We start from the raw sequence: 56,010 nt of genomic DNA, 5'->3' as shown, positions 1-56,010 counted from the left end.
TCGCCCTGCCAGCTGGTGCCGTCCTCCCGCAGGATCAGGTCCAGCAGTTCGGTGAACTCGCCGAACCGGTCCACCCTCGGCCGGGGCGGCAGAGTCTCCCCGCCCAGCACGGCCGAGTCGAAGCCGATGCCACCCGCCCCGAGGCCCAGCAGCAGCCGCCCGCCGCAGATGTCGTCGAGGGTGGTCACCTGCCGGGCGAACGCCGCCGGATGCCGGAAGTTGGGCGAGGCGACCAGGGTGCCCAGCCGGACCTGCCGGGTCACCGTGGCGGCGGCGGTCAGCGTCGACATCGAGTCGAACCAGGGGCCGTCGACCAGATCCCGCCAGCCCAGATGGTCGTACGTCCAGGCGTGGTCGAAGCCCCACTCGTCCACCTGCTGCCAGCGCCGACGCGACTCCGACCAGCGCTGGTCGGGAAGGATCACGATGCCAATCCGCATGATCACCAGGGTACGTCCCGACGCCCGCTCCGCCGTTCCCGCCGGTCAACACCCTCCCGTGAGCAGTGCCGGCGGTCGGGCAGCAGGGCTGCACCGCCGGGACCGGAACCGGGCCGTGGCCGTTCCGGACCGTGAACACCTTCGCAGACAGCGGTGTCGACATCGGAGCCGTCGTGCGCCCCTGCAAGGAACAGGACTGCGGTTGCGCCCCCAGCATCAAGTGCCGACTGGGCGTGGCGAAGGGAAATACCACGGTGTACGCCCGGTGCCTGGCCCACTCCACCTTCACCGGCGTGCCGGGCGATCTTCAGGACACCATCTGGTTCAAGATCACGTGGCCGAACAACAGGATCACGGCGGCCCAGGTGTTCGTCTCCACCGTCCACGACCAGTACTCCGGCTGGGTGAAAGGCTCGACCCTGGAGCCCGAGGGGCACAACGGCAGCGTCCCCACATGCCCCGCCGAGCCGAGCGTCGAACCCTTCGTCCAGGCAATGCCCTCACCGACGCGATGATGAGGTCAGCGGCCACAGCCGACCGAGCACGACCCGAGGCGGGCCGCCGAGGGACGCGGGATCGACTGCCTGAAGGTGCGCCGTAGGAGCGTCCAGGCAGGAAACGGTATGCGGCTCGGCTGTCGTCGGGTGTCGATCACGACGGGAGTTGATCAGCAACCAATGAGGTGCTTTCGCGCCTCCCTGATGACGGAAGCCCTGGCGGGACATGTGTCCCGTCGCGGGCCCCGGGGGGCGAGCCTGCGCGAGGTCATGGCGCGGATGGGGCACGACAAGCCCGCGTGCCGCGCTGATCTACCAGCACGCCAATCGGGAGGCCGACCAGAGCATCGCCGACACAATCGACAAGGCGGTCAAGACGGCCCGGCGCAAGCCGAGCAAGCGGAAGCGGGCCACCGAGGGCGACGGATCGGCCGTCTGATCGGAGGTGTTGTCAACGTGTCAATCACGTCGAAAAGGATCGTCGGCTAGCGAAGGGGCTTCCACGCGTTCGTCCTGTACTTGGATCTCTTGTCTGGCCCGGTGGGCACCAGGGTTGTAGATCTCGTCGATCGGGCCCATCAGCCCAGCACCCACGCCACTACGCCGGACACGGTGTGCGAGCCAGACAAGCCCAGCCAAGATCACGGCGAGACTGCCGACAACCATCAGTAGCGCCACGACAAGCATCCACGCGACACAGCCTAGGACGAGGTAATGGCCCGCTAATGGCCCGTCCCTGTTTCAGCATGACCTAGAACCACGGAAGCCCTGGCGGGACGCCTGTCCTGACCAGGGCTTCCGTACGTGGAGCGGGTGACGGGAATCGAACCCGCACTGTCAGCTTGGGAAGCTGATGTTCTGCCATTGAACTACACCCGCAAGCGGGACCACTGTACCTGAGGTGACCATGCCCGCGCACCCTGGCACCCCCGCGCGCCGCCGACCACCATCCGTTACCAATCAGCTACCACCTGCTGAAATTAAACGGTCAGATGTTTCACAGAAGCAGCTTGGGGACGTTCTCAAACGTGTCGATCAGTTGTAACGTCACCCCCACGTTCACGACCTCGGTGCGACATACCCCCTGTCGCGCCGCCAGAAAGAGGTGGGCCCATGGGACTGCGTCCCAACCTGCTGACCCGGCGTGCCGCCGGTGTCGCATCGACGACCTTCGCGCTGCTGTTGAGCACCGCTGCGGTGGGCGTCGTGCCTGCGGCTTCCGCGTACTCCGCAGCCCCCGGTAACGCCCCCTGCGCGGAACCGGCCGACGTCCACGCGGACGTCCACTCCGACGCGCGTGTGCGCGGCGGCAGCAAGGCCGCCCAGAAGCGGCACGACCCGAACGAGCTGACCGCCAAGCAGGTCCAGGACCGGGAGGCGGACTTCGCCGCCGCCCTGCGCAACAGTGCCCTGCGGTCGAAGTCCAGCATCCGCACCGGTTCGACCGAGGGCAGGACGGTGGCGCTGGCCCCGATCACGGTCCCGGTCGTCGTCCACGTGATCCAGCGGGACAGCACCCGGGCCGGAGGCAACATCCCCGACTCGATGATCAACTCGCAGATCAGCGTGCTGAACCAGGCGTACAGCGGCGCGACCGGTGGTGCGGCCACCGGCTTCACCTTCCAGCTCCAGAAGATCAACCGGGTCACCAACGCCTCCTGGTACCCGATCGTGCAGGGGTCCTCGGCCGAGCGGTCGATGAAGACCTCGCTGCGCACCGGCGGCAAGAACACCCTCAACATGTACCTGGGTGAGCTGAGTGACGACCTGCTCGGCTGGGCGACCTTCCCCAAGCGCACCCTGGACGTGATGGACGGCGTCGTCGCGCTCGGTGAGTCGCTGCCGAACGGCGCCGCCACCAACTACAACAAGGGCGACACCGGCACCCACGAGGTCGGCCACTGGCTGAACCTGTACCACACCTTCCAGGGTGGCTGCTCGGGCTCGGGCGACGGCGTCTCCGACACCCCGGCCGAGCGTGAGCCGGCCTTCGAGTGCCCGACCGGCCGGGACACCTGCACCGCGTCCGGCAAGGACCCGATCACCAACTTCATGGACTACACCTACGACTCGTGCATGTACCAGTTCACCGCTGGTCAGGCGAGCCGCATGGTGAACGCCTGGACCGCCTACCGCGCGTCGGCCTGACCGGCGGCACGCACGCCGGCGTCCTGACCGGCACGCCAGCGACATCAGGTGCCGGCTCCGTCCTTCCCGGACGGGGCCGGCACCGTCGTCTGCGGGGTCAGGCGGCGGTACGACGGGTGTCGAACCCGTGCCGGCCACGCCGGGACGGCCGCTGGTCGGGTAGGTCGGCGACACCCGGTCGGCCCGCCGTCGGGTCCAGCCAGACCTGCACGGCGGGCCGCCCGCCGTCGGGGCGCAGCGGGCCGCCGTGGTCGCGGCGGGTCAGCATGGCGACGTCCACGCTGAACTCGAAGAGCCGCCAGTCGACCTGGGGTGCGGCCCGACCGATCGCGGCCACCAGCGCCACCCGGGCCGGATCGGTCACCGGCGCGGCGCGACCGGCGAGGTAGGCCTCGTCGTCGCTCTCCTCCGACGGGAACGAGTGGAGCGCGTAGCGGCCGTCACGTTCGAGGTCGCGCCGCTTGGGCGAGTCGACGACGAAGCAGAACAGCCCGCCGTCGGTGACCAGCGGGCAGACCGGGTGCACCCGGGGGCCGCCGTCGGCGCGGACGGTGGCCAGGTAGCCGAAACCCGGCCCGTACTGCTGGAGGAGAAGGCGGATCCCGTCGGCGAGTCGGGGCTCGTCGGCGGCGAATGCGGACCAGGATGCCATGGAGTCATCCTATCGAACAGGCGTTCTAAAATCAGTCCGACACGCAGGTGGAACGGCCCGACATGCGCCCCGGAGCCGCCGACGACGACGGCCCGCGGGCGGCCCGGTAGGCCGGGGCGGCCGACGCGCCGGCGAGGCCGGTGGGGCGGCCCGGTAGGCAGGGCCGGCCGACGTGCTCGATAGGGTGTCCCGATGCTGCTCTCCGACCGGGACCTGGTCTCCGAGATCAAGGCGGGCGCGCTGGCGCTGGAGCCGTTCGAGCCGAGCCTGGTGCAGCCGTCCAGCATCGACGTGCGTCTCGACAAGCTGTTCCGGGTGTTCAACAACCACCTCTACACCCACATCGACCCGGCCGTGCAGCAGGACGACCTGACGTCGATGGTCGAGGTGCCGGGGGGTGAGCCGTTCGTGCTGCACCCGGGCGAGTTCGTGCTCGCCTCCACGCTTGAGGTCATCTCGCTCGGTGACCAGCTCGCCGGCCGGTTGGAGGGCAAGTCGAGCCTGGGCCGGCTCGGTCTGCTCACCCACTCGACCGCCGGCTTCATCGACCCGGGCTTCTCCGGCCACGTCACGTTGGAACTGTCGAACGTGGCCAACCTGCCGATCACCCTGTGGCCGGGCATGAAGATCGGCCAGCTCTGCATCTTCCGGCTCTCCTCGCCGGCCGAGCACCCCTACGGCTCCGCGGTCTACGGGTCGCGCTACCAGGGCCAGCGCGGGCCGACCCAGAGCCGTTCCTGGCAGAACTGGCGCACCTGGCCCACCCGCTGATCACACCGCACCGGGCCGGGCCGGACCCCACCGGACCGGGCCGGGCCGCACCCCGAGGGTGCGGACCACAAACCTGGCGGCGCGGCCGCATCCCAGGGACGGGCCGCCGCCGGAGCACGGTCACACCGGAGCGAGGAACACCGCGTCCGGACCCCCGATAAGGAGGCCCGGACGTGCGGGTCAGCCGGGTCGGCCGTAGCTGTTGACCGGCCCGTCGTCGACCCGCTTCATCGTGATCGGCTGACCGGACTGGGAGGCGTGCACGACCCAGCCGTCCCCGACGTACATCCCGACGTGGTGCAGGTCGGAGTAGTAGAAGACCAGGTCGCCGGGGCGCAGGTCGGCCCGGCTCACCCGGTCGGTGACCTGGCGCTGCTGCCGGGCGTTGTGCGGTAGCGACACCCCGGCCTTCGACCAGGCGGCCATGGTCAGCCCGGAGCAGTCGAAGTTGTTCGGGCCGGCCGCGCCCCACACGTACAGCTTGCCGATCTGGGCGCAGGCGTACTTGACGGCCGTGCCGGACGGACCACCGGGGTAGCCGGCCGGGCACGGGGCCGGGCGCAGCGACCCTCCGCCGCCGTTGCCGTAGACCTTGAGCCGCAGCTTCTGCAACCGGTCGATCTCGGTGTTGATCTGCTTCTTCTTCGCCGCCAACTGGGCCTCGGTACGGGTCAGTTGGGCGACCATCTCGTCCAACGGCGCCTTGGTCGCGGCGAGTTCGTCGCGCAGCGCCGCGACGGCCCGCACCTCGCGCTGCTGGCGGCTGGCGAACCGGTCCAGCAACCCCAACTGTTCGACCACCTGGCTCGGGTTGTGGCTGCCGAGCAGGGCGTTGACGGTGGACATGTTCTCGCCCTTGTACGCCTGAACGGCGAGGCCGCTGACCTGGTTCATCGCCTGGTCCACCCGGCGCTGCAGCGGGGCGATCCGCTTGCCCAGCGCGTCGGCCTGCCGGCGCTTGGCGGCCAGGTCGGTCCGGGTGGCGTTGTGCTGCTCGATGATCGGTTCGAGCTTGTTCCAGTCCTGGTCGATCTGTCGTTCGATCTCGGCGACCGAGGGGTCGGCGTGGGCTGCCGTGGCGCCACCGGTCAGGGCGACCGCCACGGCGGCCAGGGTGGCGAGGGTGGTGGTGGTGAAGCGGGACCAGCGTGGGCGCGGCACCGCCGTCTCGCGGGCGACCTGGGTCGACCGGCGTGACGGTGGCCGCGGGGCATGGTGTGCCACCGGGCTCCGGGCTCCTTCTTCCTCGACCGCCTACCGGGTTAGCTGACGGGTTCGGGCGGGAAGGGAGCGCCCTACCGCAGTGGTTGCGGATTCACCCCGGCGTACCTGGGTCCCCGGCTCGCCCGGAGGCGACTCGGCGGTGCCGGCCGACGCCACCCCGGGCGGGGCGGACCTGGTGCCGACCGACGATTGACCAGAGTAGAGACGGTCGTTATCGATCCGCAACCCGCCGGGCCGGCACACTCCGGCTCCGGAAACACGCAACCCCCGGCCCGTCGGGGCCGGGGGTTGACGTCTGCGCTGGTCAGCCCGGTCGGCGGAAGCCGGCCACCGGCATGTTGTTGATGCTGGCCACCTGGACCGGCTTACCGGTCCGCGGCGCGTGCACCATCGTGTCGTTGCCCAGGTAGAGGCCGACGTGGTGCAGGTCGCTGAAGAAGAAGACCAGGTCGCCGGGGCGGGCCTCGGAGCGCGGGATGGCCTTGCCCTCGTTCCACTGGGCACCGGTGAAGTGGGTCAGCGAGATCCCGGCCGCCTTGTAGGCGAACTGGGTGAGCCCGGAGCAGTCGAACGAGTTGGGCCCGGTGGCACCCCAGACGTACGGGTCACCGACCTGCTGGCAGGCCACCTGGATCGCGGTACGGGCGGCGGAGCTGAGCACCCCGTTGATCGTGGGGCAGCCGTTCACCTTGACGGTGGTCTTCGGCATCGACGCCTGGAGCCGCTTGATCTCGGCGTTGATCTTGGTCTTCTTGGCCGCGAGATCCTTCTCCTGCTGCACCTCGGCGGCGATCAGGGTGTCGAGCTTCTGCTTCTCGGCGTCGTACTTGCGGCGCACCACGAGCACCGCCTCGACCTCTCTGCGCTGCTCGGCGGCGAGCCGGTCCAGAATGGTCAGCTGCGCGGCGAGGGTACCCGGCCGGCTGGTGGTGAGCAGCGCGCTCAACTCCTGCGACGGCCCGGACTTGTAGTAGCGCGAGGCGAGGTCGCCCACCCGGCCCAGGGCCAGTTCGCTCTGCAGGGCCAGCGGCTCGATCTTCTTCTGAAGTTCGACCGACTTCTTGCGGTTGACCTTCAGCTGCGCCCGGACCTTGTTGTAGCTCTCGATGGTCGGTTCGAGCTGCTCCCACTGCTTGTCGAGCGCCGCCTCGATCTCCTCGGGCGACGGCGCGGCATGCGCCGGCACGGCGAGCATCCCGGCGCCCACGGCGACCGCCGCGACCACGACGAGCAGGCGGCGGGCGACCCGCCGAAGGACTGCCGGCCGGGCGGGCGACCGGCCCTGGACGTGACGTTGAGGGGGCATGGTTGCCACCGGCGTCGACTCCTTTGCCACCGACCGCCGGGCGCCTCGCTAAGGGGAAGCAGGAGGCAGACGACCCACAGCGGCCGGTGCAACATTAGGGGCAGTCACGGTATGGAATCAAGGCGGGTGGGCACACCATCACATCAGTGCAATCGCTTGCACACAAAGGGTGTGCACTCAATTTCCAACGATCGCAGTCAATACATCGTCGAGGGTGACCACACCCAGGGGGCGGCGACCGTCGCTCACCAGCACCATGTGCCGCCGCTCGCGCCGCATCGCCAGCAGCAGATCGGCCAGCGTACGGTCCGGCGGCACCACCGCCAGCGGCCGGTAGACCTCGGCCGGCACCGGCGCCCGGCGGGACGCTCCGGCGTACCCGAGGACGTCCTTGACGTGCACGAAGCCCAACACCCGCCGGGTGGAGCGCTGCACCACCGGGAAGCGGGACCGGCCGGTGGTGGTCGCCAGCACCTCCAGTGAGGCCGGTGAGACGTCCTCGGCCACCGTGGTCACCGTGGACCAGGGTTGCAGCGCGTCCGCCGCCGTCCGGTCGTGCAACGCCAACGCCCCGGTGATCCGGGCGTGCTCCTCGGCGTCGAGCAGCCCCTCGGTGCGGGCCTGGGCCACCAGCCCGGCCAGCTCCTCGGCGGTGAAGACCGTCTTCACCGCGTCGGCGGCCTCCACCGCCCACAGTCGCAGCACCTGCCGGGCCGCCCACTTCATCGCCAGCAGCAGCGGTTTGGTGGCCAGGCAGAACGCCAGCATCGCCGGCCCCAGCCAGAGCGCCGACGGTTCCGGGCCGGCCAGGGTGATGTTCTTCGGCACCATCTCGCCGACCACCGTGTGCAGGAAGACCACCACGCCCAGGGCGATCAGGAAGGCGACCGGGTGCACCGCGCCCGCCGGCAGCAGCACCGCGTGGAACACCGGCTCCAGCAGGTGGGCCAGGGCCGGCTCGGCGATCGCGCCCAGCCCGAGCGAGCAGACGGTGATGCCCAACTGCGCCCCGGCGATCATCAGCGGAATCTGGTTCATCGCCGACAACGCCCACCGGGCCCGCTTCGAGGTCGCGGCCAACGGCTCCACCACCGTGTGCCGGGACGCGATCAACGCGAACTCGCTGCCCACGAAGAACGCGTTGCCGAGCAGCAGCACCACCGCCACCAGCAGCTCAGTCATCGACGTGCGGCTCCTCGGGACGGACCACCCGGACCTGCTCGATCCGATGCCGCTCCACCTCGACGACGGTGAACTCGTAACCGTCGGCCCCGGTCGTCTCGCCGGGCAGCGGGATGTGCCCCAGCCGGGCCATCAGAAACCCCGCCAGCGTCTCGTACGGGCCCTCGGGGAGCCGGAAGCCGGTCTGTTCGAACAGTTCGTCCTCCCGTAGCACCCCGTCGACCAGAACGGTCCGTTCCCCACCCGGGACGGTCAGTCCGGTGTCGTGGGCGTCGTCCACGGTGGCCGGGTCGAACTCGTCGGCGATCTCCCCGACCAGCTCCTCGACCAGGTCCTCGACGGTCACCACCCCGTCGGTGCCCCCGTACTCGTCGACCACGATCGCCAGGTCGGACCCGGCGGCCTTCAGCGCCGCCAGCACGCCGTCGAGATCGAGGCTCTCCGGGACGTACACGGGCTCGCGGGCGACCGAGGCGACGGTGGTGCCGGCCCGCGCGGCCAGCGGCACACCGAGCGCGTCGGGTACGGCCGCGACCCCGGTGACCAGGTCGAGAGTCTCCTCAAAGACGGGGAACCGGGTCCGGCCGGTCCGGCGGGACAGGTCCAGCAGTTCGGCGACGGTGGCGGTGGCCCGCAGCGCGATCACGTCCACCCGGGGGGTCATCGCCTCGGCGGCCCGCTTGTCACCGAAGCGGATGGTGCGCCGCAGCAGCATGGCGGTGTCCGGCGGCAGCGCGCCGGCCCGGGCCGAGATGGCCGCCAGCAGGCCCAGCTCCTCCGGGGAGCGGGCGCTGGCCAGCTCCTCCTGGGGCTCCACCCCGAGCTGGCGGACCAGCCGGTTGGCCGAGTTGTTCAGCCCCCTGATCAGCCAGCCGAAGGTCCGGGAGAAGGCCCGCATCGGCCCGGCGGTGGCCAGCGCCGCCGGCATCGGTCGGGCCAGCGCCAGGTTCTTGGGCACCAGTTCGCCGAAGAGCATCGAGAGCAGGGTGGCCAGCGCCAGGGCGAGCAGCGGGCTGAACCGGTCCACGCCGCCCAGCGGGGCCAGCAGCGGGTGGAACAGCCGGGCGAGGGCGGGCTCGGCCAGGTAACCGGTGAGCAGCGCGGTGAGGGTGATGCCGAGCTGCGCCCCGGAGAGCTGGAAGGAGAGTTCGCGCAGCGCCCGGCGGACCGTGGCGGCGGTGGCGTCGCCGGCCTCGGCCCGCCGGTCGATCTCCGCCCGGTCCACGGTGACCAGGGCGAACTCGGCCGCGACGAAGAACGCGTTGCCGGCGGTCAGCAGCACGAAGCCGACCAGGGGCAACAACGTGCCGAGCAGCAGTGAGTCGATGGGCGTGATTGTTTCAGATCCGCCCCCGGCGGTCACCGGGGCGTGGCTCACAGTTACCGGATTCGCCGTCAGGTTCGCCTACCCGCCAGGGTTCGCGCCGCGGGGTTAGCGTGGACGACATGGCACCGCTTACCCTCGCCGACGAACTGGTCCTGCTCGCCTACGACGACACCGGGGTGAACCGGCTCGGCCGACCGAACCTCGACTACGGGCTGGCCGGGGCGGTGTTGCTGGAGCTGGCCCTCGCCAGCCGGGTCGAGGTGGTCGACGACCGGCTGGTGGTGACCGACCCGACTCCGACCGGCCGCCGGGTGCTCGACGACGCCCTCGCCGAGGTGACCGCCGACGACAAGCGTCGCCGGCCGAAGGACTGGATCGGCCGGCTGGCCAAGGGGCTGCCCGATCGCGTGCTGTCGGGTCTGGTCGACGAGGGGGTGCTGCGCCGGGAGTCCGACCGGGTGCTGCTGGTGTTCCCGCGTACCCGCTATCCGTCGCCGACCGGCGCGGAGCCGGTGGCGGAGACGGCGGCCCGGCAGCGGATGGTCGACGCGCTGCTCTCCGACGGCCCGGTGGAGGCCCGGACGGCCGCGTTGCTCGGCCTGACCCGGGCGGTCGGGCTGGACCGCAAACTCTTCCGGGAACTGCCGAAGGAGCGGCTCAAGACCCGCGCCACGGAGATCGCCGCCGGGGACTGGGCGTCCGCGGCGACGAAGAAGGCGATCGAGGAGACCCAGGCCGCGGTCATGGTGGCCACCACGGTGGCCACCACGGCCGCCATCATCACCACGACGTCCTGACGACCGCGACGGCGGCGGCACCGGGTGGGTGCCGCCGCCGTCGTGCGTCCGTCCACGGCAGCGGTACGGCCTCAGCCGGCGGCCGGCGCGGTCTCCTTCTCACCGGGTGCGGCGTCCGGCTTGACCGAGCGGAGCAGCACGCTGGCCACGTCGACCACCTCGACCTGCTCGCCGGCCCCCTTGCCGTTGACCCCGTCGTTGAGCATCGTCGAGCAGAACGGGCAGCCGACGGCGACCGTCCGGGCCCCGGTGGACATGGCCTCCTCGACCCGGTCCACGTTGATCCGCTTGCCGATCTTCTCCTCCATCCACATCCGGGCGCCGCCGGCACCGCAGCAGAAGGAGCGCTCGCTGTTGCGCGGCATCTCGATGAGCCCGCTGTCCGCGTTGCCGCCGCCGTTGATGGCGCTGCCGAGCACCTCCCGTGGCGGAGCGAAGACCCGGTTGTGCCGGCCCAGGTAGCAGGGGTCGTGGTAGGTGACCCCGCCGTCGACCGGCTGCACCGGGGTGAGCCTGCCGGTGCTGACCAGGTGGGCCAGGAGCTGGGTGTGGTGGACCACCTCGAACTCCCCGCCGAGCTGGCCGTACTCGTTGCCGAGGGTGTTGAAGCAGTGCGGGCAGGTGGCGACGATCTTGCGCTTGGCCTTCTCCCGGCCCTCGAACGCCTCGTTCAGGGTCTCGACGTTCTGCTGGGCGAGCATCTGGAAGACGAACTCGTTGCCGATCCGCCGGGCCGGGTCACCGGAGCAGGTCTCGCCCTCGCCGAGGATGGCGAAGGAGACGCCCGCCTCGTGCAGCAGGGTGGCGACCGCCCGGGTGGTCTTCTTGGCCCGGTCCTCGAACGCACCGGCGCAGCCGACCCAGAACAGGTACTCGAAGTCGTCGACCTCGCCGACCCGGGGCACCTCGAAGCTCAGCCCCTTGGTCCAGTCCTCGCGGGTGTTCGGCGGCGCGCCCCACGGGTTGCCCTTGTTCTCCAGGTTGCGCAGCATCACGCCGGCCTCGGAGGGGAAGCTCGACTCGATCAGCACCTGGTAGCGACGCATGTCGACGATGTGGTCGACGTGCTCGATGTCGACCGGGCACTGCTCGACGCAGGCCCCGCAGGTGGTGCAGGACCACAGCACGTCCGGGTCGATCACGCCGCCGGCCTCGGCGTCGCCGATCAGCGGCCGGTCGGCCTCGGCGAGGGTGAGCACGTCGAGATGGGCGAGCTGCGCCTGGGTGGCCTTCTCCTCTCCGGTCAGGTCCTTGCCACCCCCGGCCAGCAGGTACGGCGCCTTGGCGTACGCGTGGTCGCGGAGGCTGAGCACGAGCAGCTTGGGCGACAGTGGCTTGCCGGTGTTCCAGGCCGGGCACTGCGACTGGCAGCGACCGCACTCGGTGCAGGTGCTGAAGTCGAGCAGGCCCTTCCAGGAGAACTGCTCGACCTGCGCGACGCCGAACTGGTCCTTCTCCGGGTCGGCCTCCTCGAAGTCGAGCGGCTTGCCCTGGCTGGTCATCGGTCGCAGCGGGCCGAGCCCGGAGCCGGCGGGCCGGGCCGGCTCGCGCTTGAAGAAGATGTTGAAGAACGCCAGGAAGCGGTGCCAGGCGACGCCCATCGTCACGTTCAGCGCGATGACGATCAGCCAGGTCATCGAGATAATGATCTTGATGAGGGCGGCGATGCTCACGCCGGCCGGCCAGGCGGGCAGCAGCGCGCCGACGGCGTGGCTGACCGGGGTGGCCCAGAGCGGGTACTCGAAGTGGTCGGTGGCGACCTTGAAGCCCCGGATCACGAACCCCATGATCAGCACGGCGAGGACGACGGCCTCGACGAAGTAGCCCTGCCACATGGTGGAGCCGGTGAACCGGGACCGCCCACCCGGACGGGTCGGCCGGTTGCGGACCCGGATCGCGATCAGCACCAGGATGCCGACCGTACCGAGCACCGCGATCACCTCGGTGACCAGACCGTACCCGGCGAGGCCGCCGATCAGCGGCAGCCCGCCGGTCGGCGAGACGACCTCGAAGTACGCCTCCAGCACGAGCAGCGACAGCACGATGAAGCCGACCATCACGAACCAGTGCGCGGCACCCACCACGCCCCACTTGAGCATCCGGGTGTGGCCGGCCGTCTCGACCAGCATGGTCTTCGCCCGGGTGCCCTTGTCGGTGAACCGCTCCGGCGCGGGCTGCCCCAGCCGGATGACGGCCACCATCTTCCGCACCGCACGCACCGCGAGCCACACCGCCACCGCGGTGATGGCGGCGGCGAGGACCGTGGTGACGATCTGGACGCTGCCCATCGAGTTGGCCTCCCGGTCTGCTGCCTGGCAAGCGGCTCGGCGGCCGGGCCGACTCAGGGGGCGGCCGGCGTACCGCCGCCGCACCCCCGACCGGACCGGTCGATGACCTCGCTCCGCTCGGTCATGCGGTGCAGCCTACGCGAAAGTTACCCGACAGTAACGTGAGTCTTCTCGCACCAGGCCACGCCGCCCTGCGGACACCATAGGGGGCCCGACGCCGAAGCGCCGGGCTGGGGGCGTACGCGATGACCTGGGCCGTCTCGCGGTGGGCGCCGGAGCGCCGGGCTCAACGCCAGCGGGACAGCAGCACCAGGGAGCTGACCATCGCACCGAAACCGACCGCGAGGTTCCAGTAACCCCACGAGGCGACCGGGTACTCCTGCTCGGAGAGGTAGTAGACCACCAGCCAGCCGATGCCGGCGACGATCAACGCGACAGCCGTGGCCGGCAGCCACACCGGGCTAGGCTTGCGCGTCGCCGTCGTCGTCGTCGGACGGACATCCGTCGGCGGGGTGTACACCTTCTTCTTACGGACCTGAGACTTGGGCACGACGCTCTCCAGAGGGGTGACGACCTCGTCCGGCCTGACAACCGGGCGCGGGGGCGACGGTCCATGGCCAATAATGTTCGACAGCCAGCGTAGTCCGGAAGGCCGCTCCAGGCCATGAATGGGGTCGATCCGGTGCCCACGGTGACCGGATTCGGTCGGGTCGACGCGGCGTCGACGACCCGTCCCGCACCGTGACGGGCGTCACCAGACGACGGGAGAGGAGCGCGCGGTGGAGTACACATCCGGTGCGGCATCCTGGCAGAAGGCCATGCGGCGGGCGGTCGTCGCCTTCCTGCCCCGACGCCCCCGGCAGCGCCGACCGGGCTGGTCGATCGGCGTGCCGCTGATCGCCGCCGCCGCCGGGCTGCTCTTCACCACCACGGCGACCACGGCCGGCGGCACCGCCCTGCGGGAGGACCGCCGGCCCCAGCTCACCCAGCTCATCGAGGACCGTCGGGAGCAGGTGGCCACCAGCGAGCTGCGGGCCGCCCGGCTGCGCGCCGACGTGGAGAGCGAGACCGAGACCCTGGCCGACACCGACGCGCCGATCAAGGAGCAGCGGGACCGCGCCCACGGCCTCCAGCAGGCGGCCGGCTTCACCGCGCTCACCGGGTCCGGGGTGACCGTGGAGCTGAACGACGCCCCCCGCCGCGGCGACGGCACCCTGCCCAAGGGCGCGACCAACGACGACCTCGTCGTCCATCAGGGTGACGTGCAGGCCGTCGTCAACGCGCTCTGGGCCGGAGGCGCGGAGGCCATGTCCATCATGAATGTCCGCGTGCTCTCCACCAGCGCGGTACGCTGCGTCGGTAACACCCTGCTGCTGCACGGCCGGGTGTACTCGCCACCATTCAAGATCGTAGCAATCGGCGATCCCGCTGCCCTCCAGCAGGCCCTCGCCGGCTCGCAGGGAGTCGGGTTGTTCAAGCAGGCGGTCGACCACTACCAGCTCGGCTACTCCGAGCACGTCGCCACGGTCACCGTGCCCGCATTCGAGGACTCGACGGCGCTGCGATCGGCGACGGTGCCGCGATGACCCACCAGGGCGAGGGCCCGCGCGGCGGCGACCAGCACGACGAGCCGACCGCGTTCCTCCCCAGGGTCGACCGGTCCACGCCGCCGCCCGCCGCAGCCCGCCCGCAGCCCGCCGCCGGCCCGCAGCCCGCCGGCCCCTGGCCCACCCCGGTGCTCCCGCCGCGCCAACCGCCGCCCGCCTGGCCGGGCCGGCCCACCCCGGCCACGGGCAACGGTCAGCAGCCGGAGACGCACCAGCGCCAGCAGCCGGAGGCGGCCCAACGGCACGCGCCACCGCCACCGACCCGCCCCACTCCGGCGACGGCCGAGCGCCAGCACGGTGCCGGCCTCCCCGGTGCCGCCCCGCGTCCGGTGCCACCCGTCGAGACGGGACGGCCCCGGGCCGCCGCGCCGGACGGGACGCCGCGCCCGTCCGGCGTCGGAGGCGACCGGTACCCGACGTCCGCTCCCCGGCCGGAGGCTCCGCGCGGGGGCGGAGCCGGGCTTTCCCACCGGGGCGTACCCGGGAATGGGCCGGTGGACCACGGCCGGTCGGGTCCGGTCCCGGACCGCACGGCGGACCCGGCGGCGACGGCGCTGCTCCCGGTGGTGCCCGCCCGGCCAACCAGCTCGGCGCTGGACTCCACCGCCCTGATGGGCGCGGTGCCGCCCGCCCCCGAGCACACCGGCTCCGACGATCCGGTCGCGCCCCCGGCCCCGCCCCGGCGTGGTGAGCGGGTGGTGCAGCTACGCCCGGAACAGACCGGGGAGGGCTACAAGAGCGTCTACTCCGAGCTGACCCGGCCCACCTTCGGCTCACGGCTACGCGCCGGGGTACGGGTCAGCGGCGAGGTGCTGATCACCTTCGGACTGGTGGTGCTGCTCTTCGCCGGGTACGAGATCTGGGGCAAGTCCGCCCTCGTCGACGCCCACCAGAGCAAACTCAACCAGCAACTGGCCCAGGCGTGGGGCCCGACCGGCGACCCGACGGTCAGCCCGAGCACCCCGACCAAGCAGGTCGCCCCGGCCGAGGGCAAGCCCATCGCCGGGCTCTACATCCCCAGCCTCGACAAGAACTGGGTCGTCGTCGAGGGCGTCACCCAGGAGGACATCCGGTACGCCCCCGGCCACTACCCGAAGAGCGCGCTCCCCGGCGAGGTGGGCAACTTCTCCGTCGCGGGGCACCGCAACCGGGCCACCTTCTGGCGGCTGGACGAGCTGAAGGTGGGGGACGCGATCCTCCTGGAGGGCAAGCAGGACTGGTACGTCTACAAGGTCTACCGGTCCCGGATCGTCCGCCCCGACCAGGTCGAGGTGGTCGCGCCGGTGCCCGGCGAGCCGAAAGCGAAGGCCACCCGCAAACTGCTCACCCTGACCACCTGCAACCCGAAGTTCGACAACTACCAGCGGCTGATCGTCCACGCCGAGTTCGACCGCGCGCAGCCCAAGTCCGAGGGCCCACCGCCGGAACTGCGAGGCTGACCACGGTGTACTCGTTCATCTGGCGAAAGCTGCCCTTCGGGCTGCCCGGCAAGCTGATCGGCTCGGTGCTGCTCGCCACCGCGATGGTGGCGCTGCTCTGGTATGTGATCTTCCCCTGGGCCGAGCCGCTGCTGCCCTTCGACGACGTCCAGGTGACCCAGGACTCCGGCAACCCGGGCGGCGACTCCGCCGTCGATCCCGACGCACCGGCCGGCGACGGGCACGACCTGCCGTACGACACCGACCGGAACAACACCCCACCCGCCCCCTCTCCGGACCAGTGAGCCCATGCGTGTCCTCGTGATCGACAACTACGACTCCTTCGTGTTCAACCTCGTGCAGTACCTGGGCCAGCTCGGGGTGGAGTGCGAGGTCCGGCGCAACGACGAGATCGACGTCGCCGAGGTCGGCCGGGTCGGCGCGGCGGGCGTCCTGCTCTCGCCGGGGCCGGGCAGCCCGGACCGCGCCGGCATCTGCCTCGACGTCATCCGCCGGTACGCCGGTGAGCTGCCGATCTTCGGCGTCTGCCTCGGCCACCAGGCGATTGGTGAGGCGTTCGGCGGGACCGTCACCCGGGCACCGGAGCTGCTGCACGGCAAGACCTCCGAGGTGCGGCACCACTCCGTCGGGGTGCTGGCCGGCCTGCCGGACCCGTTCACCGCCACCCGCTACCACTCGCTGGCGGTGCTCCCCGAGACGCTCCCCGACGAACTGGAGGTCACCGGCTGGACGGAGTCCGGCGTGGTGATGGCGATGCGGCACCGGACCCTGCCGATCGAGGGGGTGCAGTTCCACCCGGAGTCGGTGCTCACCGAGGGCGGCCACCTGATGCTGGCGAACTGGGTCGCCGCCTGCGGTCACCCCGAGGCCCTGGAACGCGCCCCGGAGCTGGCCGCCGAGGTCGACGCCCGCCGCCGGGCCGCCTTCGCCACCAGCTGACCCCGCTCGCCACCGCTGTCCGGTCGCCGGGCGGTGGTCCGGGGCAGCGGGAGCCGCTGCTGGTCGACGCGGTCACCGCGACGGTGCTCGTCGCTTCCGCCGGTCGTCCCCGCAGGACGACTCAGGCCCGGTCCACCGGACCGGGCCTGAACGTCACCTCGGGCTACGGATCACTGGTCCTCGACCCGGAACGGCGGGGTGGGCAGCGGGAACCCGCCACCCGTGCCGTCACCGGGCGGTGTGGTGGTCGGCACCGGCGTGGTCGGGGTCGGCGGGGTCGGCGACTCGGTGACCTCCGGCACGCTCACCACGATGGTGACCGTGCTCCCCTTCGTCTTCTTGGTGCCGGCCTTCGGGTTCTGGCTCTGCACCTTGCCGGCCTCGTCCGCCGGCACCTCCGAGCCGAGTTCGGGGTTGGCCCTGAAACCGGCGTTCTCGATGGCCCGGATGGCTTCCGCCTGGCTGAGGTCCTTGACGTTCGGCACCTCGCGGACGTTGCCCCGGGAGACGGTCAGGGTCACCTTGGTGCCCTCCGGCACCTTCTCCCCCTCGGGCGGGGACACGTCGAGGACGATGTCCTCGTTCTCGTCGCTGTCCTTCTCCACGACGGTGAAGGGGAACTTCGCCTCCTTCAGGCGAGCCTGCGCACTCTCGACCTTGCTGCCCTTGAGGCCGGTCGGGATGCTGACCTCGGGCTTGCCGCCGCAGATGTTCACCGTCACCTGACGGTTCTCGGCCAGCGGGGTGCCGGCCGGCGGGTCCTGCCTGGCGACCGTACCCACCTTGCAGGTGCTGTCGAAGACCTGGTCACCGCTCGCCGGCACCAGACCGGCGTTGCGGATCTCGGTGAAAGCCGCGTCCTGCGTCTTGCCCGCCAGGTTGGGCACCGCGCTCGTTTTGGCGTCGTCTCCCGAACCGTTCATCAGCAGGGCCGCGACCAGGGCGATCACCGCGAGCACCCCGACCGCGGCGAACGCCGCGATCACCCAGGCGGAGCTCTTGCGCCGCTGCGGGTCGCCGACCCGGGCCGGGATGTGCCGGGTCTGCTGACCCTGCGTCGGGTAGCCGGCTGCCGCCGCCGCCATCGGGGTGGTCTCGTCCTGGGTCATCACGGGGGTGGCCATCACCGGCCGGCCGGCGGCGGCGCGGAGCAGGTCGGCCCGCATCTCACCGGCGCTCTGGTAGCGGTTGAGCGGGTTCTTCGACAGTGCCTTGAGCACGATCGCGTCGATCGCCGGGGTGACGTCCGGGTTGATGTCGCTGGGCGTCGGCGGGGCCTCCCGCACATGCTGGTACGCCACGCTGACCGGGCTGTCGCCGACGAACGGCGGATGGCCGCAGACCAGCTCGAACAGCACGCAACCGGCGGCGTACACGTCGGAGCGGGCATCGACGGCCTCGCCGCGCGCCTGCTCCGGGGAGAGGTACTGGGCCGTGCCGATCACCGCGCTGGTCTGGGTCATCGTGGTGGCGCCGCTGGCCAACGCACGGGCGATGCCGAAGTCCATCACCTTGACCTGACCGGTCTGGGTCAGCATCACGTTGCCGGGCTTGATGTCCCGGTGGATGATCCCGTGCCGGTGGCTGAACTCCAGGGCCGCACACATGTCGGCGCAGATCTCCAGCGCCCGGCGCGGCTGGAGCCGCCCCTCGACGCCGAGGACCTCCTTGAGGGTCCGTCCGTTCACGAACTCCATCACGATGAACGGGAGGGTCTCGCCGGTCGGCGCGGTCTCCTCGCCGGTGTCGTAGACGGCGACGATCGCCGGGTGGTTCAGCGAGGCGGCGTTCTGCGCCTCACGGCGGAACCGCATCTGGAAGGTGGCGTCCCTGGCCAGGTCTGTCCGGAGCATCTTGATCGCGACGTCACGACCGAGCCGGAGGTCCCGACCGCGGTGCACCTCGGCCATGCCGCCGTAACCGAGCAGCTCGCCGACCTGGTACCTGCCACCGAGCAGGCGGGCCTGGGCTGTCATCGCGTTCGTCGTCCTTCGCTCGTCGTCGTCTCGCCGGCATCCGGTCCGAGCCGTACCACCCGACGGTACGACGTCCCGGCCGGATCGTCGCGTCCGAAGGCACTCAGCGCGCCGGACGTCGTTCGCGGCGCACCGGTGTCGGCGCCCAGGTTGCCCTGTCGCGCGGCGTAGGCAAGCACGCCGGAGCAGACCAGCACCAGTACGGCCAGCAGAATCGCCAGGGTCACCATGCCGGACCGGGAACGCTGTGGTGGGGCGGGGGGTGGGAGCGGCTGCCGGGCGTACCCCATGGGTCGGTCGGCACGGAGCTGGGCCGGCGGGACGGACGCCGCGCCCCGGGGCTGCTGCGGGTAGGGCCGCGTCATCGGGGTGGCCTGGGCGGGCGGACGCTGCGGCGCCACCGGCGGCTGCGGGTGCCGGGCCGCGACTGGCGGCCGAGCCTGCCCGCTGACGGGTGGCCGGGCCTGCCCACCGGCCGGAGGGCGGGCCTGTCCGCTGATCGCCGGGCGGTGCTGGTGGGCCAGCGCGGCCGGCTGCTGCCGGGGCACGGCGGGCACCTGCGCGCGGGCCATCGGGCCGGCGGGGGAGGCCGGGGCCCCGGAGACCGGACCGCCGGAGACCGGACCGCCCGAGACGGGACCGGGGTGCCCACCACCCGCGCGGGCCTGCTGGGAGAGGGCCTGCTTGGCCTGCCGGGCGACAGCCGCCAGGGCGGCGGCGCTCGGCCAGCGGTGGCCGGGCTCCTTGGCCATGGCCCGCTCCACGATCGCCTTGACCTGCGGCGGAATGTCCCCGGGCAGCGCCCGGGGAGTGTCCCGGACGTGCCGCATCGCGATCTCCAGCGGATTGTCGCCCTCGAAGGGCCGTCGCCCGGCCAGGCACTGGTATGCCACGACGCCGAGCGCGTAGACGTCGGAGGCGGGGGTGGCGACCGCGCCGGTGGCCTGCTCGGGGGAGATGTACGAGGCGGTGCCGAGCACCGATCCGACGGCGGTGAGCTGGCCGACCAGCTCCGACCGGGCGATACCGAAGTCGGTCAGCACCAGCGTTCCGTTCGGCCGGACGAGCAGGTTGCCCGGCTTGACGTCGCGGTGCACGATGCCCTTCTCGTGGGCGGCGTGCAACGCGTCGGCGGCCTGGGCGAGCAGGGCCATCGTCCGGGCCGGGGTGAGCCGGCCGACCCGGCTGAGCGTCGCCGACAGGGCGTCGCCCTCGACGTACTCCATCACCAGGAAGGCGATCTCCTGGTCGCTGCCGAAGTCGTAGACGTCGACCACGCCGGGGTGGTTGATGGTGGCCATGGTCCGGGCCTCGCCCCGGAACCGTTCCGCGAAGCCGGGCTCGTCGAGCAGCGCCGGGAGCAGACTCTTCACCGCCACCGTACGGCCCAGCACCTGGTCGGTGCCGCGCCACACGTCACCCATGCCGCCGCTGGCGATCCGCTCGTCGAGGCGGTAGCGGTTGCCGAGCTGCACCCCGGGGCTGAGCATGTCAGCGGCCCCCCGCATCGGCGATGGCCGCCTGCATGATCTTGCCGCCGATCCGGGCCGCCTCGGCGCTGCCGCCGCTGCCCGCCTGCTCCAGCTCCACGCAGACCGCCGAGACGGCGTTGCCGTTCTTGTCCAGCGCGAAACCGATGAACCAGCCGTGGTCGGGCCGGTCCGGCGCGGACTGCGCGGTGCCCGTCTTGCCGCCGACGGTGTAGCCGTCGATGTCCGCGGAGCGACCGGTGCCGTTCTTCACCACGCTGACCATCATGTCGCGCAGGTCGTCGGCGACCTGACCGCTGACCGGCTGCCGCAGCTCGCGGGGTTGGGCGTTGTAGTAGCTGGTGGTGCGGTCCGGCCCGAGCAGCTGCTTGACCAGGTAGGGCCGCATCTGCCGGCCCTTGTTGGCAACCGAGCCGGCGATCAACGCCCCCTGGAGCGGGGTCATCCGGACGTTGTTCTGGCCGATCGAGGACTGCGCCAGCGCGGCGGGGTCGGTGCCGCCGTCGGGGTTCTGCATGTCGCCGGTCCGGCTGGCCGCCACCGGCAGGCCCCCCTCGCCGAGCTGCCCGACGGAGAGGTCGTCCTGCTCGAAGCCGAACTGCCGGGCCTTCTCCTTCACCGTGTCCGCGCCCAGTCGCACGCCGAGCTGGGCGAAACCGGTGTTGCACGACTCGGTGACCGCGTCCATCAGGGTGACCTGCGCCTCCGGGCAGATCGACGGGGCGGCGTTACGGATCGGTGCGCCCGAGGTCGGCGGGGTCCAGCTCGGTCCGGCCGGGATCTCGGTGTCCTTGCCGACCCCGTTCTCCAGGGCGGCGGCGGCCACCACGATCTTGAAGGTGGAGCCGGGCGGCAGGACCTCCGACAGTGCCCGGTTCTTCAGCGGGCCCTCCGGGTCCTGCTCGTACTTGTTGTAGGCCGCCGCCGCCACGTTGGTGTCGTGGTCGACGAGCGGGTTCGGATCGAAGCCGGGCATCGAGACGAGCGCCTGCACCGCGCCGGTACGCGGATCGATGGCGATCGCCGCACCCCGCTTCGCACCGGTGTCGTTGTTGCGCAACTGCTCGTAGGCGGTGTCCTGGGCCCGCTTCGAGATGCTCAGCAGCACGTTGCCGCCGCCGCTCTCGTCCCCGGTGAACATGTCCTTGATCCGGTTGCCGAGCAGGGCGTCGCTGGTGCCGGCGAGGAAGTCGTTCTCCAGCCGCTCGATGCCGGTGTCGCCCAGGTTGACCGGCTTGTAGCCGAGCACGTGCGCGTACTTCGCCCCAGCCGGGTAGCTGCGCTGGAACTTCAGCTTGCCGCCGGTCTCCTTGCTGGTGGCCACGGCGGTGCCGCCGGCCTCGATGTTGCCCCGCCGTCGCTCGTACTCGGCCACCTGGACCCGGCCGTTGTAGTCACTGTTGCGGTATTCGTCTGCCTTGTAGGCCTGGATCCAGTTCAGGTTGGCGAAGAGCAGACCGAACAGGACCATGACGACGACGCCGACGCGGCGCAGGGGCGCGTTCACGGGCGGATCACCTCCGTGGGAGCACCGTGCAACTGTTCCGGCGGGCCGCCACCCGGGCGGGATGCCGGGCCACCGCCCTGGTTCACCGGCCGCCGGGCGGCGTCGGAGATGCGCAGCAGCACCGCGATGAGCAGCCAGTTCGCCATCAACGACGAACCACCGGCGGACAGGAACGGGGTGGTCTGACCGGTGAGCGGGATGAGCTTGCTGATCCCGCCGACGATCACGAAGACCTGGAGCCCCAGGGTGAAGGCGAGACCACCGGCGACCAGCTTGCCGAACGAGTCCCGCACCGCCAGCCCGGCCCGCAGCCCCCGCTCGACGATGAGCAGGTAGACCACCAGCAGCGCGGTCAACCCGAACAGGCCGATCTCCTCGCCGATGCCGGCGAAGATGAAGTCGTTCTGCACCTCGGGGATCTCCAGCGGCTCCCCGGCACCGGGCCCGGACCCGAACAGGCCACCGCTGCCCAGGCCGAGCAGCCCCTGCACCAACTGGTAACCCCGGTCGTACGGCTCGGCGAACGGGTCGAGCCAGATCTCGGCGCGGGTGTAGAAGTTGGCGAACGGGCCGCCCACGGTGCCGCCGAGCACGTATGCGAGGTAGGCCCCGCCGAAGAAGAGGACCAGACCGATCAACAGCCAACTGACCCGTTCGGTGGCGATGTAGAGCGTCACCACGAACATGCCGAAGTAGAGCAGCGAGGTGCCGAGGTCCTTCTCGAAGACCAGGACCAGCAGGCTGATCAGCCAGACCCCGACCACCGGGCCGAGATCCCGCCCGCGCGGGAAGTCGATACCGAGGACGCGGCGGCTGGCCAGCGACAGCACCTCACGCTTGCGGACCAGGTAGTAGGCGAAGAAGACGAGCAGCGCCAGCTTGGCGAACTCACCGGGCTGGATGCTGAACCCGCCGACCCGGATCCACAGCTTCGCGCCGTTGATCTCGGAGAAGCGGCCGGGCAGCACCGCCGGGATCATCACCAGCACGATGCCGGCCAACCCCAGGGTGTACGCGTAACGGGAGACCGCGCGGTGGTCGCGCATCACCACCAGCAGCCCGGCGGCCAGGATCACCGCAGCCAGCGTCCAGGCCAGCTGACGACCGCCGGTGCCGGCGAAGATGGCCAGCGTCTCCCGGTCGGCGGGGGCGGCCTTGCCCAGGTCGAGCCGACGCAGGAAGCCCACCCCGATGCCATTGAGCAGGGCCACCGCCGGCAGCAGGGCCGGATCGGCGTACGGTGCCAGCCAACGGATCACCAGGTGCATGCCGAGGAAGACCAGCCCCAGCGCGGCAGCCGGCATCCAGAAGTCGCGGGTGACGGTGTCGAGCAGGTTCGCTTCGACGATCGCCCCGTACGCGGCCACCAGCACCATCGCCAGCACCAGCAGGGACAGTTCGGCGTTACGCCGGGACCGCGCCAAACGTACGCCGGGCCGCTCGCCCGTCGTGGCGGGCGAGACTACCGGGTGGGCCGCTGCGGTCAAGGAGGTGTCCCTCGGATCTCAGCCGACGGTCACTCGGGCGACCGGCAGCCCGCCGGGTCTCCGGCCGGCGGAACCGCGTCGGAGGCCGAGGCGTCGGGTGTGGTGGGCGGCGTGGGGGTGCCGGTGACGCCCGGCACGCCGGTCGCGCCGGGGCTGGTCGCCCCGGGGCTCGGCGGCACCGGTGAGTTCGCCGGCGCCGGGGAGCCGGTGACGAGGGAGGGCACCGGCTGGCAGACCGGCTTCAGGTTGGGGTTGGCCGGGTCCTCGCTGGTCAGCTCGGCCAGCCGGCGCACCGCGTCCGGTCGGCTCTTGGCCTGGATGCCCTGCTTGACCTGCTCCTGGGCAGCCAGGGTGAGGTCGTCGAGCTTGGCCTGGCTGGTCGAGTGCACGCTGGACAGGTCGAGGCCGGCGACCTGACCGGGCACCCCGCGGAAGACCGCGAGCTGCCCGTTGTCGGTCGCCCCGACGTAGTACTGCCGCTGGGTGTAGCTCCAGCCGGCGAAGAGGCCGCCACCGAGGATGACCAGCAGTGCCGCCAGCATCGCCACGGTGCGTAGCGGTCGACGGGGGCGGTCCGGGTCGTCGTCCCGGTTGGTCGCAGGCTCCTCCGGCGCGGGCGGGCGCGGGGGGGAGAGCGCCGACGCGCGGGCCGCCGGGGTGGAGTCGTCGGCCGCGGTGGCCATCCCCCGGTCCCGGGCCGCGGCCCCGCCGACGATCGGGCTCGCCTCGACGATGTCCTGGTCGGTGGCGTCCGCGATGATCACGGTGATGTTGTCCGGGCCGCCGCCACGCAGGGCGAGCTGCACCAGCCGCTCGACGCACTGCTGCGGGTCGGTGTACTCCCGGAGGCTGTCGCCGATGGTCTCGGCGCTCACCACACCGGAGAGGCCGTCGCTGCAGATCAGGTAGCGGTCCCCGGGCAGCACCTGCCGGACACTGTATTCCGGGTCGATGTCCCGGCCGTCGAGGGCGCGGGTGAGCAGCGAGCGCTGGGGGTGGCTGCTCGCCTCCTCCGCGCTGATCCGTCCCTCGTCGACGAGCATCTGGACGTAGGTGTCGTCCTTGGTGATCTGGGCGAACTCGCCGTTGCGCAGAAGGTAGGCCCGCGAGTCGCCGATGTGGACCATGCCGAGCTTGCTGCCCGAGAAGAGGGTCGCGGTGAGCGTGGTGCCCATCCCCTCCAGCTGCGGGTTGGCATCCACGGTGTCGCGGAGCTGCTGGTTGGCGGTGCCCACGGCCGATCGCAGCGCGTCGACGAGCGCGTCCCCCGGGACGTCCTCGTCGAGCGGCGCCATGGCACCGATGACGATGTTGCTGGCGACGTCACCGGCGGCCATGCCGCCCATGCCGTCGGCGACGGCGAGGAGCCGCGGCCCGGCGTAGACGGAGTCCTGGTTTCCGTCTCGGATCAGACCGCGGTCGCTGTGGGCCGCATAGCGCAGGGTCAGAGTCATGGCCGTAATTCGAGAGAGGTGCGGCCGATACGGATCGGCACGCCGAGGGGGACGGGGGTCGGTCCGGTGACCTTAGCGCGATCGAGGTACGTGCCGTTAGTCGAGCCGAGATCCTCGACGAACCACTGTCCGTCGCGGGGCACCAGCCGGGCGTGCCGGGCGGAGGCGTAGTCGTCGGTGATGACGAGGGTGGAGTCCTCGGCCCGGCCGATGGTGATCTGCGCTTCACCGAGGGTGATCCGGGTGCCGGCGAGCTGGCCGGCGGTGACCACCAACTGGTGGGCCGCCCGACCCCGCTTCGCCTTCGCCGGCTTCGCCGCCTGCTGCTGGGTAGCGGCCCCGACCCCCCGCGGGGCGGCCACCAGCCGCCCCGACCGGGCACCGGCGAAGAGATCCCGACGGATGACACCGACCACCGTGAACACGAAGATCCACAGCAGGATGAGGAACCCGAACCGGGCGACCGTGATGACGAGTTCCGGCAAGGCGGGTCAGCCGTCCACGCGGAAGGTCAGCGTCGTGGTGCCCAGCTGGATCATGTCGCCCGGATTGAGGGCGACGGCCGAGACCCGCTGGCCGTTGACCATGGTGCCGTTGGTGGACCCGAGGTCGGTCAGCACCACCTGGCCGCCGTCGAAGTCCAGCCGGGCGTGCCGCCGGGAGATCCCGACATCCGGCAGGCGCAGGTTGGCCTGGTCGCCACGGCCGATCACCGTCGAGCCCATCTGCAACGGATAGGTGCGGCCGTCACCGGAGACCAGCCGGACGTTGCGGGCGCCACCACCGTGCCCCGGCGGCGGCCCGTAGCCACCGCCCTGGTCGTACGCCGGGTAGGCCGGCGGGCCGGGGTCGTAGCCGCCCGGCGAGGACACCGGGGCGACCTCACCGCCGGTGTAGACCTCGGCGGTGACCCGGAACATGCCGGTGTCCAGCCCCTCGCCCCGCTCCACCTCGACGATCACGTCGCCGTAGACCGTCCACGCCTGCTCGCCGATGAACTCCGCCTGCGACTGGGCCAGCTCCTGGGCCAGCGCGGCGGCGTACGGCGCCAACCGACTGTGGTCGTACGGGGAGAGATCGATCACGTAGCGGTTCGGCACCAGGGTGCGGCCACCAGCGAGGATGGCCTTGTGCGCCTCGGCCTCCCGCTGCATGGCGTTGAGGATCTCCACGGGGTGGACCACCCCTTTGAAGACCTTGGCGAAGGCCCCCTCGACCAGGCCTTCCAGACGCTTCTCGAAGCGTTGCAGCACGCTCACCGGCTCCTCCTCGGGTCCCGAGGACATGATGGTATCTGGACGGCGCGCATGCAGCTCGCGCGCCGCTCGGCCACCGCGCGGCGGCCCGTTCGGAGCGGCCCCTGCGACCGTGCTACTCTTTCGTCCGCCACGAAGGGTGACCGCTCGTAGGAACGGTAACCGGTCGAGGCGAGACCGCAGGACCGGGTAGGATGTTCCGGGCCCACCGGAGACGGTGGGGTCGACGCGCCACCGCGTTCGAGGTTGTGCCACGGGGATGTGGCGGAATGGCAGACGCGCACGGTTCAGGTCCGTGTGTCCGAAAGGACGTGGGGGTTCAACTCCCCCCATCCCCACCACCAGACGAGGGCTCCGCAGGATGCGGGGCCCTCACTTCGTATCGGGGCGTACCGGACGTCAGGCTATGCTCCGGTGGTTTTTCCCAGCCTCCCAGCTGACCAGGAGTGTCGTGTGAGTGTCGCGTTGGTGACCGGGTCGGGCGGTCTGATCGGTTCCGAGGCGGTCCGGCACTTCGCCGGGCTCGGCCTGGACGTGGTCGGCATCGACAACGACATGCGGCAGGAGTTCTTCGGCGCCGAGGCCTCGACCGCCTGGAACGTCCGGCGGCTGACCGACGAGCTGGGGTCGGCGTACGCGCACCACAGCATCGACATCCGCGACCGGGACACCCTCGGGAAGCTCTTCGCCCGGTACGGCCGGGACATCGCCGTGGTGATCCACACCGCCGCCCAGCCGTCCCACGACTGGGCGGTGCGTGACCCGTTCACCGACTTCGACGTCAACGCCGTCGGCACCCTCAACATCCTGCAGAACGTGCGGGAGCACTGCATCGGGGCGCCACTGATCCACTGCTCCACCAACAAGGTCTACGGCGACCGGCCCAACAGCCTGCCGCTGGTGGAGCAGGAGACCCGGTGGGAGATCGCGCCGGGGCACCCGTACGAGCAGGGCATCCGCGAGGACATGTCGATCGACGCCTGCCTGCACTCGGTCTTCGGGGCCTCCAAGGTCGCCGCCGATGTGATGGTGCAGGAGTACGGCCGCTACTTCGACATGCGGACGGCCTGTTTCCGGGGCGGCACGTTGACCGGCCCGGCGCACTCGGCGACCGAGCTGCACGGCTTCCTCGGGTACGTGATGCGGGCCAACATGGAACGCCGCACCTACAAGATCTTCGGCTACCAGGGCAAGCAGGTCCGCGACGCCATCCACAGCTCGGACGTGGTGTCGGCGTTCGAGGCGTTCTTCCGTGACCCGCGCTCGGCGGCGGTCTACAACCTGGGCGGCGGCCGGCACTCCAACACCTCCAACCGGGAGGCGTTCACGCTCGCCGCGCAGATCACCGGCCAGGAGATGATCACCGAGTACGTCGACGCGAACCGGATCGGCGACCACAAGTGGTGGATCGGCTCGAACGAGGCGTTCCAGGCCGACTACCCGGACTGGAAGCAGGTCTACGACGTACCGATGATCATGCGGGAGATCTACCAGGCCAACGTCGACAAGTGGGTGCCGGGAGCATGACCGCACAGGGCAAGCGCAACGTCCTCGGCGTCCTGGTCGACGCCACCGACTACGCCTCCGCGACCGAGCAGGTCGTCGCGGCGGCCCGGGACCGCCGGCCGTTGGCGCTGACCGCGCTGGCCGTGCACGGGGTGATGACCGGGGTGCTCGATCCGGCGCACAACGCCCGGCTCAACTCCTTCGACGTGGTCACCCCGGACGGGCAGCCGGTGCGCTGGGCGCTCAACCTGCTGCACCACGCCGGCCTGGCCGACCGGGTGTACGGCCCGACGCTGACCCTGCACGTGCTGCGCCGCTTCGCCGAGGAGGGCCTACCGGTCTACCTGTACGGGTCGACCGAGGAGACCCTGGCGAAGCTGATCCCGGCGCTGGAGCGGATGTTCCCGGCCCTCAAGATCGCCGGGGTGGAGCCGTCGAAGTTCCGCACGGTCGGGCCCGGCGAGGACGTCGAGATCGCCGACCGGATCCGGGCCAGTGGCGCCCGGCTCGTCCTGGTCGGTCTGGGCTGCCCCCGCCAGGAGGTCTTCACCTACGCGATGCGGCCCCTGCTGGACATGCCGCTGATGGCCGTCGGCGCGGCCTTCGACTACCACGCGGGCCTGCTCCGGCAGCCGCCGCCGTGGATGCAACGGGCCGGCCTGGAGTGGTTCTGGCGGCTCGGCCTGGAGCCGAGGCGGCTCTGGCGGCGGTACGTCATCCTCAACCCGGCCTACCTGACCCGACTGGCCGGCCAGAAGACCGGTCTGTGGAAGGCCCGTCCCCCGGCCCCGGCAACCGAACGACCGGCCACCTTCGCGGTCTGAGGCGTCCACTCCGGACGACCGGCCGGTGTCGTGGTGACGGGCTGACCGGTCACCCCTACGGGGGCGCGTCGGGGTGGAACAGGGGCCCGCCCCGGATTCGCCGTACGCCGTTGCGGGCAAGGCTGTGTCCATGGATGGGCATCTCATCGTGTTACTGCCGATCGCCGCCGTCTGGCTCGCCGCCGGCGTCGTGGCCGACGGACTCCCCCGGCTGGACCGGGCCCGCGCCCTGCGGCGGCGTACCGGATGGTTGCTCGTCCTCTCCGTCGTCGGTGTCGGCCTGACCCTGGCCGTGCTGGCCGTCGGGCTGACCAGCGCCGGGGACACCCCGGTCGACCGGGCTGCCGGCCAACTTCCGCTGGTGGCCGTCCCGGCGCTCGCGGTGGCGGTCTGCACGGTGCGCCGGGTCCGCCGGTTGCGGGCCGGTGCGGGCGCGTTCGCCGCCGCGCCGGAGACCCCCGCGCCGTACGGCCTGCGGGCCGCCGCCGGGCACCCGCTGGTCGGCCTGCCGGCGCAGGTGACCGCGCTGGCCACCGTGCCGGGCCTGCTCTCCGCCGCCGGGCTGGGCCTGAGCGCCGGCAACGGGGTCACCGGGGTGGCGCTCACCGTCGGCGGGCTGGCCGTTCTCGCCATCGGGGTACGCCACGGCCTGCGGCACAACCGGCTCGCCGAGCGGACGCTGCCGGGCACCGGCCCCGCGCTGGTCGGCCTGCCCGCCTCACCGGCTGCGGCCAGCTCCCTGCACGTATAGCAGTTCCAGGATTGCCCGGGTCGCCTCGAACCACCGGTCCAGCCAGCCGGGCGGCGGGATGCTCCCCTTCGGCGGCAACTCCAGCAGCAGGCCGCGCAGCAGCGGGTGGTCGATCAGCGACTCGGGTGGCTCCGTGGGCCAGCCGGCCGGCGGGAACGACGGCTCGGCGAGCGGGTTCGGGTCGAGCGAGGGCAGCGACAGCGGCGACCCGGCCTGCTCGGGCGCGGGGACACCGTCGCGACCCGACTCGGTGTCGCCGGCACCCACCTCGGTGAGCATCGTGTCGCGTCGTGCGCTGCGGTATTTGCCGCCGAAGCGTTCGGTCCTGCCCGGGCCGTTGGTGAGGTTCTCTGAGCCGATCGTCGTCATGTGCGTCTCGCCTGCCTCGCTCGGTTGTCGCCGCGTGCGGCGGGTCGTCGACCAGCGCCGTACCGAGGGGTTCAACGACGCGGGGCGGAAGTGGCGACGGGCCAGCCGGGGAGTGTCCCCCGACCGGCCCGCGGTCAACGCCACGCTGCGTTGGTCAGTGTTGGCCGAACGCGCCGTTCCGAGCGTCGGCGACGAAGGCGTTCCATTCCCCGGGGGCGAAAACGAGGGCGGGACCTGTCTTGTCCTTCGAGTCCCGTACCCCGACCGCCCCGATCACGTAAGCCACCTCGACGCAGTTGTCACAGTTCGGCCCGCTTTTCGAGCTCTTGAACCAGGTCGCCTGCGTCAGGTCCTCGGGGAACCTCTTGGTCGCCATTTCCACAACGGCTCCTCTGCCAGTTCTGCGATGTGTGCGATGGACTCCTCCGGTCGCCTGGCCGCTGCCTGAATCTGATCGAAGATGGAGTTGTACTTCTGCAGCTCGTCGCTCTTCTCCAGGAAGAGCCCACCCGTGGCGTTCTCCGCGTACACGACATCCGGATCCATCGAGTCGGGAAATCTGAGAATCGTGAAGGGCCCGTCCATGCCGGCGTGCGCTCCCACCTCGAAGGGCAGGACCTGCAACGTCACGTTCGGCAGTTCGGCCACCTCCACCAACCGCCTGAGCTGACCACGCATCACCGCGTCGCCGCCCACCGGCCTCCTCAACACCGCCTCATCGAGCACCGCCCACAGATCGACCGGATCATCCTGGGTCAACAACGACTGACGGCCCATTCGGACACGCACCCGTTGTTGCACCTGGTCGGCGGTCAGCTCCGGACGGGCCGCCTGGATCATCGCGCTGGCGTACTCCTCGGTCACCAGCAGACCGGGAACGACCTGCTGCTCGTACGATCGGATGGCACCTGCCGCCGCCTCCAGGCCGACGTACGCCCCCACGAGCACGGCGCCGTACGGGTGCCACCACCCCTTCTGCCGGGCCTCGCGGGCGATCTGCACCAGCTCTTCGCTGTCCGCGCCCACCACCCCGTAGATGCGGAGCATGTCCCGGACGTCGCGCGGGGTCGCCGAGGTGTGACCGGTCTCGATCCGGGAGACCTTGGAGGCGGAGCACTCCAACTGCTCGGCGACCGCATCTATGGTGATGCCGGCACCGTCCCGCAGTCGACGCAGCTCGGCACCGAGCCGGCGACGCCGGATGGTGGGGCTCCGCCGTTCGCTCATCGGGTCGCCCCGGGTCCCGTTGACGGGGAAAGCTGGTGCCTCGCGCTCACCCGGTTACCTCCGGTCGATCGCGCCCGTGTCCGAACACCCGCCAGGGGCGCGACCGCGGGCGGCGGGCATCATTCGCGGCAGGGGTGGAGCCGGGTCGCCGACCGGCCGCGTCGGGCGGAGCCGGCGTCCAGTGTGCCGCCCTGGGGACAGCGTGATCAAGCGCCCGATTCATGTGTCGGGGTTCCCGTATCGGCAAAGACTATGTGCAACTTGCATCCAGCATCACGCTGATGCAGTCTGTCCGTATGGTTCGAATCACTCAGTGCTTTCGGCTGATCTCTCGGTGTGATCATCGCCCCGGGATAGGCCGGGTGGGCGGGTGCCCCGGACCAGTTGTGTCATCGAGAACTGCCCCGGGTTGATGACCCCGCCGCTGCACGCCCGGAGGCTGCGGTGGTGGGAGCGGTAACACCCGTGAGCAGCCGGGTGATGGTCGGGTGGCGGTCCACCACCAGCGGGTACGGCCCGACCAGCACCACACCGAGCACCGGCCCGCGAGGCACAACCCCGTCGCCGGACCCGCATCTCGTCCCCCCGTTCCGCACCGGTCGGCCCGCGACGCCGGCCATACCCTCCCAGGAGCCCATGTGCTTCCCCGCTCCGGTGACGTTCTGCACGTGACGCGTACCGCAAGTGTGCAGTTCCTCAGGCCGATCACCTTCCGGATGATCCGGGTGCTCGACTGGCCCACGTACGACGGCTGGCTCTGGCTCGACGGCTACCAGCTGAACGCGTCGGGAGACGCGGTCAGCCGCCGGTCGATCTTTGTCCAGCAGGCCGGGCTGACCCAGCTCCGACCGGCGACCGTCCCGCGTCAGCACACCGCGCGGTCGCGTCGGCCGGTCAACCGCGCCCCGATCGCGGTGGGCTGACTCCCCGATTACCCGGCCGGAGGGCGTGCCGCCGCCATAGAATCGGTACGCCCACCCCGGCGAACGTCTCCACCCCGCGCGTTCCGGCCCCTGAACCTGGGATGGCCATGGTCAATCTGCCCGCCGCGCGGCGGCACCACCGGTCCCGTATCCGATACGCCTTCGGACTGCTCGCCCTGATCGGCGTGGTCGTCACCCTCGTGGTGGTGACCCGCTACCCGGCCGAGTCGGCCACCCGGCTCGCCGAGCCGGTACCGGCCCCCGAGATCACCGTGGTCGAGTGGGGTGACACCCCGACCGTCGACCCCGGTCCCGGCACGCCGGCCGACGCACCAGCCGACCCTGGTCCCGGCACGCCGGCCGACCCTGGTCCCGACGCACCGGCCGGGCCCGGCCCCGACGCAGCAGTCGAACCGCACGGCGCGCAGTCGGGCGTGGGCGGCGGTGCGTCCACGCTCGCCGAGCCTCGACACCCCTCCGACGACCCTCAGACCGTCGCCCAGTCGCTCTTCTACTCCGGCCTGCTCGGGCTGGCCATCTCCCTGGCCGGCCTGGGCCTGGTGGGCACCCGACGCCGGATGTGGTGAGCCCCGGCGAGACGCCGGATGGTGAGCCCCCGGCGAGACGCCGGATGTGGTGAGTCCTTCGGCGAGCCGGTGGGCAACCCGGCCGGCGGGGGTGGCGCCGACGGAACCCCGCAGGGGCCGACCGCCGACGAGACGGTGGTGAACCCGTCACCCGGTGGGGCTGGCCGTCGGCGTGGCGGTGCCGGTCCCGGTCGGTGATGCCGACGCCTCCACGGCCACCACCAGGGTCACCTCGTCCCCCGGCGACACCCGCTCGCCCTGCTCCGGGTCGGTGGCCAGGACGGTGCCGGGCGGCCGGTCCGACTCCCGCGTCTGCACCCGGGAGGACAGGCCGAGTCGGCCCAGCAGGTTTTCCGCGGTCTCCTGGGAGAGCCCGACCAGCGGCGGCACCGCGATTCCGGCCGGGCCGGTCGTCGGCGGGGTGGTCGGTGGCGTCGTCGGCGGCCCGGTGGTCGGCGCGGTGGTGGTCGGGGCGGCACCGGTGGTCGGCACGGCGGTCGGCGGTGGGGTCGGGGTCTCGTCCGACGGGGAATCCACCGCCCGCAGGGCCAACCAGATCCCCACCCCGACGAGCCCGAGCAGCAGCAGCGCGAGTACGCCCAGCAGGATGGGCGTCCACCAGCGTCGGTCGCGCTGCTCCTCGCCGTACCACTCGGCCGGCTCCCGGGGGTCGTCCGCGCGCGGCGGTGGCACCCCGGCCCGCCCGGACCACACGGGCGGGCCGACCGGGTCAGGTGGCTCGGCCCCGGTCGGCGGCAGCGGGCGGGTCGCGTCCACCGGCTCCTGCCGGGCGGTGTGGCCGGACGATGGCGGCGGGCCGGCGGGCGGCGGGCCACCGGACCCGGGCCGGGCCGGCGGCAGTTGGCGGGTCGCGTCGTCGGGCTGCCGTGGCAGCGGGCGGGTCGCGTCGTCGGCGGGTGGCTCCTGGCGGTCGTCGCTCATCGCACGTCCTCTCGCCACCCGGCAGCGGCCCCCGACCCCCCGGGTCGGGACCCTCAGCCGGCCAGGTAGTCGTGACCCTCGGCCCACCAAAGATAACGGTCTGCGCCGTCCTCCACCGGGACCGGCACGACGACCCGCCCGTCAGGGCGTCGGCGTCACCCCGGAGGTCGGCGTCGAACCACCGCCGCAGGAGATCGCCACCTGGTCGTTCCAGTGCGCGGTCGCGTCGGCCGCGGGCACCTGGGCGACGACCTCACCACGGTTGCCGGTGGGATAGCGGGGGAACAGCCCTACGTCGCCCAGTTCGTCGGCCGCGTCCGCACAGTCCTCGCCGACCAGGTCCGGCACCTCGACCTCGGGGGCCGGCCCGCTGACCTCGACCCGCACGGTGGTGCCCGGCCGGACCGACGTGTCCTGGGCGGGCACGGTTCGGGTCACCGTCCGGCCGGAGCCGGCACCGAAGACCAACCGCCAGCCGAGCTTCCGGTCGTGCAGCTCGTCCCGTGCCTTCTCGAAGTCGAGACCGACCAGCCGGGGCACGGTCAGGCCACCGCTGGTGGCGGCGGGCGGCGGCGTGGTGGTGGCCCGCGCGGTGGTCGGTCGGGCGGTGGTCGGTGCCTCGGACGGGCTCGCCGGTCCGGGGCCCGCTGCCGCCGGAGTGCTACCGGTCTCCGGGGTGCCGGGGTCGGCCAGCACCCACCCCACGGTGCCGCCGACCGCGGCCAGCAGCACCGTCGCCAGGGTGCCGCCGAGCAGCAGCCTGCCCCGGCCCGGCCGGTCGCGTTCCGCAGTGTCCTGTTCGGTGTACTCGTCGTCCATGCCGCTCCCGCCTCGTCCCCGAGACGGTACCGGCCGCTGCCCACCGGTCACCGGCCGTGCTCCGGTGCTCGTCCGACTCGCCGCCTCGACCAGGGGACGCTACAGTCCCGGCATGGCGGGACGGGGCTGGGGAGGATCGGTGCTCACCGCGGTCGGCGTCGCCGCCGGCGTGGGCGCCGCACAACTGGGCTTCGGCTACGGCCTGGGCATCATCAACTGGGCACCGGTCGACACCGGGGCCATCGAGCCGTCCTGGTTCGCCAGTCTCGCCTGGGCGACCTGGATCGCCGCCGTCTCCACCGTCGCCGGCGCGGTCTGCGCCCAACGGCTGCACGAACGCGGTGCGGACGCCGAAGCCGGGGGCACCCTGCACCGGGTCACCCTCGCGGTGGCGGGCGCGGTCGGCGCGCTGATCACGGTGCTGCTGGTCGCGGTGCCGTCCCGGGCCGCCTCCGTACCGGACACCTTCTCCCCGCAGACCGTCGCGGCCGGTTACGCCGGGGTCGGCGTACTGATGGGGCTGGTGGTGACGGTCTGGACGCTGCACTCGCGGGCCGCCGCGACGAACGTGATCGCCACGGTCGGCTGGCTCTGGTTGCTGGCCGTGGTCTCCGTCGTCGACGGGGTGCTCGCCGGCCGGGGGCTGACCAGCGCCCAGCTCGGCATCTGGCAGATCGCCCAGGACAGTCCCCGGTTCTGGTTGCGGGACCATCTCTACTGGCCGGGAGCCTTGCTGGCCCTGGGCTCGGCGCTGCTGATCGGCGCGTTGGCCGCCCGGCGGGCCGCCCGGACGGCGGAGCTGCGACTCGGTGCGGTGGTCTCCGGTGCCGCCGGGCCGCTGCTCGTCGCGGTCGCCTACTTCCTCGCCGTCCCCCGACTGGCCACGATCTCGCCGGCCCAGGTCTCGGCCCACCTCGTCGCGCCGTACGCGGTCATCGTCGGTGCGGCCGGGTCGGTGCTGGTGGCCTCACTCGCCCAGCGGGCCGAGCGACGCGCCGCCGCGCGGACGACGGCACCGGTGCCCCACCCCCGCACCGGCGAGCTGGACGACCGGCCGGCCGGCACGGACCCGGTCCCACCGTCCGACCCGGTCCCACCGTCCGACCCGGACGCCCGCGCCAACCTGGGCGTCCCTGCGGACCCGCCCGCGCGAGCCAACCCGGACACCCGCGCCGACGTGGACACGCGTGCCAACCCCGACGCCCGCGCCGACATGGACGCGGGCGCGCGTGCCGACATGGACGTGCGTGCCGATCTCCCGGCCACCCCGACCGACGCCTCGGGTGGGGAGCCGACGCCTTCGGCGGTGGGACGGGCTCGGCCGGTTCGCCGGGGTCGGGCCGCCCCGACGGCTGCGTCGACCAGTGGGTCGTCCGCCGGTGGGCCGTCCGCCGGTGGGCCGTCCGCCGGTGGGCCGTCCGCCGGTTCCGCGCCGGACCAGAGCACCGGGTCGCCGACCGGCCTGCCGACGGACCCGCCCGCCGTACCGAGGCCCCGCTCCGGACGCCGCACCCCCTGACCTTCCCGGATGCACCGTTCCTCTCCGGCCCGCGTCCCCTCGCGGCCCTTCCGACTCGTCGGTGCACCACCGTTCCGCGTCGGGGCACACCGTCCCGCGAAGCGGATATGACACTGCGGCATAAATATGCCAGCCAGGCATACGCCCTTCGCGATAAATAGTCTCGACCAGTCGGCCAGCCGTCCGCCCGGCCACCAGACGGGTCGGCGCGGCGGCGAGGGCGAGGGCGAGGCTGGCCTGGCCTGGGCGAAACGGGACGGGCGAACGGACGGACGGGGCTAGGCGAGGCAGGACGGGCAGGGCTGGGCTGGGCGAAATGGGACGGGCGGGCAGGCTGGGCGGGACGGGCAGGGCTGGGAGAGGCGGGGCTGGGCTAGGCAGGGCAGGGCAGGGCTGGGCAGGGCGCAACGGGATGGCCTGGGCGGGAGGGTAAAGGGGCAGGGGGGTGAAGCGGGATCAGTCGACCGGCCAGGTGTGGACCGGTTCGTTGGTGCGTTGTAGTTCGGCGTACCGGTTGGCCATGTGGTGCAGCGCCGCGTCCCGGTCCAGGTTGCGGTGCCGCTGCGCGGCCCACACCGTCTCGGTCTGCCAGACTGCGCCGTTGCGGCCGGTACGACAACGCTGCTCGATGATGCCGAGCAGGCGGTCCCGCTCGGCGGGGGCGACACCGAACCGGTCCAGCCCGATGGCCGCCTTCGGCAGCAGGGTGTCGAGGACCAGCTTGGTGACCGGCACCTCGCCGAGTCGGGGCCAGTGCAGCACCGCGTCCATGCCCCGTCGGGCGGCGGCGTGGAAGTTCTCCTCGGCGGAGCTGAAGGTGAGCTGACTCCAGATCGGCCGGTCCGACTCGGCCAGCCCGCGCGCCAGCCCGAAGTAGAAGGCGGCGTTGGCCAGCATGTCGACCACGGTCGGGCCGGCCGGCAGCACCCGGTTCTCCACCCGCAGGTGCGGCCGGCCGTTCATGATGTCGTACACCGGGCGGTTCCAGCGGTAGACGGTGCCGTTGTGCAGCCGCAGTTCGGACAGTTGCGGAACGCCGCCGCCGTGCAGCACCTCGACCGGGTCCTCGTCGGCGCAGATGGGCAGCAGCGGCGGGAAGTACCGGACGTTCTCCTCGAACAGGTCGAAGATCGAGGTGATCCAGCGTTCACCGAACCACACCCGGGGGCGTACCCCCTGGGCCTTCAGCTCGTCCGGGCGGGTGTCGGTGGCCTGCTGGAACAGGGCGATCCGGGTCTCCGCCCAGAGTTGCCGGCCATAGAGGAACGGCGAGTTCGCGCCCACGGCGACCTGGACCCCGGCGATGGCCTGGGAGGCGTTCCAGTAGTCGGCGAAGCTGTCCGGCGCCACCTGGAGGTGGAACTGGAGGCTGGTGCAGGCGGCCTCGGGCACGATCGAGTCGGTGTGGGTACGGAGCTGCTCCACCCCCCGGATGTCCAGCTCGATGTCCTCGCCCCGGGCACCGACGATCTGGTCGTTGAGCACCCGGTACCGCTCGTTGCTGGAGAGGTTGTCGGCCACCAGGTGCTGCTCGGTCAGGGTGGGCAGGATGCCGACCATGACGATCCGGGCGTCCGACTTGGCCGCCCGTTCGTCGGCCCGGTTGAGGCTGCTGCGCAGGTCGGTCTCGTAGTTGGCGAACCCGGCCCCCTCGATCAGTCGGGGTGCCGCGTTCAGCTCCAGGTTGAACTGCCCCAGCTCGGTCTGGAAGAGCGGGTCGGCGATCGCGGCGAGGATCTCGTCGTTGCGCATCGCCGGTTCGGCGTCCGGGTCCATCAGGTTGAGTTCGATCTCCAGGCCGGTCATCGGCCGGTCGGCGTCGAAGCCGAAGTCGTCGAGCATCAACGCGAAGACGTCCAGGCACCGCCGTACCTTCTGCCGGTAGCGGACCCGGTCCTCTCGGGAGAAGGCGCCCTGCTCGACGTCCCTACCCATTGTTGCCTCCCGGCGTGAGACGCCCGGGACGGTGAGCGTCCCGGTGCGCAGTGTGAACCACAACGGTAAGAGCGCCCACGCGCCGAGGCCAGTGCCCACCGGGTATGCGCTTGCCGCCTTCACTACCCAGCGGGGGTCGCCCGGCACCGGGTAGCGCTGCCGCCGGTCAGTGACAATCCACACCCGTACGCGTCGGGCCCCCGCTCGTGGAGAGCGGGGGCCCGACGACGGGGTGGCTCAGGCCTGGCGGATGGCCTCGCCCTCGATCTCGATCTTGATCTTCTTGCCGACCAGCACGCCACCGGTCTCCAGGGCGACGTTCCAGGTCAGGCCGAAGTCCTCGCGGTCGATCTCGGTGCTGGCGGTGAAGCCGAACACGTCGGTGCCGAACGGGGTGCGGCCGACGCCCTCGAACTCGACCTCCAGCTCGACCTGACGGGTGACACCCTTGATGGTCAGGTCACCGAGCAGGACGAACTCGTTGCCGTCGTGGGACTTCACGGCGGTGCTGCGGAACTCCAGCGTCGGGAACTGCTCGACGTCGAGGAACTCGGGGCTGCGCAGGTGACCGTCCCGGTCCGCCTGGGCGGTGTTGATGCTGGCCGCCTGGATGGTGGCGGTGACCGCGGACTGCAACGGGTCCTCGGCGACGGTGATGGTGGCGGTCGCATCGGCGAACTCACCGCGTACCTTGCTGACCATCATGTGCCGGGCGACGAAGCCCACCCGCTTGTGCGCGGCGTCCAGCAGGTAGGTGCCGGCGGCGGGAATGGTCAGGCCGTCCCAGTCGCGGGTAACCGACTCGGTGCTGGTCATGTAACTGCCCTCCGGGGAAGATTGTTTAGTAGCCCAACGACTGCCTGAGCAACTATAGCCACAGCAATATTCCCCGTGTCAAGCACTGTTAGGATGGTCAGGTGAACGAAAACGTGTTCGACGACCCCCGGATCACCGCCGTCGGCCTCCTGGTCGAAGCGCACGCCGGGCTCACCGCCCGCTTCACCGCGCAGTACGAGGAGCACGGCCTCTCCGCAGTCGAGTTCGAGGTGCTGATGCGCCTGGCCCGGTCCCCCGGCAACCAGCTGCGGATGACCGACCTGGCCGCGCAGACCTCCCTGTCCACCAGCGGTGTCACCCGGGTGGTGGACCGGATGGAACGCGACGGGCTGCTCCGCCGTCGCGCCTGCCCGTCCGACCGGCGCAGCTCGTACGCGGTGGTCACGCCCGCCGGCATGCAACGGCTCGACAGAACCCTGCCGGGCCACCTACGGATCATCGAGCAGTGGTTCACCGGCCAACTCGAACCCGACACCCTCGCCGCGATGCTGGACGGACTGCGCCGGGTGCGCGACGCCGTCCACCCGGGGGCGACCGCCGGCAGCACCGACCAGGCACCGACCGACGAGCCGGCGGCCGCCTGCTGACGTGGTGACAAAAAGCCGTCCGACCCACCGGCAGAAAAAGCGGCAGAACCCGGCGGGCCCACCGGACGCACACTCGCCGATGCCCACAAAACGGACGGCTCGGCTGGCTAGCCTTCATCGCGCGGGGGAGCACCGGGGGGTGCCGGCGCGAGCGACTGAGCGAGGGGTTTGACCAGGGGGCTTGTTCGCTCGCGCCACCCCCGCGCCTGCACCGGCAGGCGTTCCCGCCCCGGTGCCCACAGGGTCTGCACATGCAGGACCCCTGGACCGGGGAGGTCGGGCCGCGCAGCCCGCCCCTAGGCCAGCAGGCGTTCCTCGTCCGGCAGCAACCGGATGCCGCCGCGCCGACACACCTCCGCCAACCGCTCACGCACCTCGGCGGAGCCGCTGCTCGCGGCCAGCCCGACCAGGGCCTCGACCACGTCCCGCCGGTCCTGCCCGGCCTCCCCGGCGGCCACCGCCACCGCGAACCACTCCGCCGCCAGTTCCCGGTCCCCCCGCTGCTGCGCCACGGTGCCCTCGATCAACGCGCACACCCCCTCCTCCGCCCGGACCGGCCCACCCCCGGCCGGGCGACCCGCCACCGTCCCCGCCTCCATCCCGGGCCGGGCCCCGGACGGCCCCGGACGACCGTCGCAGCGCAGCTCGGCGAGGACCTCGGCCGCCTCGTCCACCCGGCCCGACCGGGCCAGCGCCAGACCCACCGTGCCGAGCACCCGCCGCCGGTGGCCCGGGTCGCCCACCCCGACCAACGCGGCGACCACCCGCCGACCCTGCTCCACCGCGTCGCCGTGGCGGCCCTCCAACCGGGCCACCTCGGCCAGGTCGGCGCGGGCCAACAGGCGCAGCCGGGGCTCCCCGCACTGGGCCGCCATCCGGTCCACCGCGGCGAGTCGACGCCGGGCGGCCGGCAGGTCGCCGAGGCGGATCTCGTGCCAGGTCAGATGGTGCTGGGCCACCGCCATGTCCCGGGTCCGGCCATGCCGGGTGGCCAGCGTCAGCACCGCGTGCGCCTGCTCGGCCGCCTCGTCGTACCCGCCGGTGGCGACCAGCAGGGTGCCGAGGACGGTCCGTGCCGCCAGCTCCCCGGCCACGTCGGCCCGCCCGGCGAGCACCGCGAGCGCGGCGCGGGCGGCGGGCAGTTCCTGGGCCGCCGCGCCGTGTTCGGCGGCGAGCCGGGCCACCCCGAGCAGCGCCCACGCCCGCAGCACCGGATCGGCGTCGGCGGTACGGGGGTCCGCGAGCAGCCGGCGCAGCCACTGCCGACCGCTGACGTCCCGTCCCCGCATCCGCCACCAGCGGGTCAGCCTGACGGCCAGCCGCAGCGCGGTGACCGGGTCGTCCCCGGCGGCGTGCGCCAGCGCCGCGCCGATGTCCCCGGTCGCCTCGTCGAGCCGACGTGCGGCCGTGGGCTGTCGCGCCCCGACCAGGTCCGGCGTGGTGCGGGTCACCAGCCGGGTGATCACCACCGCGTGCCGGCGTCGCATCGCGGTCAGCTCCCCCCGGCCGGCGGCCTGCTCGATGGCGTACTCGCGCACCGCGTCGAGCAGGCGGAACCGCAGCGGCCCGGCACCCCCGACGCTGAGCAGCCCCAACTCGACCAACCTGTCGAGCAGGGGCACCGGATCGACCACCGCCGCCGGGTCCCGGTCGACCTCGTCGGCGAGCAACTCCTCGGCCAACTCCACCGACCACCGGTTGGCAAAGACCGAGAGCCGACGCAGGGCGGCCTGCTCCCCGTCGTCGAGCAGCCGGTAGCTGGTGGCCACCGCCTCCCGCAGGGTCACCGCCACCGCGGTCCGGGCCGGTTCGGCGGTACGGCCCGACGGTGCGGCCTCCCAACCCCGGCCGCCGAGTTCCGGGCCGGCCAGGTCGAGCACCCGGTCGCCGTACCGGTCGAGGAGTTCGGGCAGGTCGAGAATCCGTCCCCGGGCCGCCATCAGCTCGATCGCCAGCGGCAGGCCATCGAGCCGACGGACCAGCGCGGTGAGGGCGGGCAGCTCCTCGGGGCCGGGCGGTTCGGGGCGAACCCGGGTCAGTCGGGCGGTGAACAGGGCTGCCGCCGGCCAGCGGGCCAGCTCGTCCGGGTCGACCACGTCGGCCGGGGGCACCTCCAGCGGGGCCACCGGGCGGACGAGTTCACCGGGGAGCCCGACCGGGTGTCGTCCGGTCACCACCACCCGCAGGGTGGGTACCGCCGTGACGAGCAGGTGCAGCACCTCGGCCACCGGGTCGGGGGCCCGCTCGACCGCGTCCACCAGCAGCAGCGCCGGGCGGCCCCGGAGCCGGGCGGCCAACTCGGCGAGCCGGGCCGCGCCGAGCACCGCGCAGGCTGCGGCGAGCACGTCGTTGCCGTCGGAGCCGCTGCCGACCAGCACCCCGGCCACCCCGCCGGGGTGGGCGTCGGCCACCGCGTGCGCCACGGCCAGGGCGAGCGCGGTCTTGCCCACTCCGGCCAGGCCGACCAGGCTCAGCACCGGGGGCGAGCTGTCGCCGGTGAGCAACCCGGCCAGCTCGGTCAGCTCCCGTTCCCGGCCGATCAGCGCGACGGCCGGGGGGAGCGCCATCGGCGTACCCGGGAGGTCGAGGTCCCGCAGGACGGCGCCGACGACCGGTCGGTGCGGCAGCCTGGCGGTGTCCCGGCCGGTCGGGCCGACGACGGCCTGGCCACGGGCACTGGCCAGGAAGCCGGTCCGGGCCGGGCCGGTCAGGCCGAGCGCCCCGGCGATCAGCTCGGCGGTGGTGCGTTGTGGCCGGTGCGACCGGCCCCGCTCCAGGTCACGGACCGTCCGCACGCCGACCCCGGCCCGTTGCGCCAGGTCGATCTGGGTGAGACCGGCAGCCAGGCGGTGGGCCCGCACCAGCTCCCCGATCGGGGTACGACCACCCGCGCCGGGCAAGTGATCATGATCCGGGGTCATGGGCAGGAAGAGTACGGATGGGATACGACGCCGGGCAGCCCTTCGTCGGCCTACTGACGAAGGGCTGCGGATACCCGACAACCCGCCGTTGCCGCGCCGCGCTCCGCCCGATCGGGCGGTACGGTCACATGCCCAGGTCGCGAGCGATGATCATGCGCTGCACCTCGGACGTGCCCTCGCCGATCTCCAGGATCTTGGAGTCCCGCCAGAACCGGGCCACCGGGTACTCGTTCATGAAGCCGTAGCCGCCGTGGATCTGGGTCGCCTCCCGGGCGTTGTCCACCGCGACCGTGCTGGCGTGCAGCTTGGCGATCGCCGCCTGCCGCTTGAACGGCTCACCGGCGAGCATCCGCGCGGCGGCGTCGTAGTAGGCCAGCCGGGCGGTGTGCGCCTTCAGCTCCATGTCCGCGATCTTGAACTGGATGGCCTGGTAGTTGCCGATCGGCTGACCGAACGCCTGGCGTTCCTTCGCGTACTTCACCGACTCGTCGACGCAGCCCTGGGCGAGGCCGACGGCGAGGGCGGCGATGGCGATCCGACCCTCGTCGAGAATCCGCAGGAACTGCGCGAAGCCCCGCCCCCGCGCGCCGAGCAGGTTGGCCGCCGGCACCCGGCAGTCGTCGAAGGTCAGCTCGTGGGTGTCCGAGGCGTTCCACCCCACCTTGGAGTACGCCGGCGCGACGGTGAAGCCGGGCGTCCCGGACGGCACGATGATGGTGGAGAGTTCCTTCGAGCCGTCCGGGTTGGTGCCGGTGACGGCGGTGACGGTGACCAGGGCGGTGATGTCGGTGCCCGAGTTGGTGATGAACGCCTTCGACCCGTTGATCACCCACTCGTCGGTCGAGGGGTCCAGCACCGCCCGGGTCTGGGTGCCGCCCGCGTCCGACCCGGTGCCCGGCTCGGTCAGCCCGAACCCGGCCAGCGCCTCACCGCTGAGCAGCTTCGGCAGCCACCGCTCCTGCTGCGCGGCCGTACCGAAGCGGAAGATCGGCATCGCGCCGAGGGAGACCGCCGCCTCCAGGGTGATCGCCACGCTGGAGTCGACCCGGGCCAGCTCCTCCAGGGCCAGGCAGAGCGCGAAGTAGTCGCCGCCCATGCCGCCGTGTTCCTCGGGGAAGGGCAGGCCGAACAGCCCCATCTTGCCCATCTGCCGGACGATCTCGTACGGGAAGGTGTGCTGCTCGTAGTGTTCGGCGATCACCGGGGCGACCGCCTCGCGGGCGAAGTCGCGCACGCTCTCCCGCAGCGCCTCTTGCTCCTCGCTGAGCCGGAAGTCCATCGGTTCCTCCTGTACGGGTACCTCCCCCGGACGCTCGTGACGCCGGGGACGGCGGATCGGGTGGGCGGCCGGTCGGACCGGGGATGACGACGGGGTGACGGGTCGGGCCGGGACCGGGGTGGCGGGTCGGGGCCGGCCGGTCAGACCGGGGTGACGCCGTGCCGGCGGCGGGAGAAGTGCCGGTCCTTGCTCCGGGCGGCGGTGAACCGGCGGACGAGGTCGGCGCGCAGCTCGTGCGGCTCGACGATCGCGTCGATCACCAGCTCGCTGGCGAGCCGGACCACGTCGATGTCCCGCTCGTACTCGGCCCGCTTGGCGGCGACGAAGGCGGCCCGCTCGGTCTCGTCGACGATGGCCGCGATCTTGTTGGCGTAGACGGCGTTGACGGCCGCCTCGGCGCCCATCACCGCGATCTTCGCGGTGGGCAGGGCGATCGTCGCGTCCGGCTCGAAGCCGGGGCCGGCCATCGCGTACAGGCCCGCGCCGTACGCCTTGCGGACCACCACACAGATCTTGGGTACGGTCGCCTCGGAGATCGCGGTGATCATCTTGGCCCCGTGCCGGATGATGCCCTGCTTCTCCACCGCGCTGCCGACCATGAACCCGGGCACGTCGGACAGGAACAGCAGCGGCACGTTGAACGCGTCGCAGAGCTGCACGAACCGGGCCGCCTTGTCGGCCGAGTCGACGAAGAGCACGCCGCCCTTGAACATCGAGTTGTTGCCGACCACGCCGACGACCTCGCCGTCCAGCCGGCCGAACCCGATGGTCAGCTCCTTCGCCCAGAGCGCCTGGATCTCCAGGAACGAGCCGTCGTCGAGCAGGCCCTTGACGTACCGGCGCATGTCGAACGCCTGCCGTTCGCTGACCGGCACCAGCGCGGCGAGATCGACCTTCTCCGGCGCGGCGACGGCCGGCGCGGCCGGCGGCTGCTGCTGCCAGTTGGACGGCAGGTAGGAGAGGTAGTCCTTCACCACGTCGAGCGCGTCGGCCTCGGTCTTGCACAGGAAGTGGCCCACGCCGGACTCGGCGCAGTGCACCCGGGCCCCGCCCATCGCCTCCAGGGTGGTCTTCTCCCCGGTGACCATCTCGACCATCCGGTCGGAGCCGAGGTACATGCTGGCGTTGCCGTCGACCATGGCGACCACGTCGCAGAACGCCGGGATGTACGCCCCACCGGCGGCGCTCGGCCCGAACAGCGCGCAGACCTGCGGGATCGCCCCCGAGGCCCGGACCTGGTTCCAGAAGATCTTGCCGGCGCCGCGTCGACCGGGGAAGAGGTCGACCTGGTCGGTGATCCGGGCGCCGGCCGAGTCGACCAGGTAGACCATCGGCACACCGGTGGAGTAGGCCCGCTCGATGATCCGGATGATCTTCTCGACGGTGCGCGCGCCCCAACTGCCGGCCTTGACCGTGGAGTCGTTCGCCATCAGGCAGACCGGCCGGCCGTCGATGGTCGCGGTGCCGGTGACCACGCCGTCGGCGGGCAGCCCCTCGGCCAGGGCGTTGGCATAGAGGCCGTCCTCGACCAACGAGCCCTCGTCGACCAGGAGGGCGACCCGTTCCCGGGCGAAGAGCTTGCCCTTGCCGGCGTTCGCCGCGTGGTATTTGTCGGCCCCGCCGGAGCGGGCCCGCTTGCGTAGCTGCTCCAGTGCCGCACCGTCGAGCGTCACGCCGACCCCCTCGCCCCGCGCCTCGTGGACGCACCCGACCGCCGTGCCGCCGACGCGACGGTGGACGCGCCGACCAGCCTGAACGATCGTTAGGTTAGCGCATCCGGGCCCCGACGGGCCACCCGACCGACTTCCGCGCTGGATATTGATACTCAACTATCAGTATGGCTAGGCTCCTGACACCCCCTCCGGATTGGAGTGAGTCATGAACTCACGCATCAAGCGCCTCGCCGTCGCCGCCCTGGCGACGGCGACCGCGACCCTCGGCCTCACGGTCGCCAACCCCGCGCCCGCCTCCGCCGCCATGACCATCTGCTACAACACCAGCCAGGCGCCGAGCTACGCGGGCATCGCCAACCAGGCCGCCTCGATCTGGAACAACGCCACCAACAACCTGACCCTCACCGCGAACTGCGGCACCAACCTGCGGATCTACCAGATCACCGGCGGCGGCTCGTACGCCCAGCGCACCAGCCTCGGCAACGGCCGGGTCTACATCGACACCCAGCAGGCCGCCCAGTACAGCCCGCTGCGGATCATGACGCACGAGATCGGGCACATCCTCGGCCTGCCCGACAACTACAACGGCAACTGCGCGATCCTGATGTCCGGCGGCAGCGCCGGCACCAGCTGCACCAACCCGTACCCGAGCACCACCGAGGCGAACCGGGTCAGCAGCCTGTTCGCCGGCACGCTCAGCGCCACCGACCGCAGCAGCGGCACCAGCAGCCAGATCTTCCGGGACAGCTGGCCGGGCCTGCTCACCGTGGGCTGATCCACCGACCGGTACGACGGAGGGGCCGGCACCGCGCCGGCCCCTCCCGCCGTCCGGCACGGGCCGGTTCGCGGGCGACGCCGACACCGTGGTGCCGCCCGCAGGCCGATGCCGGCGCGACCGGGTCGACCGGGTCGACCGGGTCAGCGGGCGGTCAACCGGGTACGCGGCCCGGCCCGGAGCACCCCGGACGGCAGCCGCTTGCCCAGCAGGTCCTCGGCCAACTCGGCGACCCCGATCAGGGCGTCCAGGTCGATGCCGGTGTCGATGCCCATGTCGTGCAGCATGTGCACCGCCTCCTCGGTGGCCAGGTTCCCGCTCGCCCCCGGCGCGTACGGGCAGCCGCCGAGGCCGCCGACGCTGGCGTCGAACTCGGTGATCCCCAACTCCAACGCGGTCAGCAGGTTCGCCAACGCGGTGCCCCGGGTGTTGTGAAAGTGCAGCAGCACCGGCACGTCGGCCTCACGGTCGCGGACGGCGGTGACCAACTCCCTCACCCGCCGGGGCGTACCCATGCCGGTGGTGTCGCCGAACGCGACCCGGTCGGCGCCGTCGCGGACCACCCGCTCGACGATCCCGGCGACCCGCGCCGGGTCGACGTCGCCCTCGTAGGGGCAGCCGAAGCTGGTCGCCACGATCACCTCGGCCCGCGCCCCCGCCCCGTGCAGCAGGTCGATCAGCACGGCGATGTCGTCGAGGGACTCGGCGGTGGAGCGGTTGACGTTGCGCCGGTTGTGCGTGTCGCTGGCCGAGACCACCACCTCGATCTCGGTGAAGCCGGCGGCCAGCGCCCGCTGGGCACCCCGGGTGTTGGGCACCAGCGCCGAGTAGCGCACCCCCTCGACCTTCCCGGCCCGCCGCCACACCTCGTCGGCGTCGGCCATCTGCGGGATCGCCAACGGGTGCACGAACGACACCGCCTCGATCCGCCGTACCCCGGTGCCGGAGAGGGCGTCGAGCAGCCGCACCTTGGCCTCGGTGGGGATCGGCTCCTCGTTCTGGAGGCCGTCGCGCGGCCCGACCTCCCGGATCGACACCGCCGCTGGCATCTTACTCATGGTCACCTCGCTGTGACGTGGGGTCGCCGGAGACTCGTCCCGGGCCGCCGCCCCTCGTGGGGGACGACGACCGGCGACGCCGGACGACCGGTGGTCCCTCCAGGGAACCACCACGCCGCCCACCGCCGCCACGCCACCCCCGGGTGTCACGGGCCGGGACCGACCCCCGACACCCGGGAAGTCAGCGCTGCTACGGTCCTTCCGCCAGCTCGGCGGCGCTGCGCAACACCGCCGCGGCGGCACCCGCCCAGCCGACGGCGTCCTCGCGGCCCAGCACTAGCGCCATCGCCACCGCCCCCTCCGCGAACAGGGCCGCCGACCGCAGGCACCGGCCCACCCGACGACGGTCCAGGCGCGGGTGCCCGCCCCAGATCGATCTTCCGCTTGCCATTTCTCCACCCCTGAGGACGCAGTACGCGCCGATGGGACCCACCGGCGGTGAGGTGCCTGCGGCCAGTCGCCGAGCAGGTCGACGGCAGCCGCCGCACGACAGGCACAACGACCGATCGGGACCACCCAGCACGCCCTTCTGGCCGGGCAGCGTCCGCCCCGGCCCGGCCAAAGTGGAGCGTGGGGCGGCGCTTTCGGGGCAACGGATACCGCTACCGCTACCGCAGCGTCCTACCCGGACAACCACCCGGCCAGAAACTGACCACGGGCACAGATCGGGGCGGTCATCATTTGCTGAGTACGGGTACGAATGGACTCCCGATCAGGCAGCACTGCGAAAGGTCCGCGCATGACCTCCGACACCAGCACGCCAGCCCCGCCGCCGGGACGGCATCGGCGGCACTGCCTCGTCCCGCGCGAGCAACTGGCCGCCGGATACGAGTTCCGGTACGGGTCGAAGGCGGTGTCCGAGTACGCGCTGGCCGTCCGCGACCTCGTCGAGCTGTCCTCGGAGGTCGGCGCTGTCGACACCTGGAGCAGGCTGGCCGCACGAATCTGCCACAAGCGGTCCGGCCGCGCCTGGGCCACCTGGCGCAAGCGGCTGTCCCGGCACTTCACCACCGAGACGAAGGGGCCGCCGTGGCAGACCGTGGTGTTGGTGGTCAAGCACACCGTCCCGGAACCGGACCGGGCAGCGACCCTGCGCCGTCTCGAGCGCCTCTACGAGGCGGCCCGGGGTGAGCCGCCGACGGACCACCCACGGACCACCGACGACCCACCCCACCCCGACGACGTCGGCCCGACGGCGACCGCCCCCGACGGGGCAGACTCCACCGGGGGCGACGCGTACCAGATCATCGCCCAACTTCGTGCGGAGAACGCCTCGCTGCGGCGCACCCTGGCCGCGCGGAACGCCCTGCTGCGCGCCACCATGGGGGCCACCAACCGGGTGGCGCCGAAGGAAAGCCCTCGCTACGGACCGCTCGCCGGCGGCGGCAACCCGCAGGACGTACCGCGACAACGGGAGGCCGCCCTGCTGGACGGGCTGGCGCGAAAGGACCGCAACCCCGGGCACTTCCCCGTCGGGCCGACCCCGACCAACGACGCCCCGGCCGGCCGGCACCGCCCGCCCCGGATCGACACGGTGTCGCTGCCGCCCCGCCTCGACGTCGTCGGCACGCCGCCGCACCGGCCGACGCCCCTGCCACACCTGCCAGGCGGGGTCCGGCGGGCCTGATCACGGAGCCCGCCGGACCCCGTGATCGGCACCCGGACGGGTCAGCGCATCCGGCCGACGATGCCGGTGTCGTAGTCGCCGGAGACGAACTCCTCGTTGTCCAGCAGCTCGGCGAAGAAGGGCAGGTTGTTCTTCGGGCCGGCCAGCGCGAAGGCGGCGACGGCCGACCGGGCCCGGGTCAACGCCTCGGCCCGGTCCGCGCCGGTGACCACGAGCTTGGCCAGCAGGCTGTCGTAGAACGGGGTGACCGTGTTGCCGGCGACGTAGCCGGAGTCGACGCGTACCCCCTCGCCGGTCGGCTCCACCCAGGTGCCGATGACGCCGGGGCCGGGCAGGAAACGCAACGGGTCCTCCGCGTTGATCCGCAGCTCGATCGCGTGTCCACGCGGGGCCAGCGCGTCCGGGTCGAAGGTCGGCGGCAGGCCAGCTGCCACCCGCAACTGCTCCTCGACCAGGTCGATGCCGTAGACCAGCTCGGTCACCGGGTGCTCCACCTGGAGCCGGGTGTTCATCTCCAGGAAGAAGAACTCCTGCGTGGCGGGGTCGAGCAGGCATTCGACGGTGCCCGCGTTGCGGTAGCCGACCGCCTCGCCGGCCCGCACGGCGGCGGCCAGGAACCGGGCCCGCAGCTGCGGTGACACCGCCGGGGAGGGGGACTCCTCGACCAGCTTCTGGTTGCGCCGCTGCACCGAGCACTCCCGCTCGCCGAGCGCCACCACCCGGCCGTCGGCCAGGCCGAGGATCTGCACCTCGACGTGGCGCACCCGGGGGAAGTACCGCTCGATCAGCACCGAGCCGTCGCCGAACATCCGCTCGGCGAACGCGCGGACCTTGTCGTACCCGGTGCGCAGCTCGGCCTCGTCGGCGGCCACCTGCATGCCCATCCCGCCACCACCGGCGGCGGCCTTGACCATCACCGGGTAGCCGATCTCCGTGCCGGCGGCGACCGCCGCCGCCAGGTCGGCGGCCGGCTCGGTGGTGCCGGGCGCGACCGGCACCCCGGCCGCCGCCATCAGGTTCCGCGCGTTGATCTTGTCGCCCATCGCGGTGATCGCGTCCGCGCCGGGCCCGACCCAGATCAACCCACGGTCCCCGACGGTACGGGCGAAGTCGGCGTTCTCCGACAGGAAGCCGTAACCGGGGTGGATCGCCTGCGCACCGGTGGTCTCGGCGGCGGCGAGGATCGCCTCGACGTTGCGGTAGCTCTGGGCCGGGTTCGCCGGTCCCACGCACACCGCCTCGTCGGCCTCGACCACGAACGGCAGGTCGGCGTCGACCTCCGAGTGCACCGCGATCGCACGGATGCCGAGCCGCTTCGCGGTACGGATGATCCGGCGGGCGATCTCGCCCCGGTTGGCGACCAACAGCGACTCGATCATGTTTCCTCCAGCGTCCAGGGGTGGGGACGGTTGCTCGACGTCCAGGGGTGAGGACGGATGCCAGGAAACCACGATCGGGTCGTCGGTCACGACTCGGGCGGGAGTGTCGGGGGTGGCCCGGGCGGGGCAGGTGCTCCGGTCAGGAGTCGGTCTCGGCCAGCAGGGCGGCCAGCGCGGCAGCCCGCAGCAGTGCCGCCCGACGCCGCCGGTCGACCTCGCCGCCGAGGAACGGGGTGGAGTTCATCAGGCCGAACGCGGCGTGCGCCAGCACCCGCGCCTCACCGTCGGGCAGCCCGGGGTGCAGGGCGGTCAGCACGGTCACCCACTCCTCGACGTACAGCCGCTGGAGCTTGCGGATGCGGCGGCGCGGCTCCTCCGGGAGACGGTCCAGCTCGTGCAGGTGCAGGGCGATCACGGCCGGGTTGGCCAGCGCGAAGTCGACGTGGAAGTCGATCAGCGACTCCAGCGCGCCGCGGGGGTCGCCGGGGCGGCCGGCGGCCCGGTCCCGGCCGCCGTCGAGCAGGCCCTCGCTGACCGGGATCAGCGCGGCGGCCAGCATCGCCTCCTTGCCGGCGAAGTGGTGGTAGAGGGCCGGGCCGGTCACCCCGGCCGCCGCACCGATGTCGTCCATGGAGACCCCGTGGTAGCCCCGGGCGGCGAAGAGCCCGACCGCGATCTCCAGGATCTCGTCGCGCCTCGACCGGCGCCGGCCCGCGCTGCCCGCGCTGCCTCTAGCCTGCTGCCCCACAGTCACCAGGCAAGCGTAGACCTCGGGGCGGACACCGGGTGCCCTCGGTTACCCGCCGGTTCACCAGGCGGACAGCACCCGGTCGGCGCGCACCGACGTTGATCGCCGGACGGCACGGCCCACCGCACCTAGCCTGGAAGGGAAGACCTGCCGGAGGGAGGGCGCGATGACGGTACGGCTGCCGGACCGGTCGCTGCTGCTCGCCGGGGGCCTGCTGGTCGGTGCCGGGATCTTCGACCTGCTGGCCGGGATCGGCGACGTCGGCAGCGGCGACGTGTACGCCTCGCTGCACGCCGACGGGCTGGTCCTCTACGACCTGACCGGTTGGGCCGGGCTGCACGTGGCGAGCGGAGTGCTGCTGGTGCTGACCGGCCTGGTCATCGCGCTCAGTCGGGGCCGGTGGGTGGCGGCCGCCCTGGTGGCCGGGGTGGCGGTCGTCGTCGTCCACCTGCTGTTCGCGCTGTACCACCCGATCGAGGCGTTGATCGTGGTGGGGCTGACCCTGGCGGCCGTGCGGCTGGCCGTCCGGCACCGCCGTGGCACCCGGGTCAGGCCGGCTGACAGACCCTCCCGGTGAAGGACGGGTCCGGCTGACGTCTGTCGTTCCAGGCCGGATTGATCCGGATGGCCAGCGGGGGCGCCTGCCAGCCCGCTCCGAGCTGCTGGAGCAGCGGATACTCCTGACGTTTCCGGCTCTCCGGCACCCCGGCGAGGAAGTGGATCAGACGATCCTGGACCAGCGACCGACCCAGCAGCCCGCCGTGCACCCCGGGCGTCTGGAAGACCGGGATGCCGGTGTAGTCGCCGGGTGGGGCCTCGGTGGCCGTGGTGGTCGGCAGGAAGGCCATCATCCGGACGCCCGGCACCGGGCACATCAACTGGTTGCGGTAGAACGGCGCGTTGTCCAGCAGGGACCGGATGAACGGTTCGTCCGGGCCGGTGCCGGTCCCGCCGAACACGTCGACCACCCCGAACAGGGCGCGCAACTGCCAGCCGGTGACCAGCCCCCAGCCGTGGGGCGTCCCGGGCGGCGGATAGTAGGCCCGCCCCGCGTTGATCAACGGGCTGAACATGACCAGGGTGTCCACCGCCGCGTGCGGTCGCTGCGCGAGGTAGGTGCGGGCCAGCATCGCCCCCTCGCTCTCCCCGATCAGGGCGACCGGCCGACCGGTACGCCGGTGCAGCCGGTCCACCTGGGTCTCCAACAGCGCGGCCCCGCTCTCCAGCGACCGGACGGTGTCCCCCGGCTGGTAGGGCAGTGGTCGGCCGTCCCCCGCCAGCCCCCGGTAGGAGAAGTGCTCCACGTTCGGGTCGACGGGCGGGGTGCCGTCATAGGCGGAGCTGTGCCCGGCGAGGACGATCACCGCGTGCCGGACGTCCGCCGGCAGCCGCTGACCGAGCACCACCTGCTCGATCGTCACTCCGGTCGGGACGATCTGCACCAGCGGGGGAATCGCCAGCGGGACGGCGAGGGCCAGCAGGACGGCGATCGGGGTGGCCGGCACCCGGGCCCAGCGCACCCGGGGGGTCAGCACGGCGACGTGCACGGTGCGTTCCCAGAGCAGCCCGTTGGCGATCCCGGCGAGCGCCGCGACCGGCACCGTCCACCAGCCGGGGACGCTCCAGCAGAGCGCGCCGGCCACGGTGATCACCACGAAGTTCAGCAGCGACCAGCCGACCAGGGCGATCGGCGGCAACCCGCGCCACCAGGGCTCGACCACGGCAGCCCGTTGCAGGAACGGGGCGAGCAGGAACATCGGCAGCAGTGAGGCCAGCAGCACCCAGGAGAGCGCGACCACCGAGGCCGCCACCGAGATCAGCGCCCACGGCGAGACCAGCACGGTGACCACCGCGGACAGGGCGAGGTTGCGCCCGAGCAGCCAGCGCAGGCCGGGTCGGGCCGCCTCGGCGGGCCAGGCGAGCGCGACCAGCCCGGTGGTGAGCAGCCCACGGAACACGATCAGCAGCAGCAGCCCGACCAGGAACTCGGGCCACGAGTCGTGATAGACGTACAGCCAGCGCAGGTCGTGATAGCTGTCGTACGGCCAGACGGCGGTGACCTGGGAGGACAGCCCTTCGGCAGCGACGAAGCCGAAGTGGACCAGCAGCACCGCCTCGATCGCCGGTGGCACGGCGGCCAGGGCGCACAGCGCCAGCAGGCGGGGTCGCGGTCTACGCACGCCCTCTCCTCACCAGGTAACCGGGGCTCCCCTAGCAGGTTCCCCTGCCCGACGACCGCGTGTCGGGTCTACCACCGAACTACCGCCGACCGGCTCACCGCTCGTCCCCCTGCCGGAGGGTCGTCGCGCGCTGCTGGAGGCCGGCGAGCCGCAGCGCGATCCGGCGGCACCCCGGACACCGCGCGCAGCGCCAGGTCCCGCAGCGGACGGCCGGCGGGCGGCAGGGTGGCGAGCCGGGTCAGCCGGGCGGCGAAGCCGACGACCTCCTCGGCGGGCGGCCGCCGGGTGGCGGCGTAGTCGTCCAGCACAGTGTCGGGGTGGCCGGCGAGGACGTCGCCGAGGGTGACACCGAGGGCGACCGCGTCGCAGATGCCGAGGTTCATCCCCTGCCCGCCGGCCGGGCTGTGCCCGTGCGCGGCGTCGCCGGCGAGCAGCGCCCGGCCGTGCCGGTAGTGGTCGGCGATCCGGTGGTGGACGCGGAACCGGGAAATCCAGAGCACGTCGGTCAGCCGGTCCGGCCGCCGGGTCGGGCCGCGTTCGTCGAGGAGCGCCTGGAGTCGGGCGGCATCCGGGTCGCGGGGCGCGTCGGCGACGGCGGCGACCGCCCCCGCGGCGTCGTGGTCCAGGCCGCCGGGCCGCAATTGGGCGGATGTTGCGGTGTCCCGAGGCTGGGATACCGCAACATCCGCCCAGGCGCGACCCAGCCCGGCGCGACCCAGCCCGGCGCGACCCAGCCCGGCGCGACCCGGACCCAGGCCGGGCGCGGCCGGGTCGTCGGGGTGGGTGGTCAGCCGGCCAGGCCGCCGGGCTGGTCGCCCCTGACCACGGGGGCCCGGACCAGGTTGCCCCACTCGGTCCACGAGCCGTCGTAGTTGCGCACCTGCGGGAAGCCCAGCAGGTGGTGCAGCACGAACCAGGTGTGGCTGGACCGCTCACCGATCCGGCAGTACGCCACCACGTCGTCGGCCGGGCTCAGCCCGAGCTGGTCGGTGTAGATCGCCCGCAGCTCGTCGGCCGACTTGAAGGTGCCGTCGTCGTTGGCGGCGGACTTCCACGGCTTGCTCACCGCGCCCGGGATGTGCCCGCCGCGCAGCGCGCCCTCCTGCGGGTAGTCCGGCATGTGCAGCATCTCGCCGGTGTACTCGCCCGGCGAACGGACGTCGACCAGCGGCCGACCCGCCGCCACGTGCGCCATCACCTGCTCCCGGTACGCCCGGACCGGCGCGTCGTCGCGCTGCGGCACCGGATAGTCGGCACGCGGCCGGGCCACCTTGTCCCGGGTCAGCTCGCGCCCCTCGGCGACCCACTTCTGCCGGCCACCGTCGAGCAGCCGGACGTCGGCATGCCCGAACAGGGTGAACACCCACAGCGCGTACGCGGCCCACCAGTTGAAGTTGTCGCCGTAGAAGACGATCGTGTCGCCCCGGCCGATGCCCTTGGCGGCGCACAGCTCGGCGAAGCTCTCCGCGTCCAGGTAGTCCCGGGTGACCTGGTCGTTCAGCTCGGTGTGCCAGTCGACCTTGACGGCCCCGGGGAGGTGACCGGTGTCATAGAGCAGCACGTCCTCGTCGGATTCGACCACGACGAGACCCTCGTCGCCGAGGTGCTCGGCCAACCACTCGGTGGTGACCAGCCGCTGCGGGTCGGCGTACGACTGGAGGCGGGGATGCGGATCACTCGGCACAGACATGATCCCCAAGTTACGCCGGAATCCGGGGCGTCGACCGCCAATGGGACCGGACCGGCTCGGCCGACCCGCCCGGACGCGACCGTGCCCCACCAGCCGACGCACCCGTCGAGCGGGCCGGGCAGACCATCCCCGAGGAGCCGGTCAGATCGCGTCGCGCTCCACCGACCCGCCCGGTCAGGCGCGACGGTGGACCAGGCGGCCGGCGACGACGGTGGCGAGGCAGCGGCCGTCGTCGGCGAAGACGGCCAGGTCGGCCCGGCCGCCGACAACGAGTGCAGGGGGTCGTACCGCGTCGAGGACGGCGACGTCGTTGCGGGCCGCCGCCGCGCGTACCGCCGGGTCGGTGAGGTGTGCGGCGAGCACCGCGCCGACGCCCGACCGCAGCAGCGCGTGCACCCGTTCGCGCGGGCTGGGGGCCGGCGGCAGCGGCCCGTCGTGCACCAGCGCCGGCCCGAGGGTGCCGGGCCACCGCCGCACCCGCACCATCGGGTACGCCTGCGTCAGCTCCCCGGTCGGGCCGACCGCCTCGATCCGGTCACCGTCGACCAGCACCGCCCAGCCCGACAGCGGCCCACCGTCGCCCGGGACCGGCTGATCCGACAGCGGCCCGGCGGAGAGTGGAGCCGGCCGGTGCGACGACGCATCGGCGTCAGCCGAGGCCGGCTGGTCCGGCAGCGGCCCGCCAGAGACCGGCACCGCCCGGTCCGACAGCGCGTCGTCCCCCGACGTCGCCCGGTCCGACAGCGCATCGTCGTCACCCGGCACCGGCCGGACCGGTGGCGGCTCGTTGTCGTGGGTGAGGCGCAGCAGGGGGGCGGTGTGCAGGGTGCGCACGGTCAGTCGGCCAGCGGGCCGAGGATCGGGCGCTTCGCGGTGACCGTGTCGCCGGAGGACCGGCCGGTGAGCCGACGGGTGATCCACGGGGCCAGGTGCCGGCCGACCCAGCTCAGGTCGGCGGCGCGGGCGGCGAGCCATGGGGTGGCGGCCGGGTGCTCCGGCACCATCAGCCACTCCTCGTCGCAGCCCACCCCGAGCGCGGTCAGCACCTGGCCGGCGACCCGCCGGTGCCCGGCGGCGGACAGGTGCAGCCGGTCGGGGCTCCAGAGCATCGGGTTGAGCCGGAACGTGTCGTCGGAGAACAGGTCGATCAGGATCGCGCCGTGCCGCTCGGCGATCTCACCGATGATCCGGTTGACCAGCGCGATCCGGGGTGAGACGAGGCGCTGGCCGGGCAGCCGGGCCAGCACGTCGGCGAACCGGAAGAGGATCACGTCGGCGCCCCCGGACCGCAGCCGGCCCACCACCGCGTCGAACCGGGTGGCCAGCGCGTCCGGGTCGAAGGTACGGCGCAGCACGTCGTTGCCGCCGGCCGCGAAGCTGACCAGGTCGGGCTTCATGGCGAGCGCGGAGGGCACCTGCTCGGCGACGACACTCGGGAAGAGCCGGCCCCGGATGGCCAGGTTCGCGTAGCCGAAGTCCGGCCCGGCCTCGGCAGCCAGCCGGGTCGCCACCAGGTCCGCCCAGCCCCGGTAGGTGCCGTCCGGGTAGGCGTCGTCCATGCCCTCGGTGAAGCTGTCCCCGACCGCCACGAAGCTCTGCCAGCGCACGCCGCCCCCTCATGCCCTCGTTGACTGCGGCGACCAGTCTGTCACCGGCCAGCCTTCGCCTGCCGCCGCCCACCATCCGAACGTGGCCCAGGTCATCTCCCGCCACCCCATACCCTTGATCCACTCACCTGCCGCACCGTTGATCCACCCACGGGCGACGTTGATCCCCACCTTCCGCACCGTTGATCCCCCACCATCCGCAAGGTTGATCCACTCACCTGGGCCGGCGTTGATCCACTCGCACGGGCCGGCGTTGATCCACTCACCTGAGCTGAAATAGCGGTATTTCACACCTTCGGATACCGCTATTTCGGCCCCATGCCGCCGCCCACCCCGACCAGCCCGGCCCGACCCCGACCAGCCCGGCCCGGCCCGGCCCGAGCAACCCAGCCCGACCAGCCCGGCCCGGCCCGAGCAACCCAGCCCGACCAGCCCGGCCCGGCCCGAGCAACCCAGCCCG

At 72.3% G+C, this 56,010-nt stretch carries 52 protein-coding genes, 2 tRNA genes and 1 riboswitch (1 of these 55 only partly in view); of the genes, 19 read left to right on the top strand and 35 right to left on the bottom strand.

What is annotated here, in order from left to right; translation table 11 throughout:
* A protein-coding gene (locus tag GA0070216_RS30685) for an LLM class flavin-dependent oxidoreductase (protein WP_091253440.1) crosses the window boundary here: on the bottom strand, positions 1-440 show its 5' portion. 442 nt of this gene lie to the left of the window's left edge; only the first 440 of its 882 coding nucleotides appear in the window; the start codon lies at positions 438-440; its stop codon lies beyond the left edge, outside the window.
* Between the two features lie 131 nt (positions 441-571).
* Between GA0070216_RS30685 and GA0070216_RS30680 the strand changes: the two genes are divergently transcribed.
* Entirely contained in the window at positions 572-955 is a 384-nt protein-coding gene (locus tag GA0070216_RS30680) for a hypothetical protein (protein ID WP_141723248.1), read from the top strand.
* Between the two features lie 787 nt (positions 956-1,742).
* Here GA0070216_RS30680 and GA0070216_RS30665 read toward each other — a convergent pair.
* A tRNA-Gly gene (locus GA0070216_RS30665) sits at positions 1,743-1,816 on the bottom strand.
* Between the two features lie 234 nt (positions 1,817-2,050).
* Between GA0070216_RS30665 and GA0070216_RS30660 the strand changes: the two genes are divergently transcribed.
* A complete protein-coding gene (locus GA0070216_RS30660) occupies positions 2,051-3,085 on the top strand; it encodes a zinc metalloprotease (protein ID WP_091253386.1) in 1,035 nt (344 codons plus the stop codon).
* Between the two features lie 97 nt (positions 3,086-3,182).
* Here the strand turns inward: GA0070216_RS30660 and GA0070216_RS30655 are convergent, their stop codons facing one another.
* Positions 3,183-3,737, bottom strand: a complete 555-nt coding sequence (locus tag GA0070216_RS30655; RefSeq protein WP_091253383.1) for a pyridoxamine 5'-phosphate oxidase family protein — start codon at positions 3,735-3,737, stop codon at positions 3,183-3,185.
* Positions 3,738-3,929: 192 nt separating this feature from the next.
* Between GA0070216_RS30655 and dcd the strand changes: the two genes are divergently transcribed.
* A complete protein-coding gene (gene dcd / locus GA0070216_RS30650) occupies positions 3,930-4,508 on the top strand; it encodes a dCTP deaminase (RefSeq protein ID WP_091253380.1) in 579 nt (192 codons plus the stop codon).
* 180 nt (positions 4,509-4,688) lie between these two features.
* Here the strand turns inward: dcd and GA0070216_RS30645 are convergent, their stop codons facing one another.
* From GA0070216_RS30645 to GA0070216_RS30630, 4 genes are all read right to left on the bottom strand, one after another.
* Complete coding sequence (locus GA0070216_RS30645; protein WP_091253378.1) at positions 4,689-5,732, bottom strand: C40 family peptidase; 1,044 nt, start codon at positions 5,730-5,732, stop codon at positions 4,689-4,691.
* 12 nt (positions 5,733-5,744) lie between these two features.
* Positions 5,745-5,881: riboswitch (cyclic di-AMP (ydaO/yuaA leader) on the bottom strand.
* Between the two features lie 155 nt (positions 5,882-6,036).
* Complete coding sequence (locus tag GA0070216_RS30640; protein ID WP_091253375.1) at positions 6,037-7,038, bottom strand: C40 family peptidase; 1,002 nt, start codon at positions 7,036-7,038, stop codon at positions 6,037-6,039.
* 177 nt (positions 7,039-7,215) lie between these two features.
* Positions 7,216-8,220 carry a hemolysin family protein gene (locus GA0070216_RS30635; RefSeq protein ID WP_091253373.1) on the bottom strand — a complete coding sequence of 335 codons (1,005 nt, stop codon included), beginning with the start codon at positions 8,218-8,220 and terminating at the stop codon, positions 7,216-7,218.
* Positions 8,213-9,520 (bottom strand): hemolysin family protein, encoded by a 1,308-nt coding sequence (locus GA0070216_RS30630; RefSeq protein WP_091253438.1) that lies wholly within the window; start codon positions 9,518-9,520, stop codon positions 8,213-8,215. Before GA0070216_RS30630 ends, GA0070216_RS30635 begins: the two co-directional genes overlap by 8 nt.
* A 146-nt stretch (positions 9,521-9,666) precedes the next feature.
* On the opposite strand from GA0070216_RS30630, the gene GA0070216_RS30625 reads away from it, so the two are divergent.
* Entirely contained in the window at positions 9,667-10,344 is a 678-nt protein-coding gene (locus GA0070216_RS30625; protein ID WP_091253371.1) for a GOLPH3/VPS74 family protein, read from the top strand.
* A 71-nt stretch (positions 10,345-10,415) separates the two neighbouring features.
* On the opposite strand, the gene GA0070216_RS30620 is transcribed toward GA0070216_RS30625, so the two are convergent.
* Together GA0070216_RS30620 and GA0070216_RS30615 are read right to left on the bottom strand one after the other, a co-directional pair.
* Positions 10,416-12,632, bottom strand: a complete 2,217-nt coding sequence (locus GA0070216_RS30620; RefSeq protein WP_091253368.1) for a (Fe-S)-binding protein — start codon at positions 12,630-12,632, stop codon at positions 10,416-10,418.
* 286 nt (positions 12,633-12,918) lie between these two features.
* Entirely contained in the window at positions 12,919-13,182 is a 264-nt protein-coding gene (locus GA0070216_RS30615) for a cell division protein CrgA (RefSeq protein ID WP_091253366.1), read from the bottom strand.
* A gap of 229 nt (positions 13,183-13,411) precedes the next feature.
* Here GA0070216_RS30615 and GA0070216_RS30610 point away from each other — a divergent pair, with 229 nt between their 5' ends.
* Genes GA0070216_RS30610 through GA0070216_RS30595 form a run of 4 tightly spaced genes read left to right on the top strand, consistent with a single transcriptional unit; the run spans position 13,412 to position 16,617 of the window.
* A complete protein-coding gene (locus GA0070216_RS30610; protein ID WP_091253363.1) occupies positions 13,412-14,218 on the top strand; it encodes a DUF881 domain-containing protein in 807 nt (268 codons plus the stop codon).
* Positions 14,215-15,678 (top strand): class E sortase, encoded by a 1,464-nt coding sequence (locus tag GA0070216_RS30605; protein WP_091253360.1) that lies wholly within the window; start codon positions 14,215-14,217, stop codon positions 15,676-15,678. The genes GA0070216_RS30610 and GA0070216_RS30605 overlap by 4 nt, the downstream gene beginning before the upstream one ends.
* A gap of 5 nt (positions 15,679-15,683) precedes the next feature.
* Positions 15,684-15,962, top strand: a complete 279-nt coding sequence (locus GA0070216_RS30600) for a hypothetical protein (protein ID WP_091253358.1) — start codon at positions 15,684-15,686, stop codon at positions 15,960-15,962.
* 4 nt (positions 15,963-15,966) lie between these two features.
* Positions 15,967-16,617, top strand: coding sequence for an aminodeoxychorismate/anthranilate synthase component II (locus GA0070216_RS30595; RefSeq protein ID WP_091253356.1), 651 nt, complete (start codon positions 15,967-15,969; stop codon positions 16,615-16,617).
* 170 nt (positions 16,618-16,787) lie between these two features.
* Here the strand turns inward: GA0070216_RS30595 and pknB are convergent, their stop codons facing one another.
* Genes pknB through GA0070216_RS30560 form a run of 7 tightly spaced genes read right to left on the bottom strand, consistent with a single transcriptional unit; the run spans position 16,788 to position 25,817 of the window.
* Positions 16,788-18,593, bottom strand: a complete 1,806-nt coding sequence (gene pknB, locus GA0070216_RS30590; protein WP_091253354.1) for a Stk1 family PASTA domain-containing Ser/Thr kinase — start codon at positions 18,591-18,593, stop codon at positions 16,788-16,790.
* A complete protein-coding gene (locus tag GA0070216_RS30585) occupies positions 18,590-20,083 on the bottom strand; it encodes a serine/threonine-protein kinase (protein ID WP_091253436.1) in 1,494 nt (497 codons plus the stop codon). Before GA0070216_RS30585 ends, pknB begins: the two co-directional genes overlap by 4 nt.
* 1 nt (position 20,084) lies before the next feature.
* Positions 20,085-21,590, bottom strand: coding sequence for a peptidoglycan D,D-transpeptidase FtsI family protein (locus GA0070216_RS30580; RefSeq protein WP_091253352.1), 1,506 nt, complete (start codon positions 21,588-21,590; stop codon positions 20,085-20,087).
* Positions 21,587-23,077 (bottom strand): FtsW/RodA/SpoVE family cell cycle protein, encoded by a 1,491-nt coding sequence (locus tag GA0070216_RS30575; protein WP_091253349.1) that lies wholly within the window; start codon positions 23,075-23,077, stop codon positions 21,587-21,589. The genes GA0070216_RS30580 and GA0070216_RS30575 overlap by 4 nt, the downstream gene beginning before the upstream one ends.
* Positions 23,078-23,106: 29 nt before the next feature.
* A complete protein-coding gene (locus GA0070216_RS30570; RefSeq protein WP_091253348.1) occupies positions 23,107-24,531 on the bottom strand; it encodes a PP2C family protein-serine/threonine phosphatase in 1,425 nt (474 codons plus the stop codon).
* Positions 24,528-25,016 (bottom strand): FHA domain-containing protein FhaB/FipA, encoded by a 489-nt coding sequence (locus tag GA0070216_RS30565; protein WP_091253347.1) that lies wholly within the window; start codon positions 25,014-25,016, stop codon positions 24,528-24,530. Before GA0070216_RS30565 ends, GA0070216_RS30570 begins: the two co-directional genes overlap by 4 nt.
* A 6-nt stretch (positions 25,017-25,022) precedes the next feature.
* Positions 25,023-25,817, bottom strand: coding sequence for an FHA domain-containing protein (locus GA0070216_RS30560; RefSeq protein ID WP_091253346.1), 795 nt, complete (start codon positions 25,815-25,817; stop codon positions 25,023-25,025).
* 225 nt (positions 25,818-26,042) lie between these two features.
* Here GA0070216_RS30560 and GA0070216_RS30555 point away from each other — a divergent pair.
* From GA0070216_RS30555 to GA0070216_RS30540, 4 genes are all read left to right on the top strand, one after another.
* Positions 26,043-26,128: transfer RNA gene (locus GA0070216_RS30555), tRNA-Leu, on the top strand.
* A gap of 112 nt (positions 26,129-26,240) precedes the next feature.
* Complete coding sequence (locus GA0070216_RS30550) at positions 26,241-27,314, top strand: NAD-dependent epimerase/dehydratase family protein (RefSeq protein WP_091253345.1); 1,074 nt, start codon at positions 26,241-26,243, stop codon at positions 27,312-27,314.
* Positions 27,311-28,117 carry a WecB/TagA/CpsF family glycosyltransferase gene (locus tag GA0070216_RS30545; protein ID WP_091253434.1) on the top strand — a complete coding sequence of 269 codons (807 nt, stop codon included), beginning with the start codon at positions 27,311-27,313 and terminating at the stop codon, positions 28,115-28,117. The genes GA0070216_RS30550 and GA0070216_RS30545 overlap by 4 nt, the downstream gene beginning before the upstream one ends.
* A gap of 130 nt (positions 28,118-28,247) precedes the next feature.
* Positions 28,248-28,868 (top strand): hypothetical protein, encoded by a 621-nt coding sequence (locus tag GA0070216_RS30540; protein ID WP_245722841.1) that lies wholly within the window; start codon positions 28,248-28,250, stop codon positions 28,866-28,868.
* On the opposite strand, the gene GA0070216_RS30535 is transcribed toward GA0070216_RS30540, so the two are convergent.
* The 3 genes from GA0070216_RS30535 to GA0070216_RS30525 all read right to left on the bottom strand — a co-directional run bounded on the left by GA0070216_RS30535 (position 28,836) and on the right by GA0070216_RS30525 (position 30,464).
* On the bottom strand, positions 28,836-29,237 hold the full coding sequence (locus GA0070216_RS30535) for a hypothetical protein (protein WP_091253344.1): 402 nt from the start codon (positions 29,235-29,237) through the stop codon (positions 28,836-28,838). The genes GA0070216_RS30540 and GA0070216_RS30535 overlap by 33 nt on opposite strands.
* A gap of 154 nt (positions 29,238-29,391) precedes the next feature.
* Entirely contained in the window at positions 29,392-29,613 is a 222-nt protein-coding gene (locus tag GA0070216_RS30530; protein ID WP_091253343.1) for a DUF397 domain-containing protein, read from the bottom strand.
* Entirely contained in the window at positions 29,583-30,464 is an 882-nt protein-coding gene (locus GA0070216_RS30525; protein ID WP_091253342.1) for a helix-turn-helix domain-containing protein, read from the bottom strand. Before GA0070216_RS30525 ends, GA0070216_RS30530 begins: the two co-directional genes overlap by 31 nt.
* 638 nt (positions 30,465-31,102) lie before the next feature.
* On the opposite strand from GA0070216_RS30525, the gene GA0070216_RS30520 reads away from it, so the two are divergent.
* Entirely contained in the window at positions 31,103-31,387 is a 285-nt protein-coding gene (locus GA0070216_RS30520; protein ID WP_091253341.1) for a hypothetical protein, read from the top strand.
* Between the two features lie 101 nt (positions 31,388-31,488).
* Positions 31,489-31,974 (top strand): hypothetical protein, encoded by a 486-nt coding sequence (locus tag GA0070216_RS30515; RefSeq protein WP_091253340.1) that lies wholly within the window; start codon positions 31,489-31,491, stop codon positions 31,972-31,974.
* Positions 31,975-32,121: 147 nt separating this feature from the next.
* Here GA0070216_RS30515 and GA0070216_RS30510 read toward each other — a convergent pair whose 3' ends face one another.
* Positions 32,122-32,916, bottom strand: coding sequence for a PASTA domain-containing protein (locus GA0070216_RS30510; protein ID WP_091253339.1), 795 nt, complete (start codon positions 32,914-32,916; stop codon positions 32,122-32,124).
* 141 nt (positions 32,917-33,057) lie between these two features.
* Entirely contained in the window at positions 33,058-33,735 is a 678-nt protein-coding gene (locus tag GA0070216_RS30505) for a PASTA domain-containing protein (protein ID WP_091253337.1), read from the bottom strand.
* Positions 33,736-33,847: 112 nt separating this feature from the next.
* On the opposite strand from GA0070216_RS30505, the gene GA0070216_RS30500 reads away from it, so the two are divergent.
* On the top strand, positions 33,848-35,254 hold the full coding sequence (locus GA0070216_RS30500; protein WP_141723247.1) for a hypothetical protein: 1,407 nt from the start codon (positions 33,848-33,850) through the stop codon (positions 35,252-35,254).
* A gap of 456 nt (positions 35,255-35,710) precedes the next feature.
* On the opposite strand, the gene GA0070216_RS30495 is transcribed toward GA0070216_RS30500, so the two are convergent.
* Both GA0070216_RS30495 and GA0070216_RS30490 read right to left on the bottom strand, forming a co-directional pair.
* Positions 35,711-37,189: a glutamate-cysteine ligase family protein gene (locus tag GA0070216_RS30495; protein WP_091253329.1), complete on the bottom strand. Its 1,479-nt coding sequence runs from the start codon at positions 37,187-37,189 to the stop codon at positions 35,711-35,713.
* A 237-nt stretch (positions 37,190-37,426) separates the two neighbouring features.
* Entirely contained in the window at positions 37,427-38,005 is a 579-nt protein-coding gene (locus GA0070216_RS30490; RefSeq protein WP_091253327.1) for a YceI family protein, read from the bottom strand.
* 101 nt (positions 38,006-38,106) lie between these two features.
* Between GA0070216_RS30490 and GA0070216_RS30485 the strand changes: the two genes are divergently transcribed.
* On the top strand, positions 38,107-38,613 hold the full coding sequence (locus tag GA0070216_RS30485; protein WP_091253325.1) for a MarR family winged helix-turn-helix transcriptional regulator: 507 nt from the start codon (positions 38,107-38,109) through the stop codon (positions 38,611-38,613).
* 296 nt (positions 38,614-38,909) lie between these two features.
* On the opposite strand, the gene GA0070216_RS30480 is transcribed toward GA0070216_RS30485, so the two are convergent.
* From GA0070216_RS30480 to GA0070216_RS30470, 3 genes are all read right to left on the bottom strand, one after another.
* Positions 38,910-41,534, bottom strand: coding sequence for an ATP-binding protein (locus GA0070216_RS30480; protein ID WP_091253323.1), 2,625 nt, complete (start codon positions 41,532-41,534; stop codon positions 38,910-38,912).
* 124 nt (positions 41,535-41,658) lie between these two features.
* Positions 41,659-42,813: an acyl-CoA dehydrogenase family protein gene (locus GA0070216_RS30475; protein WP_091253321.1), complete on the bottom strand. Its 1,155-nt coding sequence runs from the start codon at positions 42,811-42,813 to the stop codon at positions 41,659-41,661.
* Positions 42,814-42,953: 140 nt separating this feature from the next.
* Positions 42,954-44,486 (bottom strand): acyl-CoA carboxylase subunit beta, encoded by a 1,533-nt coding sequence (locus GA0070216_RS30470; protein ID WP_091253319.1) that lies wholly within the window; start codon positions 44,484-44,486, stop codon positions 42,954-42,956.
* Between the two features lie 205 nt (positions 44,487-44,691).
* Between GA0070216_RS30470 and GA0070216_RS30465 the strand changes: the two genes are divergently transcribed.
* Positions 44,692-45,261 (top strand): snapalysin family zinc-dependent metalloprotease, encoded by a 570-nt coding sequence (locus tag GA0070216_RS30465; protein ID WP_091253317.1) that lies wholly within the window; start codon positions 44,692-44,694, stop codon positions 45,259-45,261.
* 143 nt (positions 45,262-45,404) lie between these two features.
* Here GA0070216_RS30465 and GA0070216_RS30460 read toward each other — a convergent pair whose 3' ends face one another.
* Positions 45,405-46,319: a hydroxymethylglutaryl-CoA lyase gene (locus GA0070216_RS30460; RefSeq protein ID WP_091253433.1), complete on the bottom strand. Its 915-nt coding sequence runs from the start codon at positions 46,317-46,319 to the stop codon at positions 45,405-45,407.
* Positions 46,320-46,509: 190 nt separating this feature from the next.
* Complete coding sequence (locus GA0070216_RS34140) at positions 46,510-46,710, bottom strand: hypothetical protein (RefSeq protein ID WP_141723246.1); 201 nt, start codon at positions 46,708-46,710, stop codon at positions 46,510-46,512.
* Positions 46,711-47,058: 348 nt separating this feature from the next.
* Between GA0070216_RS34140 and GA0070216_RS30455 the strand changes: the two genes are divergently transcribed.
* On the top strand, positions 47,059-47,946 hold the full coding sequence (locus tag GA0070216_RS30455) for a hypothetical protein (RefSeq protein WP_091253315.1): 888 nt from the start codon (positions 47,059-47,061) through the stop codon (positions 47,944-47,946).
* 41 nt (positions 47,947-47,987) lie between these two features.
* On the opposite strand, the gene GA0070216_RS30450 is transcribed toward GA0070216_RS30455, so the two are convergent.
* Both GA0070216_RS30450 and GA0070216_RS30445 read right to left on the bottom strand, forming a co-directional pair.
* On the bottom strand, positions 47,988-49,325 hold the full coding sequence (locus GA0070216_RS30450; protein WP_091253313.1) for an acetyl-CoA carboxylase biotin carboxylase subunit: 1,338 nt from the start codon (positions 49,323-49,325) through the stop codon (positions 47,988-47,990).
* A 139-nt stretch (positions 49,326-49,464) separates the two neighbouring features.
* A complete protein-coding gene (locus tag GA0070216_RS30445) occupies positions 49,465-50,079 on the bottom strand; it encodes a TetR/AcrR family transcriptional regulator (RefSeq protein ID WP_091253311.1) in 615 nt (204 codons plus the stop codon).
* A 160-nt stretch (positions 50,080-50,239) separates the two neighbouring features.
* Between GA0070216_RS30445 and GA0070216_RS30440 the strand changes: the two genes are divergently transcribed.
* Positions 50,240-50,650 carry a DUF7144 family membrane protein gene (locus GA0070216_RS30440; protein ID WP_091253309.1) on the top strand — a complete coding sequence of 137 codons (411 nt, stop codon included), beginning with the start codon at positions 50,240-50,242 and terminating at the stop codon, positions 50,648-50,650.
* Here the strand turns inward: GA0070216_RS30440 and GA0070216_RS30435 are convergent.
* The 5 genes from GA0070216_RS30435 to GA0070216_RS30415 all read right to left on the bottom strand — a co-directional run bounded on the left by GA0070216_RS30435 (position 50,622) and on the right by GA0070216_RS30415 (position 55,550).
* Positions 50,622-52,253, bottom strand: a complete 1,632-nt coding sequence (locus GA0070216_RS30435; protein ID WP_091253307.1) for a lipase family protein — start codon at positions 52,251-52,253, stop codon at positions 50,622-50,624. The genes GA0070216_RS30440 and GA0070216_RS30435 overlap by 29 nt on opposite strands.
* A 68-nt stretch (positions 52,254-52,321) precedes the next feature.
* Positions 52,322-52,894: an FAD-dependent monooxygenase gene (locus tag GA0070216_RS30430; protein WP_245722840.1), complete on the bottom strand. Its 573-nt coding sequence runs from the start codon at positions 52,892-52,894 to the stop codon at positions 52,322-52,324.
* A gap of 146 nt (positions 52,895-53,040) precedes the next feature.
* Positions 53,041-53,943 carry a sulfurtransferase gene (locus GA0070216_RS30425; protein ID WP_091253303.1) on the bottom strand — a complete coding sequence of 301 codons (903 nt, stop codon included), beginning with the start codon at positions 53,941-53,943 and terminating at the stop codon, positions 53,041-53,043.
* A gap of 174 nt (positions 53,944-54,117) precedes the next feature.
* The gene (locus tag GA0070216_RS30420) at positions 54,118-54,777 is read right to left on the bottom strand and encodes an imidazolonepropionase-like domain-containing protein (RefSeq protein ID WP_245722839.1); all 660 of its coding nucleotides are present in this window, start codon (positions 54,775-54,777) and stop codon (positions 54,118-54,120) included.
* Positions 54,778-54,779: 2 nt separating this feature from the next.
* Positions 54,780-55,550, bottom strand: coding sequence for an SGNH/GDSL hydrolase family protein (locus tag GA0070216_RS30415; RefSeq protein ID WP_091253300.1), 771 nt, complete (start codon positions 55,548-55,550; stop codon positions 54,780-54,782).
* Between the last annotated feature and the right edge of the window lie 460 nt (positions 55,551-56,010).

Source organism: Micromonospora matsumotoense, assembly GCF_900091525.1.
Classification (GTDB): Bacteria; Actinomycetota; Actinomycetes; order Mycobacteriales; family Micromonosporaceae; genus Micromonospora; species Micromonospora matsumotoensis.
The sequence above is the reverse complement of the archived record's forward strand: the minus strand, read 5'-3'. Positions and strand labels throughout refer to the sequence as shown.

What these genes read in the sequence shown, in the direction of transcription:
- GA0070216_RS30495 (WP_091253329.1), bottom strand. Translation starts at nt 37,189, where the DNA reads ATGGGTAGGGACGTCGAGCAGGGCGCCTTCTCCCGAGAGGACCGGGTC.
- GA0070216_RS30585 (WP_091253436.1), bottom strand. Translation starts at nt 20,083, where the DNA reads ATGCTCAGCCCCGGGGTGCAGCTCGGCAACCGCTACCGCCTCGACGAG.
- GA0070216_RS30535 (WP_091253344.1), bottom strand. Translation starts at nt 29,237, where the DNA reads ATGACGACGATCGGCTCAGAGAACCTCACCAACGGCCCGGGCAGGACC.
- GA0070216_RS30465 (WP_091253317.1), top strand. Translation starts at nt 44,692, where the DNA reads ATGAACTCACGCATCAAGCGCCTCGCCGTCGCCGCCCTGGCGACGGCG.
- GA0070216_RS30530 (WP_091253343.1), bottom strand. Translation starts at nt 29,613, where the DNA reads ATGGCGACCAAGAGGTTCCCCGAGGACCTGACGCAGGCGACCTGGTTC.
- GA0070216_RS30450 (WP_091253313.1), bottom strand. Translation starts at nt 49,325, where the DNA reads ATGATCGAGTCGCTGTTGGTCGCCAACCGGGGCGAGATCGCCCGCCGG.
- GA0070216_RS30640 (WP_091253375.1), bottom strand. Translation starts at nt 7,038, where the DNA reads ATGCCCCCTCAACGTCACGTCCAGGGCCGGTCGCCCGCCCGGCCGGCA.
- GA0070216_RS30560 (WP_091253346.1), bottom strand. Translation starts at nt 25,817, where the DNA reads ATGTCCTCGGGACCCGAGGAGGAGCCGGTGAGCGTGCTGCAACGCTTC.
- GA0070216_RS30570 (WP_091253348.1), bottom strand. Translation starts at nt 24,531, where the DNA reads ATGACTCTGACCCTGCGCTATGCGGCCCACAGCGACCGCGGTCTGATC.
- GA0070216_RS30480 (WP_091253323.1), bottom strand. Translation starts at nt 41,534, where the DNA reads ATGACCCCGGATCATGATCACTTGCCCGGCGCGGGTGGTCGTACCCCG.
- dcd (WP_091253380.1), top strand. Translation starts at nt 3,930, where the DNA reads ATGCTGCTCTCCGACCGGGACCTGGTCTCCGAGATCAAGGCGGGCGCG.
- GA0070216_RS30660 (WP_091253386.1), top strand. Translation starts at nt 2,051, where the DNA reads ATGGGACTGCGTCCCAACCTGCTGACCCGGCGTGCCGCCGGTGTCGCA.
- GA0070216_RS30490 (WP_091253327.1), bottom strand. Translation starts at nt 38,005, where the DNA reads ATGACCAGCACCGAGTCGGTTACCCGCGACTGGGACGGCCTGACCATT.
- GA0070216_RS30625 (WP_091253371.1), top strand. Translation starts at nt 9,667, where the DNA reads ATGGCACCGCTTACCCTCGCCGACGAACTGGTCCTGCTCGCCTACGAC.
- GA0070216_RS30605 (WP_091253360.1), top strand. Translation starts at nt 14,215, where the DNA reads ATGACCCACCAGGGCGAGGGCCCGCGCGGCGGCGACCAGCACGACGAG.
- GA0070216_RS30455 (WP_091253315.1), top strand. Translation starts at nt 47,059, where the DNA reads ATGACCTCCGACACCAGCACGCCAGCCCCGCCGCCGGGACGGCATCGG.
- GA0070216_RS30545 (WP_091253434.1), top strand. Translation starts at nt 27,311, where the DNA reads ATGACCGCACAGGGCAAGCGCAACGTCCTCGGCGTCCTGGTCGACGCC.
- GA0070216_RS30440 (WP_091253309.1), top strand. Translation starts at nt 50,240, where the DNA reads ATGACGGTACGGCTGCCGGACCGGTCGCTGCTGCTCGCCGGGGGCCTG.
- GA0070216_RS30540 (WP_245722841.1), top strand. Translation starts at nt 28,248, where the DNA reads ATGGATGGGCATCTCATCGTGTTACTGCCGATCGCCGCCGTCTGGCTC.
- GA0070216_RS30505 (WP_091253337.1), bottom strand. Translation starts at nt 33,735, where the DNA reads ATGGACGACGAGTACACCGAACAGGACACTGCGGAACGCGACCGGCCG.
- GA0070216_RS30525 (WP_091253342.1), bottom strand. Translation starts at nt 30,464, where the DNA reads ATGAGCGAACGGCGGAGCCCCACCATCCGGCGTCGCCGGCTCGGTGCC.
- pknB (WP_091253354.1), bottom strand. Translation starts at nt 18,593, where the DNA reads ATGACAGCCCAGGCCCGCCTGCTCGGTGGCAGGTACCAGGTCGGCGAG.
- GA0070216_RS30620 (WP_091253368.1), bottom strand. Translation starts at nt 12,632, where the DNA reads ATGGGCAGCGTCCAGATCGTCACCACGGTCCTCGCCGCCGCCATCACC.
- GA0070216_RS30595 (WP_091253356.1), top strand. Translation starts at nt 15,967, where the DNA reads ATGCGTGTCCTCGTGATCGACAACTACGACTCCTTCGTGTTCAACCTC.
- GA0070216_RS30475 (WP_091253321.1), bottom strand. Translation starts at nt 42,813, where the DNA reads ATGGACTTCCGGCTCAGCGAGGAGCAAGAGGCGCTGCGGGAGAGCGTG.
- GA0070216_RS34140 (WP_141723246.1), bottom strand. Translation starts at nt 46,710, where the DNA reads ATGGCAAGCGGAAGATCGATCTGGGGCGGGCACCCGCGCCTGGACCGT.
- GA0070216_RS30510 (WP_091253339.1), bottom strand. Translation starts at nt 32,916, where the DNA reads ATGAGCGACGACCGCCAGGAGCCACCCGCCGACGACGCGACCCGCCCG.
- GA0070216_RS30500 (WP_141723247.1), top strand. Translation starts at nt 33,848, where the DNA reads ATGGCGGGACGGGGCTGGGGAGGATCGGTGCTCACCGCGGTCGGCGTC.
- GA0070216_RS30460 (WP_091253433.1), bottom strand. Translation starts at nt 46,319, where the DNA reads ATGAGTAAGATGCCAGCGGCGGTGTCGATCCGGGAGGTCGGGCCGCGC.
- GA0070216_RS30635 (WP_091253373.1), bottom strand. Translation starts at nt 8,220, where the DNA reads ATGACTGAGCTGCTGGTGGCGGTGGTGCTGCTGCTCGGCAACGCGTTC.
- GA0070216_RS30655 (WP_091253383.1), bottom strand. Translation starts at nt 3,737, where the DNA reads ATGGCATCCTGGTCCGCATTCGCCGCCGACGAGCCCCGACTCGCCGAC.
- GA0070216_RS30425 (WP_091253303.1), bottom strand. Translation starts at nt 53,943, where the DNA reads ATGTCTGTGCCGAGTGATCCGCATCCCCGCCTCCAGTCGTACGCCGAC.
- GA0070216_RS30515 (WP_091253340.1), top strand. Translation starts at nt 31,489, where the DNA reads ATGGCCATGGTCAATCTGCCCGCCGCGCGGCGGCACCACCGGTCCCGT.